The sequence below is a fragment of the Bifidobacterium magnum genome (assembly GCF_000741255.1).
GTDB lineage: Bacteria > Actinomycetota > Actinomycetes > Actinomycetales > Bifidobacteriaceae > Bifidobacterium > Bifidobacterium magnum.
Genome location: NZ_JGZB01000001.1, coordinates 115344 through 173014 on the forward strand (window position 1 = coordinate 115344; position 57671 = coordinate 173014).

General features: G+C 60.2%; 47 protein-coding genes, 2 tRNA genes, 1 rRNA gene and 2 pseudogenes (2 of these 52 cut by a window edge). 38 read left to right on the forward strand and 14 right to left on the reverse strand.

The features are described 5' to 3' along the window. The 4 genes from BMAGN_RS00410 to clpB all read left to right on the forward strand — a co-directional run. On the forward strand, positions 1-1314 hold the 3' portion of the coding sequence (locus BMAGN_RS00410; RefSeq protein ID WP_022859770.1) for a DUF7604 domain-containing protein. 1371 nt of this gene lie to the left of the window's left edge; the window shows 1314 of its 2685 coding nt (coding positions 1372-2685); the start codon falls outside the window, past its left edge; the stop codon is at positions 1312-1314. 97 nt (positions 1315-1411) lie between these two features. Then, complete coding sequence (locus BMAGN_RS00415; protein ID WP_160257208.1) at positions 1412-2941, forward strand: SpaH/EbpB family LPXTG-anchored major pilin; 1530 nt, start codon at positions 1412-1414, stop codon at positions 2939-2941. 70 nt (positions 2942-3011) lie between these two features. Beyond that, positions 3012-3830: a fumarylacetoacetate hydrolase family protein gene (locus tag BMAGN_RS00420; RefSeq protein WP_022859772.1), complete on the forward strand. Its 819-nt coding sequence runs from the start codon at positions 3012-3014 to the stop codon at positions 3828-3830. Between the two features lie 280 nt (positions 3831-4110). Further along, positions 4111-6858, forward strand: coding sequence for an ATP-dependent chaperone ClpB (clpB, locus tag BMAGN_RS00425; RefSeq protein WP_022859773.1), 2748 nt, complete (start codon positions 4111-4113; stop codon positions 6856-6858). Here the strand turns inward: clpB and BMAGN_RS08660 are convergent. Next, positions 6842-7033 (reverse strand): annotated as a pseudogene (locus BMAGN_RS08660) (ATPase P); the annotation flags it as partial. The gene clpB and the pseudogene BMAGN_RS08660 sit on opposite strands and share 17 nt — an antisense overlap. A gap of 1263 nt (positions 7034-8296) precedes the next feature. Here BMAGN_RS08660 and BMAGN_RS00435 point away from each other — a divergent pair. The 12 genes and pseudogenes from BMAGN_RS00435 (at position 8297) to BMAGN_RS07795 (ending at position 19990) form a co-directional block, all read left to right on the forward strand. Next, the gene (locus tag BMAGN_RS00435; protein ID WP_026502006.1) at positions 8297-8965 is read left to right on the forward strand and encodes a type I phosphoribosyltransferase; all 669 of its coding nucleotides are present in this window, start codon (positions 8297-8299) and stop codon (positions 8963-8965) included. Further along, positions 8965-9463, forward strand: a pseudogene (locus BMAGN_RS08670) (RNA methyltransferase); the annotation flags it as partial. The gene BMAGN_RS00435 and the pseudogene BMAGN_RS08670, both read left to right, overlap by 1 nt. Next, positions 9454-9795, forward strand: a complete 342-nt coding sequence (locus BMAGN_RS08675; RefSeq protein WP_420796430.1) for a TrmH family RNA methyltransferase — start codon at positions 9454-9456, stop codon at positions 9793-9795. The pseudogene BMAGN_RS08670 and the gene BMAGN_RS08675, both read left to right, overlap by 10 nt. 52 nt (positions 9796-9847) lie before the next feature. Then, a complete protein-coding gene (gene gatC / locus BMAGN_RS00445) occupies positions 9848-10144 on the forward strand; it encodes an Asp-tRNA(Asn)/Glu-tRNA(Gln) amidotransferase subunit GatC (protein ID WP_022859777.1) in 297 nt (98 codons plus the stop codon). A 1-nt stretch (position 10145) separates the two neighbouring features. Next, on the forward strand, positions 10146-11684 hold the full coding sequence (gatA, locus tag BMAGN_RS00450; protein ID WP_022859778.1) for an Asp-tRNA(Asn)/Glu-tRNA(Gln) amidotransferase subunit GatA: 1539 nt from the start codon (positions 10146-10148) through the stop codon (positions 11682-11684). 20 nt (positions 11685-11704) lie between these two features. Next, entirely contained in the window at positions 11705-13201 is a 1497-nt protein-coding gene (gene gatB / locus BMAGN_RS00455) for an Asp-tRNA(Asn)/Glu-tRNA(Gln) amidotransferase subunit GatB (RefSeq protein ID WP_022859779.1), read from the forward strand. A gap of 223 nt (positions 13202-13424) precedes the next feature. Further along, the gene (locus tag BMAGN_RS00460) at positions 13425-14501 is read left to right on the forward strand and encodes a GNAT family N-acetyltransferase (protein WP_022859780.1); all 1077 of its coding nucleotides are present in this window, start codon (positions 13425-13427) and stop codon (positions 14499-14501) included. Between the two features lie 41 nt (positions 14502-14542). Beyond that, complete coding sequence (locus BMAGN_RS00465) at positions 14543-14857, forward strand: DUF2469 domain-containing protein (RefSeq protein ID WP_022859781.1); 315 nt, start codon at positions 14543-14545, stop codon at positions 14855-14857. A gap of 150 nt (positions 14858-15007) precedes the next feature. Further along, positions 15008-16597, forward strand: coding sequence for an NAD(P)/FAD-dependent oxidoreductase (locus BMAGN_RS00470; RefSeq protein ID WP_022859782.1), 1590 nt, complete (start codon positions 15008-15010; stop codon positions 16595-16597). A 272-nt stretch (positions 16598-16869) separates the two neighbouring features. Further along, positions 16870-18849, forward strand: a complete 1980-nt coding sequence (gene rho, locus BMAGN_RS00475) for a transcription termination factor Rho (RefSeq protein WP_026502007.1) — start codon at positions 16870-16872, stop codon at positions 18847-18849. Between the two features lie 220 nt (positions 18850-19069). After that, on the forward strand, positions 19070-19537 hold the full coding sequence (locus BMAGN_RS00480; protein ID WP_022859784.1) for an Lrp/AsnC family transcriptional regulator: 468 nt from the start codon (positions 19070-19072) through the stop codon (positions 19535-19537). 12 nt (positions 19538-19549) lie between these two features. Beyond that, a complete protein-coding gene (locus BMAGN_RS07795; protein ID WP_022859785.1) occupies positions 19550-19990 on the forward strand; it encodes a chorismate mutase in 441 nt (146 codons plus the stop codon). Between the two features lie 650 nt (positions 19991-20640). On the opposite strand, the gene valS is transcribed toward BMAGN_RS07795, so the two are convergent. From valS to BMAGN_RS00505, 4 genes are all read right to left on the reverse strand, one after another. Further along, positions 20641-23433 (reverse strand): valine--tRNA ligase, encoded by a 2793-nt coding sequence (gene valS, locus BMAGN_RS00490; protein WP_022859786.1) that lies wholly within the window; start codon positions 23431-23433, stop codon positions 20641-20643. Positions 23434-23494: 61 nt separating this feature from the next. After that, the gene (locus tag BMAGN_RS00495; protein WP_155802534.1) at positions 23495-24961 is read right to left on the reverse strand and encodes an ABC transporter substrate-binding protein; all 1467 of its coding nucleotides are present in this window, start codon (positions 24959-24961) and stop codon (positions 23495-23497) included. A 178-nt stretch (positions 24962-25139) separates the two neighbouring features. Further along, positions 25140-25817: an endonuclease III gene (gene nth / locus BMAGN_RS00500; RefSeq protein ID WP_022859788.1), complete on the reverse strand. Its 678-nt coding sequence runs from the start codon at positions 25815-25817 to the stop codon at positions 25140-25142. A gap of 40 nt (positions 25818-25857) precedes the next feature. Beyond that, positions 25858-26610: a winged helix-turn-helix transcriptional regulator gene (locus tag BMAGN_RS00505; RefSeq protein ID WP_022859789.1), complete on the reverse strand. Its 753-nt coding sequence runs from the start codon at positions 26608-26610 to the stop codon at positions 25858-25860. Between the two features lie 169 nt (positions 26611-26779). Here BMAGN_RS00505 and BMAGN_RS00510 point away from each other — a divergent pair, with 169 nt between their 5' ends. After that, positions 26780-27580 carry a hypothetical protein gene (locus tag BMAGN_RS00510; RefSeq protein WP_022859790.1) on the forward strand — a complete coding sequence of 267 codons (801 nt, stop codon included), beginning with the start codon at positions 26780-26782 and terminating at the stop codon, positions 27578-27580. 157 nt (positions 27581-27737) lie between these two features. On the opposite strand, the gene BMAGN_RS00515 is transcribed toward BMAGN_RS00510, so the two are convergent. Together BMAGN_RS00515 and BMAGN_RS00520 are read right to left on the reverse strand one after the other, a co-directional pair. Continuing rightward, positions 27738-28265: an inorganic diphosphatase gene (locus BMAGN_RS00515; protein ID WP_022859791.1), complete on the reverse strand. Its 528-nt coding sequence runs from the start codon at positions 28263-28265 to the stop codon at positions 27738-27740. 109 nt (positions 28266-28374) lie between these two features. Then, on the reverse strand, positions 28375-30579 hold the full coding sequence (locus BMAGN_RS00520; RefSeq protein WP_022859792.1) for a maltotransferase domain-containing protein: 2205 nt from the start codon (positions 30577-30579) through the stop codon (positions 28375-28377). A 338-nt stretch (positions 30580-30917) separates the two neighbouring features. Between BMAGN_RS00520 and BMAGN_RS00525 the strand changes: the two genes are divergently transcribed. After that, positions 30918-31145, forward strand: a complete 228-nt coding sequence (locus BMAGN_RS00525; protein ID WP_152593258.1) for a hypothetical protein — start codon at positions 30918-30920, stop codon at positions 31143-31145. A 57-nt stretch (positions 31146-31202) separates the two neighbouring features. Here the strand turns inward: BMAGN_RS00525 and rrf are convergent. Beyond that, a 5S ribosomal RNA gene (gene rrf / locus BMAGN_RS00530) occupies positions 31203-31319 on the reverse strand. A 44-nt stretch (positions 31320-31363) separates the two neighbouring features. Further along, a tRNA-Met gene (locus BMAGN_RS00535) sits at positions 31364-31437 on the reverse strand. 147 nt (positions 31438-31584) lie between these two features. Between BMAGN_RS00535 and BMAGN_RS00540 the strand changes: the two genes are divergently transcribed. The 11 genes from BMAGN_RS00540 (at position 31585) to nucS (ending at position 41125) form a co-directional block, all read left to right on the forward strand. Then, positions 31585-32625: a homoserine O-succinyltransferase gene (locus BMAGN_RS00540; protein ID WP_022859794.1), complete on the forward strand. Its 1041-nt coding sequence runs from the start codon at positions 31585-31587 to the stop codon at positions 32623-32625. 175 nt (positions 32626-32800) lie between these two features. Continuing rightward, complete coding sequence (locus tag BMAGN_RS00545; RefSeq protein ID WP_152593259.1) at positions 32801-33013, forward strand: hypothetical protein; 213 nt, start codon at positions 32801-32803, stop codon at positions 33011-33013. Between the two features lie 76 nt (positions 33014-33089). Next, the gene (atpB, locus tag BMAGN_RS00550; RefSeq protein ID WP_022859796.1) at positions 33090-33902 is read left to right on the forward strand and encodes a F0F1 ATP synthase subunit A; all 813 of its coding nucleotides are present in this window, start codon (positions 33090-33092) and stop codon (positions 33900-33902) included. Between the two features lie 67 nt (positions 33903-33969). Beyond that, a complete protein-coding gene (gene atpE, locus BMAGN_RS00555; protein WP_022859797.1) occupies positions 33970-34200 on the forward strand; it encodes an ATP synthase F0 subunit C in 231 nt (76 codons plus the stop codon). Positions 34201-34252: 52 nt separating this feature from the next. After that, positions 34253-34777, forward strand: a complete 525-nt coding sequence (locus BMAGN_RS00560) for a F0F1 ATP synthase subunit B (protein WP_022859798.1) — start codon at positions 34253-34255, stop codon at positions 34775-34777. Between the two features lie 32 nt (positions 34778-34809). Continuing rightward, complete coding sequence (locus BMAGN_RS00565; RefSeq protein WP_022859799.1) at positions 34810-35643, forward strand: F0F1 ATP synthase subunit delta; 834 nt, start codon at positions 34810-34812, stop codon at positions 35641-35643. A gap of 50 nt (positions 35644-35693) precedes the next feature. Beyond that, on the forward strand, positions 35694-37322 hold the full coding sequence (gene atpA / locus BMAGN_RS00570; RefSeq protein ID WP_022859800.1) for a F0F1 ATP synthase subunit alpha: 1629 nt from the start codon (positions 35694-35696) through the stop codon (positions 37320-37322). A 3-nt stretch (positions 37323-37325) separates the two neighbouring features. After that, positions 37326-38246: a F0F1 ATP synthase subunit gamma gene (locus BMAGN_RS00575; RefSeq protein ID WP_022859801.1), complete on the forward strand. Its 921-nt coding sequence runs from the start codon at positions 37326-37328 to the stop codon at positions 38244-38246. Positions 38247-38256: 10 nt separating this feature from the next. Beyond that, on the forward strand, positions 38257-39744 hold the full coding sequence (gene atpD, locus BMAGN_RS00580) for a F0F1 ATP synthase subunit beta (protein ID WP_022859802.1): 1488 nt from the start codon (positions 38257-38259) through the stop codon (positions 39742-39744). Beyond that, positions 39744-40037, forward strand: a complete 294-nt coding sequence (locus BMAGN_RS00585; RefSeq protein WP_022859803.1) for a F0F1 ATP synthase subunit epsilon — start codon at positions 39744-39746, stop codon at positions 40035-40037. The genes atpD and BMAGN_RS00585 overlap by 1 nt, the downstream gene beginning before the upstream one ends. 404 nt (positions 40038-40441) lie before the next feature. Continuing rightward, positions 40442-41125, forward strand: coding sequence for an endonuclease NucS (gene nucS, locus BMAGN_RS00590; protein WP_022859804.1), 684 nt, complete (start codon positions 40442-40444; stop codon positions 41123-41125). Positions 41126-41185: 60 nt separating this feature from the next. Here nucS and BMAGN_RS00595 read toward each other — a convergent pair whose 3' ends face one another. Continuing rightward, positions 41186-42148: an FKBP-type peptidyl-prolyl cis-trans isomerase gene (locus BMAGN_RS00595; RefSeq protein ID WP_026502010.1), complete on the reverse strand. Its 963-nt coding sequence runs from the start codon at positions 42146-42148 to the stop codon at positions 41186-41188. A gap of 114 nt (positions 42149-42262) precedes the next feature. On the opposite strand from BMAGN_RS00595, the gene BMAGN_RS08225 reads away from it, so the two are divergent. The 7 genes from BMAGN_RS08225 to argS all read left to right on the forward strand — a co-directional run bounded on the left by BMAGN_RS08225 (position 42263) and on the right by argS (position 49885). Continuing rightward, positions 42263-43930 (forward strand): prolipoprotein diacylglyceryl transferase, encoded by a 1668-nt coding sequence (locus BMAGN_RS08225; protein WP_022859806.1) that lies wholly within the window; start codon positions 42263-42265, stop codon positions 43928-43930. After that, positions 43930-44943, forward strand: a complete 1014-nt coding sequence (locus BMAGN_RS00605) for a DUF8094 domain-containing protein (RefSeq protein WP_022859807.1) — start codon at positions 43930-43932, stop codon at positions 44941-44943. Before BMAGN_RS08225 ends, BMAGN_RS00605 begins: the two co-directional genes overlap by 1 nt. A gap of 45 nt (positions 44944-44988) precedes the next feature. Beyond that, positions 44989-45969, forward strand: a complete 981-nt coding sequence (locus BMAGN_RS00610; RefSeq protein WP_022859808.1) for a tetratricopeptide repeat protein — start codon at positions 44989-44991, stop codon at positions 45967-45969. Positions 45970-46100: 131 nt separating this feature from the next. After that, a tRNA-Arg gene (locus BMAGN_RS00615) sits at positions 46101-46176 on the forward strand. Continuing rightward, on the forward strand, positions 46149-47111 hold the full coding sequence (locus tag BMAGN_RS08785) for a hypothetical protein (RefSeq protein WP_026502011.1): 963 nt from the start codon (positions 46149-46151) through the stop codon (positions 47109-47111). Before BMAGN_RS00615 ends, BMAGN_RS08785 begins: the two co-directional genes overlap by 28 nt. An 86-nt stretch (positions 47112-47197) precedes the next feature. Continuing rightward, positions 47198-48007 (forward strand): hypothetical protein, encoded by an 810-nt coding sequence (locus BMAGN_RS00625; protein WP_152593261.1) that lies wholly within the window; start codon positions 47198-47200, stop codon positions 48005-48007. Positions 48008-48097: 90 nt separating this feature from the next. Beyond that, positions 48098-49885 carry an arginine--tRNA ligase gene (gene argS / locus BMAGN_RS00630; RefSeq protein ID WP_022859810.1) on the forward strand — a complete coding sequence of 596 codons (1788 nt, stop codon included), beginning with the start codon at positions 48098-48100 and terminating at the stop codon, positions 49883-49885. An 8-nt stretch (positions 49886-49893) separates the two neighbouring features. On the opposite strand, the gene thrB is transcribed toward argS, so the two are convergent. The 3 genes from thrB to BMAGN_RS00645 all read right to left on the reverse strand — a co-directional run bounded on the left by thrB (position 49894) and on the right by BMAGN_RS00645 (position 53955). Beyond that, positions 49894-50877, reverse strand: a complete 984-nt coding sequence (thrB, locus tag BMAGN_RS00635) for a homoserine kinase (protein WP_022859811.1) — start codon at positions 50875-50877, stop codon at positions 49894-49896. A gap of 25 nt (positions 50878-50902) precedes the next feature. Next, entirely contained in the window at positions 50903-52258 is a 1356-nt protein-coding gene (locus BMAGN_RS00640) for a homoserine dehydrogenase (protein ID WP_162151496.1), read from the reverse strand. Positions 52259-52449: 191 nt separating this feature from the next. Further along, positions 52450-53955 carry a diaminopimelate decarboxylase family protein gene (locus BMAGN_RS00645; protein ID WP_022859813.1) on the reverse strand — a complete coding sequence of 502 codons (1506 nt, stop codon included), beginning with the start codon at positions 53953-53955 and terminating at the stop codon, positions 52450-52452. 111 nt (positions 53956-54066) lie between these two features. On the opposite strand from BMAGN_RS00645, the gene BMAGN_RS00650 reads away from it, so the two are divergent. Both BMAGN_RS00650 and BMAGN_RS00655 read left to right on the forward strand, forming a co-directional pair. Further along, entirely contained in the window at positions 54067-55476 is a 1410-nt protein-coding gene (locus BMAGN_RS00650) for a Maf family nucleotide pyrophosphatase (RefSeq protein WP_022859814.1), read from the forward strand. A 76-nt stretch (positions 55477-55552) separates the two neighbouring features. Beyond that, complete coding sequence (locus tag BMAGN_RS00655; RefSeq protein ID WP_026502012.1) at positions 55553-56668, forward strand: LacI family DNA-binding transcriptional regulator; 1116 nt, start codon at positions 55553-55555, stop codon at positions 56666-56668. Positions 56669-56803: 135 nt separating this feature from the next. Here BMAGN_RS00655 and BMAGN_RS08490 read toward each other — a convergent pair whose 3' ends face one another. Beyond that, on the reverse strand, positions 56804-57671 hold the 3' portion of the coding sequence (locus BMAGN_RS08490) for a thiol reductant ABC exporter subunit CydD/CydC (protein ID WP_238548725.1). The gene runs 3062 nt beyond the window's last position; 868 of the gene's 3930 nt are visible here — the last part of the coding sequence; its start codon lies beyond the right edge, outside the window; its stop codon occupies positions 56804-56806.

Below are 57671 nucleotides of genomic sequence, written 5' to 3' on the forward strand. Positions count from 1 at the left end.
AGCGTGGGTCTGGCGGATGGCCAAGGCAATGTGACGGCGCGCATCACGTCCGATCCGTCGACGCGTTCCGTGGGCATTGCGTTCCCTGATTCCTATATTCTGCTCAACGGCTACCGCTATTCGCTCCAATACCCCGTCGTGCCAAGCTCGCCGGCCTATGAACTGTATGCGAACAACACGAGCAAGGACGCGGCCGCCTATACGGCCGACGACGGCGTGGCGCACCAGGGCGACCCGGGAACGGGCGCCGACTCGGCGCATAAGGACGGCTTCCGCTCCAACGACCACGCCACACTGACCTACACGCCGCGCGTCAATGGGCAGGAGCTTGCGCAAACCTCCACACGCTTCGCGCACCCCGTGCTGCAATTGGACGAAACACAGATGGCCCATCTGACCATCAGCAAGCGTTGGCTTGGCGCCAAGTCCTCGCATGCGAACGTGAAGCAGGTTGTGGTGAATGTGCATTGCGCGCTGGCCCAAGGGGGCGCCTGCCAAGGCTACGACCATGTGGCGCTGTCGGCGGACGGCAACTGGACGCGCGCGATCGCGATCCCGCAGTCGTCGAAGGAGCGCACATTCACTGTGACCGAAGAGCCTGTGGACGGCTACCGCACGGCCTATGACACGCACCGCACGTGGACGCTGGCCGCGAATGCCGCGGGGGAGTCGAGCACGGTAGTCACGAACTACCCCGATTCGGCGCCCGTGAACTTGAATGCGATTCGCGTGGGCAAAACCGTGGCGAACACCGACACGGACGACAGTTTCTCGTTCACGCTGACGCCCCAGCAGGCGGCAGGCTCGGCGGGGAACGCGGCGGAAGGCTCGGCGGGAACCGCCCGCAAGGTTGCCTCCACGGCCACCATCGCCGGACCGTTCACGCAAGGCCAGCAGCGCACGGCCGTGTTCAGCGGAACCACCACGATGGCGCTTGGTGAACAGGGAAGCGACAACCACCTGGACTTCGAGGTAGCCGAACAGCAGCCAGGCTCCGCCTGGCAAGCGGATACCGATACGGTCCACGTGCGCCTGAACGCCGTAAACGACCAAGGCGTTCCGCAATTCAACAATGACGGCAGCCTGCGCGTAACCGTCACTTACACGTACGGCGCTAACGACGCCGACCATACGGCGGCCAATAACACGCTGGCCGCATTCACCAACCGCCTGCGCCCCGCAACGCAGCTTCCCGTTACCGGCCAACATGGCGCCACGGCGCTGGTGTGGATCGGCGTCGGAGGCAGCCTGGGCGCGTTGGCGCTCGCAAGTTTTGGCATTGCCGAATGGCGCCGCAAGCGTCACGACGCGTAACCATGCCGCGATCCGTGGCGTACCGCGTACCATTGCGCGCCCGCGCCACGACCTGAAAGATGTGTGCCGGCATGCCGGCCGAAAGAGAAGGACCAACATGAAGAGAATGCAACGAATGTGGACCATGGTGTCGGCCGTGGCCGCGCTCGCCACAAGCCTGACGTGCGGCGCGGGCGTCGCCCAAGCTGAACAGACCGCGCCGGCGGCGCAGAACGCCGCGACCGCGAGCATCACGATTACGGGTGATGTGAAGGATCGTACGTTCACGGCCTACCAGCTCGGCACCTACGCGAACGCCAAGGCGAACGAAGATGAGACGACGGTCACCTCGGTGGACTTCAACCAGAACGCCGCATGGAACAACGCGCTCGAATCCGCCGCGCAGGCCGAACATATGCCGGCCGACTACCCGGCCAACGCGTCGCTGTCCTACCTGACCACGCTTACGGGAGACCAGCTGCGCGAAGCGGCCACGAAGCTCGCCGACGCCGTGACGGGCTCGGGCGTCAGCGCCACCATGACCGACACCGCTGCGCAGTTCGACGGCTTGGAGCCGGGCTACTACCTCGTGACCGACATGCAGAACGGTGCCCAGTCCGGCGCCCCGATGCTCGTGGGCACCGCGATTCCTTACAACGGCAAGATGCTCGCTTCCATCAACAATGGCGCCGAGCTCGGCAAGGCCGTGGCCAAGCCGAACAAGGGCACGCTGCCCACGAAGACCGTGACGGGCGACACGAACGGTACCGCCACGGTGGGCGACAAGCTCACCTACACCATCGCCACCACGATTCCGGGCACCGCCGGCTACAGCAACTACAAGCTCACGGTCCGAGACGTCGCGTCCGAAGGCTTGACGATGCCGAGCGACGCCGCTTCGTTCAAGGTGGCCATTGACGGGGCTCCCGTGGCCGCCGGCCAGTACACGGTTACGCAGAACATGCAGGATTCCGAGTTTCCGAACCAGACCGTCACGCTCATCACGCTGGCCAATGTGGCCGGCCAGGACGGCAAGAAGCTGACCGTCACCTACACGGCCATCGTAAACGCCAAGGCCCTCGACGGCGTGAAGAATTCCGCTTACGTGCAGCACAACACAGGCGAGTTCGGCGACGGCATCGACTCGCTGCTCAAGACGTACGGCTTCACGTTTACGAAGGTTGGCGCGGACGGCGTGACGCCGCTTGCAGGCGCCACTTTCGAGCTCAAGGGCGACAGTGTGGGCGCGGACTTCTCCCAGAACGGCGGCGCCGCCACGGCCACGTCCGACGACAAGGGCGTGGTGAGCTTCAACGGCTTGGGCGCCGGCCAGTACACGGTCAAGGAAACGAAGGCGCCGGAAGGCTACATGGCCACGATGCTGCCGACCTTCAAGGTAAGCATTGACGAGAACGGCAACGTGACGTTCTCGAAGGACGCCATGTGGAATCTCGTGACGCCGAGCGACGACAACGGCAAAAGCGCCCAGGCCACGGCCGCTGTCAAGAACGTCAAGTCCCTGACGCAGCTGCCGCTTACGGGCGCCGCGGGCATCACGCTGCTTGTGGTGGTGGCCGCATTGCTCGCCGCCGCATGCATGCTTGTGGCCATGCGTTCGCGCATGCTCAAGAAGCAGCTGGAGGACTAGTTCTTGTTGGTGTTCAGCGTAGCGGCGGCCGGCCTTGTATGCGCGCCGTCCGCTGCTACACTGGAACGCTATGAGAATTGCACGTTTTTCCCACAATGACATTCCGCAGTACGCTTTCGTCCAGCATGACGAAAACGACGGCAAGGACTATTTGGTAGCGCTCACCGGACATCCGCTTCTTGGACAAGTGGAACCGACCGGTGAGCGTTTTCCTGTTGATGGCGACGGCATCCGGCTGCTCGCGCCCGTCATCCCTTCTAAGGTGTATGGCCTGGCCAAGAACTACGAGGCCCATGCCGAATTCATGCACGAGCAGGGTTGGACCGAGCAGGAGCACGCTCCGCAGGACATGGTGATTTTCACGAAGCCGTCCACTTCCGTGATCGGCCCCGACGATCCGATCGTGTTCCCGTCCATCTCCCACGACATGAACTTCGAACCGGAACTGGCCGTGGTCATCGGCCGTATCGCCAAGAACGTTTCGGAAAAGGACGCCATGGACTACGTGGTGGGCTTCACCTGCGTCAACGATGTGACGCTGCGCGACCTGCAGAACCTCGATCCCATGTGGACGCGTGCCAAGGGCTTCGACACGGCTTGCCCGCTCGGCCCGTGGATCGTGACGAAGGACGAGGTCGACTGGACGGACGCGCATATTTCGTTCACGTTGAATGGCGAGGACGTGCCGGAAGCGAGCGGTACCACGGCGAACCTCATCCACAAGATCCCCGAGCAGATCGCCACAATCTCGCAGTTCGCCACGCTGCTGCCGGGCGACGTGATTCTGACGGGCACGCCGTACGCCACGGGAAGCCTGCATCCTGGCGACGAGGCGATTGTGCACGTGGAAGGCGTGGGCGATTTGCGCAACGTGGTGGTCCAGGGCTGAGTAACCCAAGCTGAAAGAACCGAGCTGAAAATCCCGCTCAAAACCCCAATCTGGGAACAAGGCGAATCTCTTGTGGGAATTCGCTGGGATTCGTAAGGCTGTCCGCATAATGCAGGCAGCCTCGTTTTATATGCGCGTGACAATGGCAGAGACAATACGGACTTCGGGGGTTCGTTCCGCGAATATCAAAAGTTGAGTCTTATTCACTCAAGTTTTGGAATAATTGGGAAGGCCCTGTGGTTGGAATTATCAGAAACATTGAGGCGTACCACAATGTGCCATGCACTGCGGTACGCGTGACATGGAGGATGATATGGAACAGAAGTACACGACCCTAGCTCAGGAGGCGCTCAGTGACGCCATTCAGAGTGCTGCGGCCGCAGGTAATCCGCAGGTGGATACACTGCACCTGCTCGATGTCCTCATGCGTCAGGAAAATAGCATTGTTGTACCGCTGATTGAAGCAGCTGGTGGCTCTCGCCAAATCATTGGCGCTGCAGTACGCCGTGCGTTAACCGATCTGCCGAGCGCAACAGGCTCGTCTACTTCACAGCCACAGGCTAGCCGTCAACTCTCGGCTGTGCTGTCTCAGGCTGCTGACGATATGAAGACCATGGGCGATGACTATATTTCGTGCGAGCTACTGTTGCTCGCCATCGCTCAGGCTATGCCGAACCGCGCTGGAGAAATCCTGCAACAGAACGGTGTAACCCCCGAAGCAATTGATAAGGCCATTCCGGAGCTGCGCGGTGGTGCTAAGGTCACCTCCCCAGACGCGGAAGGTTCCTACAAGGCTCTTGAAAAGTATTCGACCGACCTGACCGAGCGCGCCCGTGAAGGCAAGCTCGACCCTGTGATCGGCCGCGATCAGGAAATCCGTCGTGTGATCCAGATCCTGAGCCGCCGCACGAAGAACAACCCTGTGCTCATCGGCGAACCGGGCGTCGGCAAGACGGCCGTGGTCGAGGGCCTCGCACTGCGTATTGTGGCGGGCGACGTGCCGAGCACGCTGCAGAACAAGAAGCTTATTTCGCTGGATCTGGGCTCCATGGTGGCCGGTTCCAAGTACCGTGGCGAATTCGAAGAGCGCCTCAAGAGCGTGCTTGACGAAATCAAGCAGTCCGACGGCCAGATCATCACGTTCATCGACGAATTGCATACCGTGGTGGGCGCGGGTTCCGCCGAAGGCTCCATGGATGCGGGCAACATGCTCAAGCCGATGCTGGCGCGTGGCGAACTGCGCCTGATTGGCGCCACGACGCTTGACGAATACCGCGAGAACATTGAAAAGGATCCGGCTCTCGAACGCCGTTTCCAGCAGGTGTTCGTGGGCGAGCCGAGCGTGGAGGACACGATCGCCATTCTGCGTGGCTTGAAGGAACGCTACGAAGCGCACCACAAGGTGACGATCGGCGACGACGCGCTTGTGGCCGCCGCGACGCTGTCCAACCGCTACATCACGGGACGCCAGCTTCCGGACAAGGCCATCGACCTTGTGGATGAAGCCGCAGCCCACCTGCGCATGGAACTCGATTCCCAGCCTGAGGAAATCGACGAACTGCAGCGCAAGGTGACGCGCCTCGAAATGGAAGAAATGCAGCTGTCCAAGGAAACGGACGATCCGGCAAGCCAGGACCGCCTCAAGAAGCTGCGCGAAGACCTCGCCAACACGAAGGAACACCTCAACGGCCTCAAGGCCCGTTGGGACGCCGAGAAGGCCGGCCACAACAAGGTTGGCGACCTGCGCGCCCGCCTCGACTCGCTGCGCGTCCAGGCCGACAAGGCCACGCGTGACGGCGACCTCGCCAAGGCCAGCAAGATCCTGTACGGCGACATTCCGGCCATCCAGAAGCAGCTGGCGGACGCCGAGCACGAAGCCGAGCAGGAAGCCGACCTCGCCCACAAGGAGGAGCCGATGGTTCCCGACCATGTGGACGCGGATTCCGTGGCCGGCATTGTGGCCGAATGGACGGGCATCCCTGTCGGCCGCCTCATGCAGGGCGAAAACGAGAAGCTGCTGAACATGGAAGAGTACCTGGGCAAGCGCGTCATCGGCCAGAGCGAAGCCGTGCAGGCCGTGTCCGACGCCGTGCGCCGTTCGCGCGCAGGCCTGTCGGATCCGAACCGTCCGACCGGCTCGTTCCTGTTCCTTGGACCTACGGGCGTGGGCAAGACCGAGCTCGCCAAGGCGCTTGCGGACTTCCTGTTCGACGACGAACGCGCCATGGTGCGCATCGACATGAGCGAATACATGGAGAAGAGCTCCGTGTCGCGCCTGATCGGTGCCGCTCCGGGCTACGTCGGTTACGAAGAGGGCGGCCAGCTCACTGAAGCCGTGCGTCGCCGTCCGTACTCGGTGGTGCTGTTCGACGAAGTCGAGAAGGCGAACTCCGAAGTCTTCGACATCCTGCTGCAGGTGCTCGACGACGGCCGCCTGACCGACGGCCAGGGCCGTACCGTGGACTTCAAGAACACGATCCTGATCATGACCTCGAATCTCGGTTCGCAGTTCCTCGTGAACCCGGATCTTGACGAGAAGGCCAAGGAGAAGGCCGTGATGGACACCGTGCACGCGCAGTTCCGTCCGGAATTCCTCAACCGTCTCGACGATGTGGTCATGTTCCAGCCGCTGTCGCGCAAGGAACTGGGCCGCATTGTGGACCTGCAGGTCAAGCAGGTCGCGTCGCGCCTGACCGACCGCCGCATCACGCTCGACGTGACCGAAGCGGCACGCGAATGGCTCGCCAACACGGGTTACGATCCGGCATACGGCGCCCGTCCGCTGCGCCGCCTCGTGCAGACGGAAGTCGGCGACGCGATGGCCAAGATGCTGCTCGGCGGCAAGATCCACGACGGCAAGACCGTGCTCGTGGACCACACGGGTGGCGATCACCTGGAGTTCAAGGTCTACGACGTGGATCCGGAACTGGGCGACACCAACCCCGACGATTCGCAGCTCGAGATCAACGGCGCGGACGACGGCTGGAAGGCCGCGGAGTCGACCGACGACGAAGACGAAGCGCGTTGAGCAACACGAGGACGCTCGACAATAGCATGGCTGCGCAAGCCAACATCGGATTGAGCAGCCATCCCGTAAACGGGTAGAGCAGTCCTGCGGCCAGTGGAATGCCGATGATGTTGAAAATGAAAGTCCACGCCAAATTCTGTCGCACGTTACGCATCGTAGCGTGCGACAGTTGTATTAACGACAATATATGCGAGTGCGTGCTCGGATTGCACAGCAAATCCGCTTCCGTCGGATGGTAGTCGTCAATATTGTCCGTATAAATTACCGAAATATCGACGGCGTTGCGTATGGACTCCGCCTCAAGTCCCGTGGAGACGAACGCGACAAGCGCGACGCGATTTTTGGTGGACCGCAACGAATCGATTTGATTGGCGGCCGTCGCGAGCGCCGAAATCGAGTGCACGTCGAGTACGGACGTGCGGATTCCCGCTTTATTGAGCGCGATCATCGCGCTTTTCGCTTCCGTGGCGATCGTATTCGAAAAGACGACGGAACGGATATATTGGGCGCGCTGCAGCACGTTGAGATGGACGATGCGCATGCCGTCGCGGTGCGCGCGCTGCAGCGCGAACGAAATGCTCAGCGGCATCGCCCATCCCAGCGCGCACGGGCACGCGATAATGAGCACGCTGATCGCGCACAGTACCGCCGTTGGCAGCGCCGGTTGCGGGCCGAACGCGAGCCACAGCGTAAACGTCCACAGCGCGATGATGAGTACGACGGGCACGAATATGACGGTGACGCGGTCGACCATGCGCTGGGCCGGGAGCTTGCGCCGGTGCGACATCCAGCGGTCCGTGATGAGCTGGGCGAGCAGCACGAGCGTGGTGATCACGCCTACGAACGCGAAATACGTTTGGTTGTCGTTCCATGCGAGCAGACGCGGGAACAGGCAATCGAGCAGGCTGTACGCATAGGAGCCGATCAATCCGATCGAGGCGAGCGACATCATGTTCGGCGTGCGGTTCACCAGCGCTTTCCATCCGATGACATGGATGGGGGAGGCGCTGTAGAACATGACGGGCGTCGCGATGGCGGCCTGCAGCCACGGGTTGACAAGCCAGGCTTTAGCCCGCGAATTGGCGGCGAAATTGTGCACGGCGGGCACGAGCAGCACTAAACACAATATGGCGGCAACAATCGTGCGGCCTGTCAAATGGGCGATGGGCTGCAGCGAGGACATAACGGCCGGGGAGGTCTGGTCCGCGTCAGGATGCGTATGGGATGGCGCCTGGGGGCGTGAAGGAAAGAAAAACTGCAGGGCGCAAAGCGTGAGCACTATGGCGATCAACAGTGCCACCACGGTGAAAAAGATATGCAATCCCATGCCGTTCTCTCTCCAGTTTCAAGTACTACATGCCTAGTTTACGCCGGCACTGTGCCGCCTGACAACACGATGGCGCTACGTTTGGTTAGGCTGGAACCTATGGCGGAACATATGGATGCAAATAACGGATTTAAACCGACAGGCACAGTCGATCATTCCGATCGGGGAAGTGGAAAGACCATGGAAGATCAATTGGATTTCGCAATGATGCAGCCGCGCGAACAGCTGGCCACGATCATCCGCGACCACATGAAAGACCGCCCGTTCTCCGAGCTCACGCCCGTGACCTTCGACCATCGCGCATCCGCGCTGATCGGCCACATCATTCTCGACACGTTGGAAGAACAAGGCTTCGGCATTGACGACTTCGACGCCGTGGGCGCGCTGACGGCCGCCGCCGTGCCGATCGTATGCTCGGTGATGAACGCCGCGAACTCGCGCGGCGAAGATCTCGACGGCTTCGTCATGGACTTCGTATACCCGGCCATCAAGGGGCCGTCTATCGAAGGCAAGCGCGTCGTGCTCATCGACTCGTGGCTGTCGGAAAAGTCGTATGTGCAGACCTCCTCGCTCGTCACGCTGCGCAACGGCAACGAACTGGGCCTCGACTTCGGCATCATCAAGGCCGAAGGCGCCGAGCCTGTGGCCATCTGCTCGCTGATCGGCGGCGTGGATATGGTCAACCCCACGATCAACGTGGTCAACCCCGTAACGGACGACTCGCAGGAACTGCCGTTCGTGGAAATCTTCCAGGAATCAGAATTGAGGGACGCGCAATAGTGCATGAGCCTAACCCCATTGATGTAGCGGCCAAAGCGTCGGGAGAACCCGTATTCAGGGAAGTGGGCCTCGGCCCATGGTCCCAGACACATCCGGGCGAACCGCGCCCCGACGACCCGGCCAGCCCCAATTACGATGCACGATACGACACGGAACTGCTCGACGAAGGCGACCGCCGCAACGTGCTCGACCCGTATCGGTACTGGTCCGTAGAAGCCATCAAGGAAGACCTCGACCGCAAGGGACGCCACAACTTCGAAGTGGCCGTAGAAAACTGGACGCACGACTTCAACATCGGCTCCATGGTCCGCACGGCCAACGCTTTCACCGCCCGCACCGTACACATTGTGGGACCGCACAAGTGGAACCGCAAGGGTGCGCTTATGACCGAGCTCTACCAGCACATCGAAAACCACGCCTGCATCCAGGGCCTCGTGGACGACTGGCATGCGCGCATCAACGCGGAACGCGAAGACGCCCAGGCGCGCATGGCCGCGCTTGACGAACAGCATGCCAACGGCGCCATCGACGACGCGCAATACGAAACGCAATACGCCGCGGCACGCCACGATTACGAGGCGGCGCTCGCCGCGCGCGTGATTGCGCTGGACATTGTGCCGGGCGCCGTGCCCATGGAAACGTACGCGTTCCCTGAACGCTGCCTCATGCTGTTCGGCGCGGAAGGTCCGGGCCTCAGTGAGAAGGCGCTGGAGTTGGCGGACGACGTCGTGTACATCTCACAATTCGGATCCGTACGCTCGATCAACGCGGGCGCGGCGGCCGCGGTAAGTATGCACGCGTGGATCGCGCAGCATGCGCACGTGGCGTGATTTGTAAATTTTCACGGTCCGCTCGTCACAAATGAAACGTATAGTTGGGGCCATGTCTACATTCACACGCGAAGAGATCACGCATTTGGGTGACTTGGCCCGAATCGCGTTGACTGAAAAAGAGATTGTCCGCATGCAGGACGAACTCAACAGCATTGCGGAATCGATCAACACCGTGCAGGAAGTGGCTACCGACGACGTGCAGCCCACCGCCAACCCGGTACCGCTCGAAGCATACTTGCGTCCCGATGTCGCGCAGAAGCCGCTGACGCAGGAACAGGCCCTTTCCGGCGCTCCTGTGAAGGAAGACGGCATGTTCGTGGCACCGCGCATTCTTGGGGAGGAGTGATATGAGCGACACCGCAGCACTCGTACAATTGACCGCAGCCGAAATGGCTGAAAAGATCCGTAACAAGGAAGTCACGAGCCGCGAACTCGTGGAAGCCCACCTCGCCGTCATCGAGGCCGCCGAGCCGCAACTGCAGGCGTTCCTCAAGGTGAGCGCCCAGGAAGCGCTCGCCCAGGCCGACGAGTTCGACGCGCTGAGCGACGAGGACAAGGCCAAGCTCCCCGAGCTGGCCGGCGTCCCGATCGCCATCAAGGACATGATCGTGACGGAAGGCATTGAGACCACCGCCGCGTCTCGCATTCTCGAAGGCTGGGTCCCGCCGTACGACGCGACCGTCATCGAGCGCCTCAAGGCCGCCCACATGCCGATTCTCGGCAAGACGAACCTCGACGAGTTCGCCATGGGTTCCTCCACGGAGCACTCCGCCTACCAGAACACGATGAACCCGTGGAACACCGAGTGCGTGCCGGGCGGTTCCGGCGGTGGCTCCGCCGCGGCCGTGGCTGGCTTCGAAGCCCCGCTCGCGCTGGGCACCGATACGGGCGGTTCCATCCGCCAGCCGGGCGCTTTCACGGGCACCGTCGGTGTCAAGCCGACCTATGGTGCGGTGTCTCGTTATGGCGCCATCGCCATGGCTTCCTCGCTTGACCAGATCGGTCCGGCCACGCGTTCCGTGCTCGACTCCGCCCTGCTGTATGAAGTGATCGGCGGTCACGACAAGCGCGATTCCACGTCCATTCCCGAGCCCGTGCGTCCGGCCGCTGAAGCCGCCCGCGAAGGCGCCAAGCGCGACCTGAAAGGCATGAAGGTCGGCCTGATCAAGGAAATCGGCGGCGAAGGATTCCAGCAGGATGTGCTCGACCGTTTCAACGAATGCGTCAAGCTGCTTGAAGACATGGGCGCCGAAGTGGTGGAAGTCTCCTGCCCGCACATCGGCTACGCGCTGTCCGCGTACTACATCGTGATGCCGTCCGAAGCCAGCTCGAACTTGGCCCGTTACGACGGCATGCGTTACGGCTTGCGCGTCATGCCGCCGGTGGACGTGCCGCAGACGGCCGCCAACATGATGAGCTACACGCGTGAAGCGGGCTTCGGCGACGAAGTCAAGCGCCGCATCATCCTTGGCACCTACGCGCTGTCCGCAGGCTATTACGACGCCTGGTACGGCTCCGCGCAGAAGGTGCGCACGCTGATCATCGACGACTTCAACAAGGCATTCGACCAGGTGGACGTGCTCATCTGCCCGACGGCCCCGACCACGGCCTTCAAGTTCGGCGACAAGATCGAGGACCCGATGGCCATGTACGTCAACGACATCGCTACGATTCCGGCCAACCTTGCCGGCCTGCCGGCCATGAGCATTCCGGCCGGCCTCTCGGGCGACGGCATGCCTGTGGGCTTCCAGTTCCTGGCTCCGCAGAAGCGCGATGAAGTCATGTACAAGCCGGCCGCGGCCCTTGAAGCGGCATTGGAAGAGCAGTGGGGCGGCCCGGTGTGGAAGTCCATGAACACTCCGTGGCTCGAAGGCCTCAACAAGTAAGCGCGTGGAGAAGAAACATTATGGCTGAAAAGTTAATGAAGTACGCCGAAGCTACGGACAAGTACGACGTAGTGTTCGGTTTGGAAACGCACGTCGAGCTGAGCACGAACACGAAGCTGTTCTGCCCGGCGCACATCGAGTTCGGTGGCGAGCCGAACACGCAACTGACGCCTGTGAGCCTGGGCCTGCCGGGTTCGCTTCCGGTAGTCAACGAAACGGCTGTGGACTACGCGATCAAGCTCGGCCTGGCCCTGCACTGCCAGATCAACGAGTGGAGCCAGTTCGCCCGCAAGAACTACTTCTACCCGGACATGCCGCGCGACTACCAGATCTCGCAGTACGACAAGCCGACCAATGGCGAAGGCTATCTGGATGTGGAACTCGAGGACGGCACGGTGTTCCGCGTCCCGATCGAGCGTGCCCACATTGAGGACGACGCCGGCAAGAACACGCACGTCGGCGGCGCCGACGGCCGTATTGAAGGCGCCGACCACTCGCTCGTCGACTACAACCGCGCGGGTGTCCCGCTGATCGAAATCGTGACGAAGCCGATTACGGGCGCGGGCGACCGTGCTCCGGAAATCGCCGGCGCCTACATGCGCGCCATCCGCGACATCGTGCGCGCGCTGGGCATCTCCCGCGCCAAGATGGAGCAGGGCAACATGCGCGCCGACGTGAACGTGTCGCTGCGCCCGAGCGCGGACGCCCCGCTGGGCACGCGTTCCGAGACGAAGAACGTGAACACGTTCCGCGGCATCGAGAAGACGCTGCGTTACGAAATCCGCCGTCAGGCCGCGATTCTGGACGAGGGCGGCGAGATTCTGCAGGAAACGCGCCACTGGGACGAAGCCACGCAGACCACGGCCGGCGGCCGCGTCAAGTCCGACGCCGACGACTACCGCTACTTCCCGGATCCGGACCTCGTCATGCTGCACATCACGCAGAGCCACATTGACGAGATCGCCGCGCAGATGCCGGAAATGCCGCGCGAGCGCCGCAACCGCCTCAAGGACGAATGGAACTTCTCCGACATCGAGATGCGCGACGTCATCAACGCCGACGCGCTCGACCTCATTGAGGAGACCGTCAAGGCCGGCGCCACCGCTGCCGGCGCCAAGAAGTGGTGGCTGGGCGAGCTGAGCCGCGAGGCCAACAACCAGGGCGTCACGCTCGAAGAGCTGTCCATCACGCCGGCCGACGTGGCCGAGGTGGAGAAGCTCATCGCCGACGGCAAGCTCAACGACAAGCTCGCCAAGCAGACCGTCAACTTCGTGCTCGCGGGCGAAGGCACGCCGGCCGAAGTCGTCGAGAAGCGCGGCCTGAAGGTCGTCTCCGACGACGGTGCGCTGGAAGCTATCGTCATGGAGGCCATGGAAGCCAACCCCGACGTGGTCGAGAAGCTCAAGAGCGGCAATATGAAGCCGATGGGCGCCCTTATTGGCGCCGTCATGCGCGCCACGAAGGGTTCCGCCGACGCCAAGTCCGTCACGAAGATCGTGATGAGCAAGATCAAGTGACGCGTTGGACGTTGATCGGCCCCATAAACCGGCCAACTCCATAACAGTCACGTGACTTATGAGAGGGTCCGTCGTAAGACGGGCCCTCTTTTGTATGGATTTTATGCAGTAATGGCCATTACTGTGTGTGTTTCGTGTGCAATCGTCTACAATCGCAAATGATTGGAGGGATTTTCGCACTCTACAATGGATGTAGATGGTGCATGTAACCGAAGGAATGCTTATGGCCCAGACTGCTCAGCAACCGCATAATGTCAATGGTGAATGGCGCGGCTTACCTGATTCGATCACGATTCCCCGCATTTTCGGGGAAATGGTGACGTTGCGACCGGCCACCTTGGACGATCTTCCCACGATGGATGATTTGAATGCGTATCATGGGGCGTCTGGTATCACAGGCAAGGACCGCAAGGCCGAAAAGTCGGCCGTGCGCGCGTGGGTGCAGCGTTCGATCGCGTGGCAGGAAGGCCGCTCCTCGGAACGTGAGGGCATCCGCGATCCCGAAGAGCGCGGCACGATCGCATGGACGATCACGCGCCGCGAGGATGACGCCAATCCCGATTGCGCGGGCATCATGCTCGGCATGATTTTCCTCATCGATATTGACGGATGGTCGCGTTCGGCGCGCATCCAGGTCATTCTTGGCGAGGAGTACCGCGGACGCGGCTACTCGCGCGACGCCATGCCGCGCGTCATGGCCTACGGTTTCGCCGATACGCCCGAAGGTTTGGGATTGCACCGCATCTGGGTATCGGTGCCCGCGAAGAACACGCGTTCCATTTCCGTCTACCAGTCGCTGGGCTTCATGCTGTCGGGAACGTCGCGCGACGCGTTGTGGGACAATTCGCTCGGCAAATACCAGGACCTCATGGTCATGGACACGCTGGTGGACGAATACGATCCGATCAGCTCGCTCGAAGCGTTCGGCATGCACTGGATCGAAGGCAATCCGGGCATCCAGAAGGCGCTCGACTCGCACCGCCGTGCCGTCGAGCAGCGCAAGCACGCCCATTGCGCCGCAAAGGACGCCGTCGACTCCGCATCCTCCGCGCAATCGTCTACTATGAATCCGGACGTGTCCAACACGGCGCCGGCCGACGTTGCGCAATCGCACAAATTGACGGTGCAGCCGGACATCACTCCGGAAATTCCGGCGGACGCCACACCGGACGCGACCAATAGTGAGAATAGGTGGCCGTACAATGCTGCGGGTCATAACGCTTCAAAAAAGGCTTGGTGGAGAACGCTAGGTGCGCGCCGTTCGGAGAGTCGGAAACTCTCCATGAACGACGATAAATAACATGCATCCTGTCTACCAGCGCGGCCAGGGTAAAGGTAAACATGAGTGCTGAAGATCTTGATAATTACGAAACCGACGCGGAACTCGCGCTGTATAAAGAGTACCGTGACGTTATCAAACTGTTTACTTACGTAGTGGAGACGGAACGCCGTTTTTATTTGGCGAACAAAGTCGATTTCAACGTGCGTTCCGCCGGCCAGGACGTCTATTTCGACGTGCAGCTGTCCGACGCGTGGGTCTGGGACGTGTACCGTTCCAACCGTTTCGTCAAGAACGTGCGCATTGTGACATTCAAGGACGTCAATGTGGAGGAAGTGCAGAAATCGGATATCGACATTCCCGACGATATTCACTGACGTTCCCCGCTTTTCATTATTTGGTCATAGCAGCGCATAGAATTAGCCAAGATTACGACTTGTATTTTTATTAGGCGTGCAAGATGTGCTGTCCAGACGGCTCTTGCCGCACCGAACACTGTTGCGATCCATTGAAGGAGAGGTCCTATCGTGTCGCAGAAGCAATCCGTAGTAATTATTGGCGGCGGTCCCGCCGGTCTCACCGCGGCGTGGGAACTCGTGAAAGACGGGGGCGCGGATAATTACGAGGTCACGGTACTCGAGGAGTCCCAAGAATTTGGCGGTATCGCTCGTACCGTGAAGCACAACGGCAACCGCATGGATATTGGCGGCCACCGTTTCTTCTCCAAAGACGAGCGCATCATGGACTGGTGGAAGGAAACGCTGCCGCTGCAGGGCGCACCTTCCTACGACGACAAGAAGCTCGGCCGCGAGCATGAGCTGGAGCCGGGCGGCCCGGATCCGGAGACCACTGACAAGGTGATGCTCAAGCGCCACAGGGTGTCGCGCATCTACTGGAACAAGCACTTCCTGGACTACCCGGTCACGCTCAACCTCAACACGTTGCAGGCCATGGGTCCGAAGATCACGATGCAGGCCGGTTTCTCCTACCTCAAGTCCGTCTTCCACAAGCTGCCCGAAGACAATCTGGAGAACTTCTACATCAACCGTTTCGGCCGCAAGCTCTACTCCATGTTCTTCGAAGGCTACACGGAGAAGCTGTGGGGACGCCATCCGTCGGAAATTTCCGCGGACTGGGGCTCCCAGCGCGTCAAGGGCCTGTCCATCATGGGCGTGCTCAAGAACGCGTTCCAGAAGATGATGCCGAAGAAGCGCGATAACGCCGAAGTGGAAACCTCCCTTATCGAGGAATTCTGGTACCCGAAGCTCGGCCCGGGCCAGCTGTGGGAAACCGTGGCGGACAACGCCGAACAGGCCGGCGTCAAGATCATCAAGGGCGCCAAGGTCGTGGCCGTCAACCAGGCCGATGGCAAGATCGCTTCGCTTGAATACGAGGACGCCAACGGCGAGCGCCACACGATGGCCGCCGACCAGTTCATCTCTTCGATGCCCGTCAAGGATCTGCTGGAAGCCATTGACGAAGGCAAGGAACAGGCTCCTTCGGACATGAAGGCCATCGCCGAAGGCCTCCCGTACCGCGACTTCGTGACGGTGGGTCTGCTGGTCAAACGCTTGAAGCTCAAGAACGAGACGAAGATCCCGACGCTTGGCAACCCGCCGATCGTTCCAGATTGCTGGATTTACGTGCAGGATCCGGGCTACAAGGTCGGCCGCCTGCAGATTTTCAACAACTGGAGTCCGTACCTGGTCAAGGATGTGGACGATACCGTGTGGATCGGCCTCGAGTACTTCTGCGAGGAAGGCGACAAGTTCTGGAACATGTCCGACCGTGACGCCACGAAGTTCGCGATCCAGGAGCTCACGCGCATGGGCGTGATCAACGGCGAGAAGGACGTGCTCGACTCCCATAGGGAGCGTGTCAAGAAGGCGTATCCGGCCTACTTCGACACCTACGACCAGATGCCCGAGCTCGTGGAATACCTTGATTCCTTCGGCAACCTGTACTGCGTGGGACGTAACGGCCAGCACCGTTACAACAACATGGACCATTCCATGGCCACCGCGATCGAGGCCGTCGGCAACATCAAGGACGGCAAGACGAGCAAGCAGAACGTCTGGTCGGTCAACACCGACAAGTCCTACCACGAGGAAAAGTAGCCTCGAGCGGGACGCGGCGCACGGCGCATGATAGGTGACGCGCGACGTTGACGACATATGACAAAAGAGCGGCTTCATGCCGCTCTTTTGCGTATTGCGTGAATTTTGAACAACGAAACGCCCAAGGTCTGCGCAACGTTGTAAGGTATGGCTTAGTTCGAGTCATACAAATGGTTTTGTATGAACGTTTCATCGCGGGAATCGATTCCCGCAAACTCTTTTTTCGCAGCAGCAACAAGGTTATAGCTGCATGCCAAAGAAAGGCACACCAAGTGGCAACGAGCCCCAACTTACAAGATATGAAGCTTTCTGAACTCAAGGAGCTTGCAAGGCAAATGGGATTGCGTGGAACCTCTTCCATGCGCAAAGGGGATTTGTTGGCGACCTTACAGGCCGCCCGTTCCGGAGGCAAGGCACCCGCAGGCGTAACCGTGGAAATCGCCGTTCCGCAATCCGCCCCCGCCCAGGCGGACTCGCATGAGGAACCTTCCGCCAAGGATGCCGCCGAGCAGGCCGTAGCCGCAATCTCGCGCGCCGAAGTGACGGTCAAGGAAGACCGCGCCAACCGTGGCGAGCATGCTGAACGCAATGATCAGGCGGAAGTGGACGCGGATGGGGAAACCGTGACGCGCCGTCGCCGCCGTCCTGTGGAAGATCTGCCCGAGGAGCCGCTGACGGCACGTCGCGTGCGCAGCCGCCGTGGCGAGGCGAACCGCCAGAAGAACGCGGAACAGAACGAATCCGCGGACCGTTCGCAGCAGCCGAACGAAGCCGAAGAGCGCGACCTCAACGATATTCTCGCGTCCCTGCCGTCCGATCGCGACGCCAAGAACGGCAACGAAGCGCGCGACAATCGTGAAACTGATCGTGAAACAAATGATCGCGATAATCGCGGCGACCGTTCGGAACGCAATGACCGCTCGGATCGCTCCGATCGCAATGAACACCGCCGTGGCCGCAATCATGACCGCAACAACGACCGCAACGACCGTTCCGACCGTAACGAGCACCGCCGCGGACGCAACCGCAACCGCGACGAACGTGACGAAGAACGCAACGATCGCAACAATGACCGCAATAATGAGCGCAACAACGACCGCCGCAACGCGAACAACGAGCGCGAGCAGGAAGAACTCGTCCCGGTCGCCGGCATCGTGGACGTGCTCGAATCCTACGCGTTCGTGCGCACCTCGGGCTACCTGCCGGGCCCGAACGACGTGTACGTGTCGATGAGCCAGATCAAGAAGTACGGCCTGCGCAAGGGCGACGCCGTGCACGGCTCGATCCGTCCTCCACACGAGGGCGACCGCCGCAACCAGCGCCAGAAGTTCGTGCCGCTGCAGTCCATCGATTCGATCAACGGCATGAGCGTGGAACAGGCGCAGAACCGCCCGAACTTCAACAAGCTCACGCCGCTGTACCCGAACGAGCGACTCAAGCAGGAAACCACGCAGAACGGCATCACGGGACGCCTTATCGACATTGTGGCGCCGATCGGTAAAGGCCAGCGTGGTCTGATCGTGTCCCCGCCAAAGGCCGGCAAGACGATCACGCTGCAGAACATCGCCAACGCCATCGCTATGAACAACCCGGAAGTGCACCTCATGGTCGTGCTCGTGGACGAACGTCCGGAAGAAGTCACGGACATGGAACGCACGGTGCAGGGTGAAGTCATTTCCTCCACTTTCGACCGTCCGGCCACGGACCACACCACGGTCGCCGAGCTCGCCATCGAGCGCGCCAAGCGCCTCGTGGAGCTGGGACAGGACGTTGTGGTGCTGCTCGACTCCATGACGCGACTGGCTCGCGCCTACAACATCGCTGCGCCGGCCTCGGGCCGCATCCTGTCCGGCGGTGTGGACGCGCAGGCGCTGTACCCGCCGAAGAAGTTCTTCGGCGCGGCCCGCAACATTGAAAACGGCGGATCGCTCACGATCATCTCCTCGGCCCTTGTGGAAACGGGCTCGAAGATGGACGAAGTGATTTTCGAAGAGTTCAAGGGCACGGGCAACATGGAACTGCGCCTGAGCCGCGAACTGGCCGACAAGCGCATGTTCCCGGCCGTCGACATCAACGCTTCGGGCACGCGTCGCGAGGAGCTTATCACGAACCCGCAGGAACTGCCGATCATCTACCGTCTGCGTCGTCTGCTGGGCGGCATGGAACCGGAACAGGCCTACCAGACGATCGTGCCGCGCCTCAAGAAGACGGCCACGAACCGCGACTTCCTCGCATCCCTGCTGCAGGGCTGAGGCGGTGAAAAACTTCTTAAGCGATGAAAAATCCACAGATGTTTCCACATCTGTGGATTTTTCTCATTATGTGCCCATTAATGGAAATTTTTGGTCGTTCTGACGCACTCTAAAAGAGTAATTTGCTGTAATTTGTCGGTAGATTTTCTCGAATCGCGCTAATATAACCGTAGCCAAGTGGAAATATTACGGTTGCGGACACATGAAAGGTGGGAGTGGCATGGAACTCGCTTCTGAAGAGTCGTATGCGGGATCAGTCGTGCTCGACGAAAAAGATGAACTGATTTTGGATTTGCTGGAACGCAACGGCCGCGCCACGCTCTCTCAAATGTCGCAAGCCACGTCGCTGTCCGTATCCGCGGTGCAGTCGCGTGTGCAAAAACTCGAGCGCCGTGGCATTATCGAGGGATACCGCGCCATTATCAACCATGAAAAGCGCGGCGAGGCCGTCACGGCCTTCGTCTCCGTGACGCCGCTCAATTATGCGGAAGAATCGACGATTCCCGAACGACTCAAGGACATTCCGGGCATCCTGTCGTGCGACTCGATTTCCGGCGCCCCCAGCTTTATGCTCACCGTCCGTGTCGCCACACCCGGCCGACTTGAGTCGCTGCTGAACCTGATCCACAAAACCGTGCCCGTAAGCACGGAAACGACGGTGGTCCTGCGCCGCTATTTTTCGAAGTAAATCGGGAGCGCCATGACTGAGGAATCTGGCTGGCCGCAAACCGACGGGAGCACTGTCGTCACTTCCGTATCTGAATCCGGCGCGAGCGAGGATAATGGTACCGCTGGCACTGCTGTCACCGCAGGGTGCGCCGGAAACGATGCCAATACTATTGCCGACGAGGCCGCGGCCCAGATCGAGCGGTTGCGCTCGTCGATCGACAATATCGACATGGCTATCGTTGCGATGCTCGCGCAACGTTTTGAAGTGACGCGCCAGGTGGGGCAGTGGAAGGCGCGCGCTGGTTTCGACGCGTACGATCCGCAGCGTGAAGACGCCCAACTTGCCCGTATGACGCAACTTGCGCATGATACGGGACTTGATCCGCATATTGCGCGCCAATATTTGCATTTTGTGGCCGACGCCGCGAAGGAGCGGCACCGTTCGATCGCGCGCGAAATTGCGGACGAGTAAATTTGGCTTCTTAAGACTGTCTGTGCTGTCTCGAAAACTGGGGTCGTCGCCGTTTTCGTGCGTAAATATACGCGGGTTGTTGCTTAGGTGCGTAAAAATACGCGGATTGTTCGTTAACTGCGGTTTTCGACCGTTAAGATCTGCAATTTCTTTCTTAAGTGCGTAAAAATACGCGGATTACGCATAAACCTACGATTATTCACGTGAAAATCCGCAAATAACGTCTTAGCCGCACTTTTCATTCGCGTTCCGCGGCGTGTCTCGACTAAAAAGCGCGATTAAGATGCAAACCGCAAAAATTCACGTGAATAATCGTCGTCTAACCAGTAAATTGCGTATTTTTACGCAGGTAAGAAGAAAACCGCGGATATTCACGCACAAAAACCGCGGTTAAGAAGAAACCTGCGGATTTTAACGGTCGCAAAATGCAAGTAAGACATTAACTGCATATTTTTACGCAACAAAAGCGCGGTTAAGAAAGAACCCGCGTATATTTACGCAACTAATGAGGAAACCGCGTACTTTTACGCACAATAAGCGGACCAAATATACAAACAAAATATACAAACAAATATAAAAGGCCCGCTGCGGACCATCGTGATGATCGGCAGCGGGCCTTTTACTTACCACCAAGTGCGGCTACGAATGTCTCACTTGTTCTTCGGCTTCTTGGCCGGCAGCTCGCCCAGTTCGCTTTCGGAAACGATAATCGTCGTTTCGTCGGCGGAGGCGGCGTCGGAACCGGCAGCAGCATCAGCGGAATCGCCCGAACCGATGTTGAAGGTTTCGCCGATGACTTCGCGCACGTTGGCCAGCGAGAAGTCGCCAATGACACGGCCGGCTTCGGCGATGTCGTTCATGGCGCTCTTGAGCGACTCGGTTACGGCCTCCGGCACGGCCAGCTTCACGGACAGGATCGGCGTCTTCATGGAGACCTTGGCCTTGGACTTGATGCCACGCAGGGCCGCGAGGGCGGCGCCGGCGTGCGACAGCAGATCCGGGGACACCTGCAGCGCGGCGTTCGCGTACGGCAGGGCCTTCGGCCACGGGGCGCGGTGCACGGAACCTTCACCGGTGTGCATCCAGCTCCACACCTCTTCGGTCGCGTACGGCAGGAACGGCGCAAGCAGTCGGGCGAAGGCGTCGAGGCCTAGGCCCAGCGTGGTGCGCGCGGACTTCACGGCCGCTTCGCTCGGCACGTTGCCCTTGACATCCGGCGTGCCGTAGGCGCGGTTCTTCACGAGCTCGATGTAGTCGTCGCAGAACTGCCAGAAGAAGCTTTCGATGACTTCCAGAGCCTTGGAGTGCTCGTAGTTGTCGAGGAAGTTCGTGGCCTGGCGGATCACGAGGGCGAGCTTAGCCATGGCGGCGCGGTCGAGCGGTTCGGTCACGTCGGCCGGATCCCAGCTGATCTGGGCGCCTTCGGTCACCTGGTGCGCGTCGTTCTCGCGGCCAATGGCGAGCGCGAACTTCGTGGCGTTCAGCAGCTTGATGGCAAGACGGCGGCCGATCTTCATCTGGCCTTCGTCGTAGGTGGCGTCGAGGCCCAGGCGCGCGCAAGCGGCCCAGTAGCGCACGGCGTCCGCGCCGAACTTCTTAATCGGCTCGTTCGGCACCACCACGTTGCCCTTGGACTTGCTCATCTTCTTGTGGTCCGGATCGAGGATCCAGCCCGAAAGCGTGGCGTTGGCCCACGGCAGGCACTTGTTTTCCAGCTGTGCGCGGTCCACGGTGGAGAACAGCCAGGTGCGGATGATGTCCTGGCCCTGCGGACGCAGATCCATCGGGAACGTGGAGTGGAACAGGGCGTCGTTCTCTTCGCCCGGTTCGGCCCAGTGCGTCACGATCTGCGGCGTCAGCGACGAGGTCGCCCACGTGTCCATGATGTCCGGTTCGGCCATGAAGCCGCCGGGCTGGTTGCGCTGCGACTCGGTGTAGCCGGCCGGCACATCGCTGGTCGGGTCGATCGGCAGCACGTCCTCGGACGGCGTGATCGGGTTGTTGTAGTCAGGCTCGCCGTTGGCGTCGAGCGGGTACCACAGCGGGAACGGGACGCCGAAGAAGCGCTGGCGCGAGATCAGCCAGTCGCCGTTGAGGCCGTTGACCCAGTTCTCGTAGCGCACGCGCATGAAGTCGGGGTGGAAGTTGAGTTCCTTGCCGCGTTCGAGCAGCTTGGCGCGCAGCTCCATGTTGGTGCCGCCGTTTTCGAGGTACCACTGGCGGGAGGTGACGATTTCGAGCGGCTTGTCGCCCTTCTCGTAGAAGTTCGTCATACGCGTGGTCGGCTTCGGCTCGCCGTCCATCGCGCCGGCCTTCTGCAGCTCTTCGACCACAATCTTGCGGGCGCTGAACGTGGTCTTGCCTTCGATTTCCTCGAAGACGCGCTTGCCTTCTTCGCTCGTGATCCAGTCGGGCATTTCCATGATGATGCGGCCGTTGCGCTGCAAAATAGAACGCAGCGGCAGGTGCAGATCGCGCCACCATTCAATATCGGTCTGGTCGCCGAACGTGCAGCACATGGCGATGCCGGCGCCCTTGTCCATTTCCGCGGCCGGGTGCGCAAGAATCGGAACCTTCACGTTGAACAGCGGGGACGTGACCATCTGGCCGAAGTACGCCTTGTAACGCTCGTCGTCCGGGTGGGCGATCAGCGCGCCGCAGGCCGGCAGCAGTTCCGGACGCGTCGTCTCGATGTAGATCGGCGTGCCGTCTTCGAAGTAGAACGCGATCTTGTGGTAGAAGCCCGGGTATTCGCGGGACTCAAGCTCGGCCTGGGCCACGGCCGTCTGGAACGTCACGTCCCACAGGCCCGGAGCTTCCTTCTGGTAGGCTTCGCCGCGCTCGAGGTTGCGCAGGAAAGCCTTCTGCGCAACGCGCTGCGCGCGCTCGCCGATCGTGTGGTAGGTCTGCGACCAGTCGATGGACAGGCCGAGTTCGCGCCACAGCGCCTCGAACTGCTTTTCGTCCTGGGCCGTGAGCTTTTCACACAGTTCAATGAAGTTCTTACGGGAAATCGGGACCTGGTCCTTGGCCTGGATCTTCTTGCCCTCGGTGCCTTCGAACGGCGGCACGAAATCCGGGTCGTACTTCAGGGACGTGTCCACGCGCACGCCGTAGTAGTTCTGGACGCGGCGTTCGGTGGGCAGGCCGTTGTCGTCCCAGCCCATCGGGTAGAACACGTCGAAACCGTTCATGCGCTTGAATCGCGCGATGATGTCGGTGTGCGTGTAGGAGAAAACGTGTCCCACGTGCAGATGGCCGGACACCGTTGGTGGCGGCGTATCAATGGAATACACGGCTTTGCGGTCGCGCGTGTTCTGGAATTTGTAAGTGCCCTTGTCCTCCCAGACGTCGCGCCATTTGTCTTCAAGACCATCAACACTGACTCGGTCGGGGAGTGCGGTGAGATTGGCTTGGATGCTAATATCTTGGCTTTCAGTCATGATGTTTAGTCTAAAAACTTACAGTGACAAAAAGCGCCAATCCCACCGTGCACGCGGGCCGTCAGCGATCGAGGTTGACGAGCGGCAAATAGTGGCCCGTCATATTCGTGGGGTAGCCGTGCAGGCGCGCCTTGGTGACGACGAAATCCTTGCGCGTGTAGAGCCACTCGCTGGCGGCGTCTTCGGAGACGATGCGCGCGAAATTGGCCAGGTGCTGCTTGTATTCGTCAAGCGTCTTCGAGCTGATCGCGGTGTCGTATTCCTGTTGCGCCGCCCCGTTTTCATAATGGAATACGGAGTTCGGGTCGAGGAACTGCGTGTAGTCGTACTGGTCGCGCATCATCATGATCGCCATCGTGTAGTCGCCCGCGTTGACGCGGTCCTGGAGCGTGGCCTGGTCGAGCACTTCCAAATTGACGGAGAATCCCGCTTCCGTCAAATTCTTTTCGATCATGCGTCCCAAGTTCTCATAATGGTGCTGTACGAGCATGTCGAGCGTTCCCGTGTATCCGGCCGGGAAATACGAGAGCATCTGTTGCGCCTTGGCCTGGTCGAACGGGAACAGGCTGTTGAGATTCTCATATCCGGGATTGAGTGGTCCGATCGGTCCGCCGAGCTGTTCCTTGGAGTCGGGCATCGTGCGCGCGATTTGCGGCGCGTTGATCGCGTAGCGTACGGCCTTGCGGACCTGCTGGTCCGAAAGCGGCGAATTGTTGGAACAGTTGAATCCCAGCAGGATTTTTTGCAGCGAGAATCCCGTGTTGATCGTGAACGTCGGGTTCGTGGACGCCTCTTCCAGCGAGGAGGCGTACCTGGGTAGCGCCATGTTGATCACATTGTTGTTCAGATCGTCCATAAGCGACGTTTCGTTCGAATAGTAACGCAGTTCGATCTGGGAAGCTTTCGCCTTCGTGCCCCAGTACTGGTTGTTGCGCTTGAGAATCAAGGAATGGTGGTGGAATCCGCCTACAATAAACGGTCCCGATCCGCTCGCTTCCTTGTTGTAATCGATGGAGTCGTCCTGTTCGCGGTCGTAGACGATGCCGGGACGGTCCGACAGCGCGCGCAGCAGGCGCGGGTTGGGCGAATGCAACGTGATGACCACGGTGTGGGCGTCCGGATTCTTGACCGACGCCACGTCGCCCAGGTTCTCATATCCCACGAAACGGTGGGAGAGGACCTGCTGGAGCGACCAGACCACATCCGTGGAGTTGAGCGGGTCGCCGTCCGCGAACGACATCCCGGAGTTCAGATGGAACGTATAGGTGAGCGCGTCCGGGGAAATGTCCCAAGACTTCGCCATGCCGGGCGTCAGAGCGTTCTTGTTGTCACGCTTGACAAGCGTCTCATAGACGTTGCCGAGCAGCGCCTGTTCCACGGTGCGCTCGTTATTGGTGCGAATATTGAGCGACGTGGGTTCCTCCGACAGTCCCACGACGAATGTCGAGTCCGATTGAACCGAGTGGATGGTCGGCTCCTGTTCGTCCTCACTTGAGGTGAGCGTGCGCACGCAGAGCGTGATCACCACGGCAAGCACCACAATGACGGCGGCTAAGATAATCCAGCGACGTTTTCCCCTAATCCTATTCACGTAGTTCTAGTGTAACGGGGCATTGAAGCAAAAGAGCATAAAACGACTTCGACTTAAAATGTGAACCTGTGAAAATACTGGGAAAGTGCCGGAAAATCGCAAAAAATGTCGCATATCATTCTGCTGACAGGAAAAATTGGGCACTCGGGCACGTGGTGTTGAGTGGGCAATCGGCGCAGTGCGGCTTGCGTGCGGTACACAGGGCGCGACCATGCAAAATCAAGCGGTGAGAAAGGTTTGTCCACTCGTTCGGGGGGAAGTATTGCGTAATCTCGCGCTCAATATGGACGGGATCGGGCTTGGGATTGTCCCAATCCGTACGCCAGTGCAAACGTCCTGTCACGCGGATCACGTGCGTGTCGACAGGGAATCCAGGCAGGTCGAACGCGTTGCCGAGCACAACATTCGCCGTTTTGCGTCCGACGCCGGGTAATGTGACAAGCTCTTCCATTGTGCGCGGGACTTCCCCGTTGAACCGCGACACGAGTTCCATGGACAGGTTGATGAGGTGGCGCGCTTTGGCGCGGAAGAATCCCAGCGAATGGATGAGGTTTTGTACGTCGAGTTCCTGGGCGCGGCTCATCTCGAATGGCGTGGGGTAGGCGGCGAACAGGTCGGGCGTCACCATATTGACGCGCTTGTCCGTGCACTGGGCGCTCAATACGGTCGCCACCAGCAACTGGAATGGCGTTTCAAAATTGAGCGCGCACTGCGGGTCGGGAATTTCTTCACACAATTGCGCGTACTCGGCGTGCATGCGGGCGACACGCGCTGCTTTCGATTCACGAGACATATGCCGCATTGTAGTCAATACGGTCTGTCAACGGAACGGATCAGTGGCCGGCGCCATCGGACCCATCGTCCGAAACGGTGGTCGAATGGGACGGGGACATCGATTCGGGAAGGTCGAATCGGTAGCCCACATTGCGCACCGTACCAATCAAATGGTCGTATTCGGTACCCAATTTCGCACGCAACCGGCGCACATGCACATCCACCGTGCGCGTACCGCCGTAATAGTCGTAGCCCCACACTTCCTGCAACAGTTGGGCGCGCGTGAACACGCGTCCCGGATGCTGCACCAAATATTTGAGCAATTCGAACTCTTTATACGCCAAATCAAGTGGCACGGAACGCAGCGACGCCGTATATCCGTCCGTGTCCACCACAAGCTCGCCGCAACGGATCACGCCGTTGACGTCGGCCGCATCGCTCGGCTCGTCACTATGGGACACGTCGGCCGTACGCTGGGAAGCGAGCCGGATACGGCACTCGACCTCGGCGGGAGAAGCCGTATTGACCACCACGTCCGTGACTCCCCACTGTGTATTGACCACAGTGAAACCGCCCTCAGTCAACACGAGCACAATCGGAATCGCCAAACCGGACGCCTGAATGAGATTGCAAATGGTTTTTGCCGTCGCAAGATCGTCACGCGCGTCCAAAAACAGCACCGTGTGCTCGGGCATCTTCACCATGCTCGCCGCATCCATCGGCAACACACGCACCCGGTACGACAGCAGGGCGAGCGAGGGCAGCACGGAAGCGGGATCACTGGAAAACGTCATGAGCGTAAGATCCGTCACAATAGCCCTTCCGTAAAACGCATTTTTCTAAAGTCTAATGGTAAGCCTCCAATCGGCACCACAAAAAACATAGAATATGGGCATTTGTGGGCGGCAACGACTACATTGGAACAACGGTTATATGCGTACAACAAGCAAGTGCGCCACACCTCTTACATGAAGGACGAGCATGGAGCAACCCAAGAACGCAACAGCAGCGACACCAAGCGCGGGCGACGCGAACGCCCATGTCATTGACGCACGGCCATGGGGCTGGTCGTTCGCCGTGCAAATCGTCGCCTACGTGCTGCTCGCAGTACTCGCCCTCATCTCCGGCGCCCACAGTGTGGCGCCAGGCGAATGGACCTTCTCGCTGACCACCACGGTCGTCGTGGTCATGATGCTGCTGCTCGCATTCTTCGACCCGTTCAATTCCAGCATTTCCGGACGCGTCATCGCGCTCGTGTGCGGACTGCTGTCGATGATCGTGGTCACCACCACCGTATTCGGCTCCTTCGTATTCCACGGCGTGGAATCCACGCGCATGAGCGACGGCAAGGAAGTCCAATACGTCATGCCGCAAGCGTGGCTCATGGGCGCCGGCTGCCTGCTCGTGTGCCTGATCATGGCCGGCTTCATCAGCCAAATGGCACGCGAACACCGCACGGACCTCATCGAGCACCTGTCCGCCAATGTGTTGAGCGGCGTATGCTCCATCGCGGCCGCCGGCTGGTGCTACCTGCCCGCCATGTTCGACGGCGCCACGATCGCGCGCGCCGACGGATCGCACGAACTGCACGTCGCATGGCTTGTCGGCATTATCGCCATCGTGGTCGTGGCCGTGGCTCTCGCCGTGGCGTCCTGGCGCTGGAATCGCGACCTTGAGCCGTATGCGGGCGCGCACTCGCCGTGGCTGGGCCTGGGACTTATGCCCGTCATGCTCACGGGAGCCGCCGTGGGCGTTGCGGCGCTTGCCAACGCGCTGTGCTAAGTCTCGAATATATAGATATATAAACGTATATAAAAAGGTCGGACCCTTGCGGATCCGACCTTTTTATATAAAGGATGCGTACAGGACGCGTTGCATCGAGCAACCGGGCGATCAGGTAATCAATTGATCACTCGATCACGCGATGCGGGCGAGAGGCTCACATGTCGAGCGTCTCATCCCTCTTTTCCTCGGCCTTGAGGGACTTGGCGAGGCGTTCGTGAGCCTCTTCAATTTCCTTGTTGGCGGTAGCGGCGTCTGCCCAGTAGTCGCCCGGCATGACTTCCTTGCCCGGCTCCAGAGCCTTGTACTGCTCGAAGAAGTGCTTGATTTCGTCCTTGTGGTAGGAAGACACGTCGGAAATGTCCTTGATGTCGTCGAAACGCACGTCGGCCGGCACGCACAGCACCTTGTCGTCGCCGCCCTCTTCGTCGACCATGTGGTACAGGCCAACAGCGCGGCACTCGATGATGCAGCCCGGGAACACGGAGTTCGGGATCATGACGAGAGCGTCAAGCGGATCGCCGTCTTCGCCCAGCGTGCCGTCGATGTAGCCGTAGTCGTCCGGGTAGCCCATGGACGTGAACAGCGTACGGTCGAGGAAGACGCGGCCGGAAGCCTGGTCCACTTCGTACTTGTTCTTGGAGCCGCGTGGAATTTCCACAACAACGTTAAACGTTTCAGCCATAGTTGTCTCCTTTAATTGAAAGACTTACAACGAAGCCAACAATACTCGTTGTTATGGAATGCCACGGGCGTTTCAGCTTACGACATTCCATAAACGGGCTGTGGGCGCTTTACAGTTCCACCGAAAGCACGTGCGCCACATCGGCCCACGGCGCGAGCGACACGTAGTTGTCCCAGCTCCACTCGAACTGGCGGCCCGTGAGCTCGTCCTTGACGGTGAACGGCTTGTCGGTCGGCAGGCCGAGCTCCTCAAGCGGCAGGTGCACGAGCGTGCTGTGCTCGTTATGGCCGTCGAGGTTGACCACCACAATAAGCAGATCGTCCTTGCCCGAGTTCGTCAACGCGGCCGGCGTGCGGCGCGCGAACGCGATGATGTTCGGATCGTCCGTGCCCAGCACCATGAGGTTGTGGTAGCTGTGCGTGGCCGGGTGCTCGCTACGTACGCGGTTCAAGGAGTTGAGCAGAATGCCGATGCCGTATTCGTCGGCCTTGCTCCAGTCGCGCACCTTGATCTCGTACTTTTCGTTGTTGGCCTGCTCTTCGAAGCCGTCGCGCTGCGTGTTCTCAATGAGCTCGTAGCCGTTGTAGATGCCCCAGCTCGGGCTGCCCATGGCGGCGAGCACGGCGCGGATCGCGTGGCCGGCCACACCGTTGTCGCGAATGTAGGCCGTCAGGATGTCCGGCGTGGTGGGCCAGAACGTGTTGTGCTGGTAGAAGCCGCCTTCGCCGTTCGTTTCCTTGAGGAACTCCTCGATCTCTTCCTTCGTGTTGCGCCACGGGAAGTAGCAGTGGGACTGCGTGAATCCCGCGTAGCTCAACGCGCGCACCATGGCCGGACGCGTGAACGCCTCGGCGAGGAACAGCGTTTCCGGATGCTTCTTCGTGACCATTTCAATGACGTCCTGCCAGAAGCGCACGGGCTTCGTGTGCGGGTTGTCCACGCGGAAGATCGTCACGCCCGCCTCGATCCAGTGGTTCATGAGGCGCACGGTTTCCTTCTCGATGCCCTCAAGGTCGGCGCTGAAATCGATCGGGTAGATGTCCTGGTACTTCTTCGGCGGGTTCTCGGCGAACGCGATCGTGCCGTCGGCCTTCGTGCGGAACCACGTCGGGTGTTCCTTGACCCACGGATGGTCGGGCGTCACCTGCAGCGCGAAGTCGAGCGCCACTTCAAGACCGAGCTCGTGCGCCTTGGCGCAGAATTCCTTGAAGTCCTCGTAGGAGCCGAGACGCGGATCCACGGTGTCGTGGCCGCCTTCGGACGAGCCGATGGCGAACGGGGAGCCCGGATCGTCGGGGCCCGCGACGAGCGCGTTGTCCTTGCCCTTGCGGTTCGTCTCGCCAATCGGGAAGATCGGCGGCACGTACACGATGTTGAAGCCTTCGTCGGCCGCGCGCTGCAGGCCCGACACCGAAGTCTTGAGCGTACCCTGCACAATCTTGCCCGTGTTCTCGTCCACAAACGCGCCTTCGGAACGCGGGAAGAACTGGTACCAGGCGGCGAAGCTCGACTTCGGACGCTCCACGCGGAACGGGTGCGGGCGGCTTGCCGTCAGGCCGTCGCGCAGCGGGTTCGTCTCGTGCAGGCCGGCGATGATTTCGTTGTCGGCAGCGGCCAGACGGTAGGCCGGCGTCAGCGTGGTGTCCATCATCGTCTTGGCGGCGGCGCGCAATTCCTTACGTTCCGCGGCGTGCAGGCCCGCGTCCTTCGTGCCGGCCCAGCGTTCGAGCATCTTGGCGCCGTACGTGAGCGTGTTCTCCACGTCGTCGTTCACATTGACCTTGATACGCGCATCGTGCAGCCAGGAAGCGTAGGTGTCTTCCCAACCCTCGATGATGACCGAATAGTTGCCCAGATGGCGCTTGATGGCGGCGAATCCGTCTTCCCACGGGGCCAGATCGGAATGTTCGCCGGCGCGCAGCGTGGCCGTCCACAAGTCGAGGCCCGCGTTCTCGCAGGTCATCGGCACGGACATGACGGTTTTGCCGCGCGACGTCTTCAGGACGGCGGTGGCGCCCACCTTCGTGCGGCCTTCAATGAAGACTTCAGCCGACACGTTGAACGGTTCGCCCAGTTCCACGCGCGCCGGATAGATGTCGTCCTCGGCGGTCGGCTTGAAATTGATGATGTTGATACGGCCGAACTGGTTCGGCTGGTGGATCGTGATCGGCTGTGCGGGCAGCTCCCCGGGTTCGGTCACGGCAGTATGCGCAGTGTGTGTTGCGTGCGAGCGCGTCGACTTGTGTGCGGTCTTGCGTGTGGCGCGACGAGTCGTTTTCGATTCTGGCGTCGATGCCTCATGCACGGCGTTCATCGCTGCGGAAGTATTTTCATTTTGTGTTTCAACCATAGCTGTCATTGTATGGGAGCTCGTAAAAATAGTGTGCGTGAATTGTTGATATTTTGCGAAAGTTTCAATTTTTCGGGGGTCAAACTCCCGACAAATAGGCGTTTGTGCGTGCGTTGTCCGGTTATCCGCATGATGGGACGCATGTGGAAAATGGACGCTGTTGTCCACATTTTTCTTGCGCTCGCCACCGGTTGTGCACAGGTCCGCTTCGATGTTGAGTCGCGCGGTGTACTCGCGCAGACTGGAACCGTCGATTCGTGGCGACGTATGTTCCATACATATATAAGGAATATATATAAGGAATGGATAGAGGAAGAGGTGCGGCGATGCGCGCGTTCATCGGGTTGATTATGGAAACGGATGGCGGGGGAGCGGTGGCGCTCGCTTTAGTGGCCGCCGTGATGCTTGTGGCGGCCATTGTGCTGTTGCGCAGCGTCCATATGCCCGCGGACGCCGTGGAAAACGAATATGAGGATACGGTGTACGACTATTCGCCGGGCTGCCCCTATGAAGTGGGACCCATACGTTGAGCTTTACGGGAACTTATGCAAAAAGCCAACCCGAAGGTTGGCTTTTCATAAGGATGAAAGCGGCGACGCGCTACTCTCCCACACCCTACCGAGTGCAGTACCATTGCCGTGCTAGGACTTAGCTTCTGGGTTCGGAAAGGGACCAGGCGTTTCTCCTAGGCTAAGGTCGCCGCAAAATCTGTAAGTTACTGATTTTGCAATAACTATTCAGTTGTAAGTAGCGGGGCATGGATTTGAACCATGGACCTCTGGGTTATGAGCCCAGCGAGCTACCGAGCTGCTCCACCCCGCGTCGGCTGTTTTGCAACAGCTCGCTCTAATTTACTCTGAGTCGAATAATTGTCAACCATCGGCGTGTCGTGCGCGTGCAATCATCCAAATCCGTTCATATTGCTGGACGTACGGGAGCGGGCAACGCGAAACTGCCATAATGGGGATCATGCCAATCAAGATCCCCGCCGGATTGCCGGCCAGAACCATTCTCGACGAAGAGCGCATCTTCGCGCTGGAAAACACGGAAGCGGACCATCAGGAAATCCGTCCGCTCAAATTGGTCCTGCTCAATCTGATGCCCAAAAAAATCGAAACGGAAACGCAACTGCTCCGGCTCATCTCGAAAAGCCCGTTGCAGACGGAAATCGATTTTATGAAACTGAACACGCACGAGGCGACGCATGTGAGCGCCGACCATCTCGTCAAGTTCTATGAACCGCTTGAGTCGTTCCGCGACAATTATTATGACGGACTGATCGTCACGGGAGCGCCAGTTGAACATATGGCGTTCGAAGATGTCGATTATTGGGACGAGTTCTGCGAGATTCTCGATTGGGCCGCCACGCACGTCTTTTCGACAATGTATTTGTGCTGGGGCGCGATGGGCGCGTTGTATCACCGTTACAATGTGAAAAAAATCACGTTGCCCGAGAAACTTTTCGGCGTCTTCCCGCAATTCTTGCAAGACGAATACTGCTTTCTGACCAACGGCTTCGACGAGATCGCGCTGCAACCGCACTCGCGCATTGCGGGAGTAGACGAGAGGGCCATTCGCGCCAACGAGGATTTGCAGATTCTGACATGGGGGCCGGAATCGGGGCCGGGGCTTGTGGCGACCAAGGATTTCAGCGAAGTATTTGCCTTGGGACACTGGGAATACGGCAAATTCACGCTCGCCCAGGAATACGAGCGCGACATGGCCAAAGGATTGGACAACGTGCCGTTCCCGAAGAACTATTACCCGAATGATGATCCGGCCATCACGCCGTTGTTCGCTTGGCGCGCTCACGCAAACCTGTTGTGGCGCAACTGGTTGAACTGGGTGTACCAGACCACGCCATACAATGTTCAAGAGATCCCGCAATTGCGAGAAACTAAACAATTGGGCACCGATCGAACAGTTCGACACGCGGCTGAGTCGCCAAGATATGACGATTTTCAGCCGTTTATGAACGACGGCTACGGACTGATCGTTCCACGTGCCTAAAGGTCTAGATTTTGGTGTAGACCTACGAATTGCAGTTTGCGGAAACGTTGTAGCAATACAGCGTCCGCGGATGAGTTGACGACTCAATGCGCATGCCCGTTTGCGGCCCGTCTTGCAGCTTTGCAACCCGCCCGGCAGCCCGCACGCGGCATTGAATGCCGGCATGGAGAGAACAATGGCGAATGTGTTTGATGCGCAACATGACCACATGCGTGTAATTGCGCAGGCTTCCCAGCGTGAAGCCGTGTCGGCCCAGAAAATTGAACGAACGCTGTACAGCACATTGCCGATGGCTGTCCCTTGTGCGGCCCATAATCCTGTACAGCTCTTCGATAGTCTCCAATTTGGCAACGGCAGCCAATTGTGGGACGGAAAACACTCAGCGTAAGACACGAACAGTTACAATTCGGGTGTTCGCTGGGGCTACACTTAATAGCTGACGGAAGAAAGACCAGGGGGTTTGAATGATTGATGTATTCAGCTCGGGCGTAACCACGCTTGCAGAGGCATCGATGGAAATGCCGAGCATCGATGACTTTCTGCCTCCGGAAATCTTGTTCCAAGGCACTCCATTCGCCATCAACCGCATTATCTTTGTGCGTATTCTCGCCACGATCATCATGCTGCTCGTGCTCGGCATTACCGCCGCTCGCGCCAAGCTGATCCCGGGTCGTTGGCAGGGCGCCGTGGAATGGTTCGTGGAATTCACCGAGAAGAACATCGTGTACCAGGTCATGGGCGAAGTTCGTGGCAAGCGTTACGTGCCGATGGTGGTTACCGTATTCGCCTGCATGCTCGTCTTCAACCTGTGTGGCGAAGTCCCGGGCTTCAACATCGCGGCCAGCGCCACGATCACGTTGCCGCTCGTGTTCGCCATGTGGTGCTTCGTGCAATACTGGATCGCCGGCATCCGCGAGAAGGGCCTCGGCCACTTCCTGCGCGATGAAATGTTCCCGAAGGGCGTCCCGGTTCCGGTATACATCCTGTTGGCTCCGATCCAGCTGCTTGAGCTGCTCATCATTCGTCCGTTCTCGCTGACGATCCGTTTGTTCGCCAACATGGTTTCGGGCCACCTTATTCTCGCGCTGTGCCTTTCGGCCACGCAGTTCTTCCTGTTCGAAGTGGCGAACAAGGCCATGATGCCGTTCGGCGTCATCACCTTCGCCGCCGGCGCGTTCATGTACCTGTTCGAGATGCTGGTCGCCTGCCTGCAGGCGTACATCTTCGCCATCTTGACCACCGCGTACATCAACATGAGCTATCCGGAAATCGACTGAGGTTCCGGGGAACACAGATTTTAAGATTTTGTTGCTTACCCAAGCAATAACCAGAAAGGAAACAACCATGGATATCGTTACCCTCGCTGAGGTTGCCGGCAACTTGAACGTCGTTGGCTACGGTCTCGCCGCTATCGGACCTGGCATCGGTCTGGGCTACCTGATCGGTAAGACGATTGAAGCCACCGCTCGTCAGCCCGAACTCGGCGGTCGTCTGCAGACCCTGATGTTCCTCGGCCTCGCATTCGTCGAGGTGCTGGCACTGCTCGGCTTCGTGGCAGCCTTCATCTTCAGCTGACCTGCGCTGGAACAAACCGGAAGATCACTAGAACATGAAAGGAGGAGAGCACATGGTCACACTTGCCGAAGACGGAGTTTCACTATTCCTGCCGAAGTCGTATGACATCATCTGGACGCTGGTCATTTTGATCATCGTCGCCGTGTTCTTCTACAAGTTCTTCCTGCCAAAGTTCCAGGCCATTTTCGATGAGCGCGCTGCCAAGATTCAAGGTGGCATCGCCAAGGCTGAACAGGCTCAGAAAGAAGCCGACGAGGCAAAGAACAAGTATGAGGCTCAGCTCGGCACGGCCCGCGTGGAAGCTTCGAAGATCCGTGACGACGCTCGTGCTGAAGCCTCGCACATCATCTCCGACGCCCGTGCGCGCGCTGAATCCGATGCTGCTCAGATCACGGCCAATGCTGAACGTTCGATTGAATCGATGCAGCAGAAGGCGATGGTAAGCCTGAAGGGACAGGTCGGCGATATCGCCACCCAGCTCGCAGGCAAGATTCTGGGCTCGGAACTCGAAAACAAGAATGTTCAGTCGGACATGATCGACAAGATGATCGCCGATCTGGACAAGCAGAACAAGTAATTCGAACCCTTAAGAAGGAAGGGAGGTGAACGTTGCGAGGAGAAGCCTCATGCATTGCGGACCGCACATCGCGTGATGCCATGGCGTCGCGTATCGCGGCCCTGAAGGATGACGCATGGAAGCTTGGCAACGAGATGTTCGCTATTACGAGCACGCTCGACGCCAACCCGCGCCTGTACCGAGCACTAACCGATCCCGGTCGTCCAACGCAAGACAAGGTCACCCTGCTGCATACGATTTTGGGCAACAAAGTGATGCCCCTGACGATGCAGATCATGGAAGACCTGGTCTCTCGCGAATGGAGCCGTGCACGTGACATCAACAACGCCGTGGAAGATTTCGGCGTGGATGCCATGATGTACAAAGCGGATGCGGACAAGACCACGCTTCAGGTATCCATTGAGCTCGCGCAGCTGCAGTCTGCGTTGCTCAACCTTCCCGTCGTTCGATCCCGCCTCTCCCAAGAGGCGGCACCAGTTGCTGCACGTTTGGATTTGATCCATGCGGTAATCGACCCGATGGGCTTCCATCCGGTAACGATTCGACTCGCTGAGCATTGCGCTGCGAATCCGCGCCGTCGCCGTTACCTGGAAACCATCCAGTGGCTCATTGGCAAGTTCTCTCGCCACATGGGCGAAGCGCTGGTAGTGGTGACCACGGCAACCCCGTTGACGCAGAAGCAGATCGATGATCTGATCAAGATCTATTCCAAGAAGGTCGGCCGCCCGGTACACATTAATTCCGTGGTTGATCCAACCGTGTTGGGTGGCATGCGCGTGCAAGTCGGCGACGAAGTGACGGACAACACCGTCGTGGCCCAGCTGGAAAACCTTCAACGCAAGGCGAAGGCCGGAGCTCGTATCTGAATCCGACTCGAAGACTTGACTGAATTTACAACAAACAATAAGGAGTGATCATGGCAGAACTTACCATTGATCCCGCCGCGATACGCAAGGCGCTTGACGACTTCGTGGGTTCGTATGAACCGTCGAAGACGCCGACGGCCGAGGTTGGCTACGTGTCAACCGCCGGCGATGGCATTGCGCACGTGACTGGACTGCCTGGTTGCATGGCCAACGAGCTGTTGACGTTTGAAGACGGCACGCTCGGCCTGGCCTTTAACCTTGATGCTCGCGAGATCGGCGTGGTTATCCTCGGCGATTTCACCGGTATTGAGGAAGGCCAGGAGGTCCGTCGCACCGGCGAAGTGCTCTCCGTACCTGTCGGCGATGGGTTCCTGGGTCGTGTAGTCGATCCGTTGGGCAACCCGATCGATGGCCTTGGAGAAATCAAGAGCGAAGGCCGCCGTATTCTTGAGGCGCAGGCCCCGGACGTGATGCACCGTCACCCGGTCGACCAGCCGATGGAAACCGGCCTTGTCGCCGTGGACGCTATGACGCCTATCGGCCGTGGTCAGCGCCAGCTGATCATTGGCGACCGCCAGACCGGTAAGACGGCTATCGCAATCGACACGATCATCAACCAGAAGAGGAACTGGGAATCCGGTGACCCCGACAAGCAGGTGCGCTGCATCTACGTCGCCGTGGGCCAGAAGGGTTCGACCATCGCTTCGGTGAAGCAGAGCCTTGAGGACGCGGGCGCCATGGAGTACACGACCATCGTGGCTTCCCCGGCTTCCGATTCCGCAGGCTTCAAGTACATTGCCCCGTACACGGGCTCGGCCATCGGCCAGCACTGGATGTACAACGGCAAGCACGTGCTCATCGTGTTCGACGATCTGTCCAAGCAGGCTGAAGCGTACCGCTCAATCTCCCTGCTGCTGCGTCGCCCGCCGGGACGTGAAGCTTACCCGGGCGATATTTTCTACTTGCACTCCCGCCTGCTGGAACGCTGCGCCCGCGTTTCCGATGATTTGGGCGGCGGCTCGATGACCGGTCTGCCGATCGTCGAGACGAAGGCGAACGACGTGTCTGCATACATTCCGACCAACGTGATTTCCATCACGGACGGTCAGATCTTCCTGCAGTCCGATCTGTTCAACGCTGGTCAGCGCCCGGCTGTGGACGTCGGTATTTCCGTGTCCCGAGTCGGTGGCGCCGCTCAGACCAAGGCGTTGAAGAAGGTTTCGGGTACGCTGAAGATTTCGCTGGCACAGTACCGTTCGCTGGAATCGTTCGCTATGTTCGCTTCCGATCTGGATGCGGCTTCGAAGGCTCAGCTGAACCGTGGCGCTCGTTTGACCGAGCTGCTGCGCCAGCCGCAGTACTCGCCGTACGCCATGGAAGAAGAAGTGGTGATGGTGTGGGCAGGTACCCACGGCAAGCTCGACGATCTCGAGATCGCCGACGTGCTTCCGTTTGCCAAGGGCATGACGGACTACCTGGACCACAACACCGACGTACTCAAGACGATTCGTGAGACCGGCGACTTCACCGCAGAAACAGAAGCTGCCCTGGATAAGGCTGTGGACGCGTTCCGTGAGACCTACGTGACGAAGGCTGGCAAGCCGCTCGTTTCGCATGAGGACGTCAAGGAAACGCAAACCCCTGTTACGCAGGAACAGATTCGCGCAGAAAAGAAGTAACCTATGGGATCGCAACTCGCATTAAAGAGCAGAATCGCCTCCACAGGTTCGTTGGAGAAGATCTTCAACGCCCAGGAGATGATCGCAGCTTCGCATATTGCACAGGCCCGTGAACTTGCGCAGGACGCGAAGCCTTACACTGATGCGATTTTCGATGCCGTCCAGACATTGGTATCCCACACGCATATCTCGCATCCGATCGCCGAGAAGAAGGACGACAACCATCGTGTCGCCGTCCTCTCCCTGACGGCGGATCGAGGTATGGCCGGTGCTTATACTTCGTCGATTATTCACGAAACCGAGGCTCTGCTGAGCCGCCTCGACAAGGAAGGCAAGAAGCCTGAGTTGTTCGTGTACGGCCGCCGTGGCGTGACGTATTACAAGTACCGTGGACGCAATCTCGCGCAAACGTGGGAAGGTGATACCGATAGGCCTAGCGTCGAAGTCGCTGACGCCATTTCTAGCGCGCTGCTGAACGCCTATATGAAGCCGGCTGACAAGGGTGGAGTTTCCGAACTCTACATCGTCTACACCGAGTTCATCAACATGGTGGTGCAGAAGGTTCGTGTGCTGCGCATGCTTCCTGTGGAGATCATTGGACCGGAGACGCCCAAGGCGGCGCCGATGGGCCAGGGCGCTTCCAACGAGACGCACCCGCTGTACGCATTCGAGCCGAGCTTGGAAGAGGTGCTTGACGCGATTCTGCCGAAGTACGTACGTGCCCGTATCCATGAGTGCCTTATGGAGGCCGCCGCTTCTGAAGTGGCCAGCCGCCAGAACGCCATGCATACGGCGACGGACAACGCTCGCAGCCTGATCAATGATTTGACCAGGAAGCTCAACGCCTCCCGTCAGGCCGCAATTACCCAGGAACTTACCGAAATCATCGGCAGTGCCGATGCATTGAACAATCAGGAAGAGTAGGAAACGCGAAATGGCTGATACTAAAGCCCAAGCGGCTTCCACCACGGCAGCGGAGCCTATTGTTGGCCACGTGACGCGAATTCAGGGTTCGGTTATCGACGTTGAATTCCCCGTTGGCCACATGCCGGACATCTATAACGCTTTGACCGTGGAAATCGCCCCGACTGGCTCCCAGGAGGAGGGCGAAGCCAAGAAGACCGTTATTACGCTGGAAGTCGAGCAGCACCTCGGCGATTCGACCGCTCGTTGCGTGGCCCTGAAGTCCACCGACGGCCTGGTCCGTAACGCCGAAGTCCACGACACCGGCGGCCCGATCACCGTGCCGGTTGGCGATGTGACGAAGGGACACGTGTTCGACGTGTCCGGCCACATCCTCAACAAGAAGCCGGACGAGAAGATCGTCATCAAGGAACGTTGGCCCATCCACCGCAACCCGCCGGCATTCGACCAGCTGGAGTCCAAGACCCAGATGTTCGAAACGGGCATCAAGGTCATCGACCTTCTGACCCCGTACGTGCAGGGCGGCAAGATCGGTCTGTTCGGCGGCGCAGGCGTCGGCAAGACCGTTCTGATCCAGGAAATGATCCAGCGTGTGGCCCAGAACCACGGCGGTGTGTCCGTGTTCGCTGGCGTTGGCGAGCGTACTCGTGAGGGTAACGATCTGATCGGCGAAATGGCCGAGGCAGGCGTGCTCGAGAAGACCGCACTGGTCTTCGGCCAGATGGATGAGCAGCCGGGTACGCGTCTTCGTGTGCCGCTGACGGCTCTGACCATGGCAGAGTACTTCCGCGACGTGCAGAACCAGGACGTGTTGCTGTTCATCGACAACATCTTCCGCTTCACGCAGGCAGGTTCCGAGGTCTCCACACTGCTCGGCCGTATGCCTTCCGCAGTGGGTTACCAGCCGAACTTGGCTGATGAAATGGGCTCCCTGCAGGAACGTATTACGTCGACGCGTGGCCACTCGATCACCTCGCTGCAGGCCATTTACGTGCCTGCTGACGATTACACCGATCCGGCCCCTGCCACGACCTTCGCCCACTTGGACGCCACGACCGAGCTTTCGCGTGACATTGCCTCGAAGGGTATTTACCCGGCAGTGGATCCGCTGAGCTCCACGTCTCGAATCCTCGATCCGCGTTACGTCGGCCAGGCCCACTACGAGTGCGCCAACCGCGTCAAGGCCATTCTGCAGCGCAACAAGGAGCTGCAGGACATCATCGCCCTGATCGGCATCGACGAACTCGGCGAAGAGGACAAGACCACCGTGAACCGCGCCCGTAAGATCGAGCAGTTCCTCGGCCAGAACTTCTACGTCGCGCAGAAGTTCACGGGCGTGGAAGGCTCCTACGTGCCGGCTGAAGAAACGATCGAAGCGTTCACTCGCATTTGCGATGGCGTCTACGACAACGTTCCGGAGCAGGCATTCTCGGGCATCGGCGGCATCGAAGACCTCGAGCGCAAGTGGCACGACATGCAGAAGGAATTTGGTGAGTGATGAGCGCAGCAATGGAAGTGAACATCGTGTCCGCAACGCGTCCGGTGTGGAAGGGCGAGGCGAAAAGCGTCACCGTTCCGGCCTACGCGGGTGGTATGGGCATTCTGCCTGACCATGAGCCAGTGCTGACGGTCATCAAGGAAGGAACCGTTATCGTTACCAAGCCTGAAGGCGGCAAGCTTTCCTTCGAAGTGACCGACGGTTTCATTTCCTTTGATTCGAACAAGCTCACCGTCGTGGTCGAGCAGGCTCGTTCCCTCGAGAATGTTCAACGCGACGTGGACATCATCTGATTCGCGTCAGTAGCTGATCATTGATCAACACATAAAGGCGGTTCCTCACGGAGCCGCCTTTTTTTATTTCTCTTTCGCTCTAGTTCGCCGACTTTCCGTATCGCAGACGGTACGGCGATACAAGATTCCATCTATCTTCTGCATTTTGCGACAGACACGCCGGGTTTCACGTCTCAAAATGCAGAAGGGGAAGCCGAAAACGAGATTATCAGCCCCAAATCCGCATCATCTTCTGCATTTTGCGACAGACACGCCGGGTTTCGTGTCTCAAAATGCAGAAGTAAGTGCGGGCGGTACCGTGAAAATGTGGACAGAAGTGCGGAGAGTGGGAGAAAGCGGATAGAAAGCGGGGAAGAGACGCCCCGGCCGCTCGACCTACGGCGCACATGATACGGTGGGTCACTATGCGAATTATTGTGGCAGATTGCTCAGCTGAATATTCCGGTCGACTGCAGGCGTCCCTGCCGCTCGCCAAACGTGTGCTTCTGATCAAAGCGGACAACAGTCTGCTCATTTTCTCGGAACTTGGCTCCTACAAGCCGCTCAATTGGATGGTGTCGCCGTGCACGATCAGCGACATCACTCCCGAAGACGGCGAGAACGAGAAAGTGATCCGTGTGAGCGCCACAAAATCCACCGATATTTTGGAAGTGTCGTTGCGCCACATCTACTCTGATGAAACGTACGATTTGGGCGAGGATCCGGGCCTGCACAAAGAGGGTGTGGAAGACCATTTGCAGCGGTATTTGGCCGAACAGATCGAGCGCATTGGCAAGGGCGCGACTTTGGTGCGCCGCGAATATCCGACTCCCGTCGGTCCCGTCGACATTATGGCGATTGACGGCGAAGGCCAGCATGTGGCCATTGAGATCAAGCGTCACGGCGGCATTGATGGTGTTGAGCAGCTGACGCGTTACGTCAAGCTGCTCAACAAGGATCCGCTGTTGGCGCCCGTGAGGGGCATGTTCGCCGCGCAAACGATCACGCCGCAGGCCCGCACGCTTGCCACCGAGCGCGGATTCTCATGCCTGCTGCTGGATTATGACGAAATGCGCGGCGCGGAAACGGACGACCTGCGTCTGTTTTAGCGGGGCCGCCCGTTCATCTGTACGGCTGGGACGCGGAGAAGTCCCAGCAATTCCGGCGGTTTAGTACTTCGCCAAAATATCCACGACGAACACGAGCGTGGAGTTGGCCGGGATGGATCCCTGCGCAGTACTGCCGTAGCCGAGATCCGGCGGAATGACGAGCAGCACCTGGGATCCGACCGTCTGGCCCGTCAGGCCTTCGGTCCAACCCTTGATGACGCCGCCCGACAGGTTCGCGTCGAAGGTCGTGTTCTTGTCCCACGAAGAGTCGAACTGCTTGCCGTCGAGCAGCCAGCCCGTGTACTTGACGACGGCCGTGTCCGTGCTCGTGAGCTTGGCGCCGTCGCCCTTGATCAGCGGCTGGACCACAAGCTTGTCGGAACCCTTGTAGCCGTTCATATCAATGGACGGCTTGCCGTTCTTGGCCACCGTCACCTTCGGCAGATCGGACGGAATGTTCTCCACCTTCGTGCCTTCGGCCTGGTTCAAGTCCTTGGACTGGGAGACGAGCGTGAGCACCATGACGTAGGACACGCCCGAGGAGGACTGGTCGTTCACACCGAACGCGATGGTCGTGTTGATTTTCGCGTTGTGCATGATCTGGTAGTAGTCGGGGCGCATCACGGAAGAGTTGGAGCTGACCACGATGGAGCAGTCGGGCGTGTTCTTTTCCCACGTGTTCATGAGTTCCGTGCCGTCTTTGGCGTTGATCGCGATGCCTTGCGCGCACACGCGGTTGCCGTCTTCGATGGTGGCGCCGTTGCCCTTCTGCAATATGGCGTAGCTGTTGTTTTCCACCGTCATTGGCGTCTTCATATGGATCGTCGGCTTCTTGCCGAGCTCGCCCGTGGCCGTAATGCCGGCGATCTGGTTCATTTTCGTGGACGAAGCGGAGGACGAGGAGGAGTCGGAGGAAGAATCGGAAGAAGATCCGGAACCGCAGCCGGCAAAGCCCACGCAGCACGCCACCGCGAGCGCCGCGGCCGCAATGCGCGTTACGCTAGATACTAATGTTTTTCGCATAGCTTTACCCTAGCTGTTGAGTACGATTAAATCATTGGCAAGAGGGCCAAAAACGTTAGGTTTTCACCATGTTTTTCCAACTAGGCAGCCAACCCCTGTAGAATAGGTGCCGTTATGAGTGATGCACAGGAAGCGCGAGACTCGTCTCGCCAAGTAAATAAGCCGACGCGCCATGCGAAAATCATGCGTGGCGTGGTTACCCCCATACTTGGTCTCATTGCAGTGGCGTGCATTGTGTTCGGAGTATTGAACCTTACCATTTGGAAGCCCAGCTCGCATATCAAGGCGACCGGAACGGTGAAAGGCTCACAATATATTGTGACCGATCCGGGCACGTTGAACATGGTGGATCCCACTGTCACGTTTACGGTGGCGGAGCAGGACGCTCCCGACCAGGACGTATGCGTGGCCGTAGGCTCGGCCAAGGACGCCACGGGCTGGACCGAAGGGTTTGATTACGCGCGTATCAAGGGACTGAGCGCGTGGGACCGTTTGGATGTGGCCGAGCAGAAGGCGCAGGGTGAGCAGCGCGTTTCCGATTCGGATGTCCCGTTCAACCAGTCGAACATGTGGACGCAGACGGTGTGCGGCAAGGGGAGCGCCACCGTTACCGCCGAAAATACGAATGCTTCGCAAGTCATTATTACCGATCTGGGTTCCGCTGACCATACGGCCACGGTGACGATGCAGTGGACGCGCCAGACGCTACCGAACTACGCGACGCCGTGGTTCGTGGTCGGCGGCCTGTTCGCGGTGTTGGCCGTGCTCGCGGCTTCCATTTTCGCGATGCCCGCCGAGAAGCGCCGCAAGTTCCTGCCGCATCGTTCGCATGAGAAGAATCCGGACGAGGTGTCGATTGGCGAGGCTGTGACGGGCACGATTGCCGTGCTCAAGCCGAAAAAGCGCACGTCCACGAAGCCGTACAAGCGCCATGGACGCCGCAATGATGGCGAGACCACGGGATCCATGCCGGCCGTCAGTGGCGACGGTCCGAAGATTGTGGATACGCGTTCGCACAATATGCTGGCCAATACGCCGTCCGAGACGGAAGGCGAGTCCACGACGACGATTCCGTTGATCGATACGTTGCACAATGCTCCCGCCGTACAGGATGCCGGTTCCGCGAATAGCGCGGGTGACGAGGACAATGCGCAGACCGCCGTGATTTCCGACGAGGAATTGCAGGCGTACTTCGCGCGGTTTGCGCGCGAGACGACGGGTGAGGATACGGGTCTGCTGGCGCTGAATACGGAACCGGTGACGACAGCAGAGGAATCGGAAGCCAAGGAATCCGAAACGGTCGAGCCCGATGACAAGCCGGCTGACGGTCCGTCTGATACGAACGTTCCAGCCGAGGAAACCGTGGAAACGACGGTTGGGGAAACCGCTAAAGTTCCAGCGGACGAGACTGCCGACGAATCTGCTGACAAATCGGCAGACAGGGCTGCGGATGATCCGGCTCCCGTCGAGGAAAGCGTGGAGACGGCGGTCGAGGAGACCGCTGAAGTTCCAGACGATGACAACAAGCCGGCCGACGACAACAAGACGGAAGACGCCGACAAGTCCGCCAAGCCCAAGGTCATGCTCACCAATAGCGCCCGCGCCAAGGCCGCGCGCGCCAAGAATTACGACAAGACGGGCAAGATCGGCAAAACGGCCAAGAACGCCAAAACCGGCAAGGGTGGCAAGAACGCCAAGAAGTCGGGCAAAGGCAAGAAGCCGAAGAACCATATGCAGGCTCGTCAGGGTGGCCAGAACAACCGCAAGCAGGAGGCCAAGTAATGAAACGTTCCCCATGGACTGTATTCGCCGCCGCGTTGCTCGTGGTGGGCATGGGTGTCTCCGTCAGCGCGTGTGAAGGCGAGCTGCCGCAACCGAAGTCGGACACGTCTTCCGCCGCTTCCGCCACTCCGGACCTGACGGAGGCCCAGGAAAAGGCGATGCGCGAAAGCCTGCTCAAGACGATCACCGAAGCGAACAACGCCAAGTCGACCGACGTGCTGCCGTCCGTCATGAGCGGACCGGAACTGCAGGTGCGCACCAGCGAGATCCAGATCGCCCAGAAAACGGGCCAACTGGACGCAAAAACGGAAATCCCGACCGACATTACGCAAACCGTAATCCCGACTGATACGGGCTGGCCGCGTTCCGTATTCTCCATCACCACGACCACGCAGGACCAGCAGAGCAAGCGCCTGCTCGTCTTCAATCAGGATTCCGCGCGCAGCAACTACAAGCTGTGGGCCGTGGCGCGCCTGTTCCAGGGCGTCAAGCTCCCGAAGTTCGCCATCGCGTCCATCGGATCGCAAATGGGCACGGCCGACGACCACGGCTTGACGATGACGCCGAAGGAAGCCGTGGAACGCTACGCCGACGTGCTCACGCACGGCGCGGACAGCAAGTATGCGGGCGATTTTGCGGACGACTACTTCCGCCAGGATCTCTCGTCGCTTGAAAACACCGTGGCCGAAGCCATGAAGAAGAACGACGGCTCCCAGCAGCAGGACTTCACTCCGGACCTGAACCAGATCCGCATCATGCGTTCGGCGGACGGCGGCGACCTTGTGGTCGCGCAGATCAATTCCGTCTGGACGCGTACGGCGGGCCAAGGCCGCGAATCACAGCCGGCTTCCGATTCGGAAAAGGCGCTGTTTGGCGACGGCAAGCCGACAAGCATCATGAAGGTCACGTATGTGAACGTGATCGCCATGTATGTGCCGCCGGCGAATTCGGGGCAAAAGGTCACAGCTGTGGGCGCAGAACGCCAACCGATCAAGGTTGAAGCTGTTAAATAGAGGAGCATAGCCGCACATGCGGCAACAGGAAGGCAATAAGGCATTATGGCACAGGAACAGTTCCGCCCGGGCTTCTCGCTCGCGGGCGCAGTGGATTTGGAAAGCTTGAAGCACAAGGTTGACGCCGAACCCGGCACCGAGGGCGGCGCTCCTGCCGCAGGCGGCTACGTGATCGACGCTACCGAGCAGATGTTCAACTCGCTCGTGCAGAACTCGGCCACCTATCCGATCCTGCTGTTCATGTGGGTTCCGACCGACAACCGCCTGTTCCCGCTGGCCACGAAGCTTGGTGACGCCGTAAACGCCATGAACGGCCAGCTCCAGATGGCGCGCATCGACATTTCCCAAGCGCCGCAAATCATGCAGGCGTTCCAGCTGCAAGGCGCTCCGGCGCTGTTCGCGCTGATCGGCGGCCGCCCGATGCCGATTATCGCAGGCATGCCGAGCGAGGAGGAGACGCAGCAGATTATCGATACCGTGCTGCCGCAGCTCGTCCAACTCGCCGCCCAGGCCGGCGTGACGGGCAGCGCTCCCTACATGGGCGGCGCGGAAGGCGCGAACAACGCGGGCGCCGAGGATGGTGCGGAAGATGCAGAAGCGGCCGAGCCCGCCATTCCTGCCGCACACGAGGAAGCGCACCGTTTGGCCATGGAAGGCGATTACGCCGGTGCGGCCGCCGCGTACGAGCAGGTGCTCGAAAGCGACCCGAACGATACGCTTGCCGCCCGCGAGCGCGCCAAGGCGCTGCTGCTGGCCCGTTCCGCCAACGCCGACGTGCGCGAGGTGCGCGAAGCGGCCGCCGCCAACCCGGATGACGTGAACGCCCAGCTTGCCGTCGCCGACATCGACATGATCGGCGGCCAGATCCAGGACGCCTTCGACCGTCTGCTCGACTTTGTTGCGGCCGGCCACAAAAGCGAAATCGAGCCCGTGCGTCAGCGCCTGCTCGAGTACTTCCTCATCCCCGACGCCACCGACGAGCGCCTCAACCGTGCGCGCCGCCGTCTGGCCACGCTGATGTACTGATTGCTGATTCCGGTTGCGTGGCGCCGGTATGCTGCAGGTTGGGGAGCGGCCGCCGGCGTCACGAAAATCGGTGCACTGGTAATGAAAGTTTGCGTGAAAGTCCATTGAGCGTGTAGAGTGTTCTCTGGTATGGGCCCGTAGCTCAGTGGATAGAGCGTTCGCCTCCGGAGCGAAAGGTCGTGGGTTCGAACCCCATTGGGCCCACCAATAAGGAGCATCATTATGGCGTTTCGCCATGCTCATCTCATGCGGCGAACAGTCCGTCGGATCATCCGTCGAGTACTGCGAACAATCATTCGTCGGACGACAAGTCGGGGACCCAATCGAATGCTCAGTCCGACCACAAACCCGACCATACGGACAAGGATCAGTCGAACGGATACGCCGCGACGAACGATATCAATGATGCGGTGACGATCCATTCGTACGGTGCGACGGGAGAGGCGGGCGCCACCTACAAAGACAACGTGGTGCAGTATGTCTCACGCGTCAACCCTGACGCGCAGAACCTTTCGGACGGCGCCAAACAGCTCGACTACAAAAGCACGCTCACCTACATGTTCAACCCGTATTACGGCAGCCAGCGCGTGGACCTCGTGTCCGGATCGTTGACCGTGTACTATGCGGACCGCTGTACGAAAACGCCCATGCACAACTCGGATGCCTTCGATTGGAAATGCCCGGCCAGCGCCGTTGTGCCCGCGCAGGATTACACGTACGAATACCATGCGGACAGTGTGGACACGAGTGCGCAATACCCGCAGCCCCAGCTGATGTACAACGTGATCACCATGCATCTGCCCAATCGTGTGGCGCTGCTCGTGTGCTACTCCTATCAAGGATTCAGCACAAAAGAAAACGGGCACGGCGCATGGGGAGGCCTCACCACGCGTGTGCGGCTTGACGGCTACCCGATGGCCGAAAACTATATCAGCATGCATTTCGAGGGCCTTGACCCCGTGGAAGCCTGGAGCGCTACCGAGCACGCCTGTAAAACATCCCGTGAAACAACTGCCCGCTACGGGCGATACGGGCGTCATGCCGTTCGTATGGGGCGCCGTGGCGCTGCTGACGATCGGACTTGTATGCATCTGGCGCATACGGAGGTATCGGCGCCAACGCGTAGAATGAACCTGTTATAGGTCGGCTAGGAAAGGTGGGCACCGTCATGTGTGCGCAGTGCAATCGTGTGAGCACTCGTATGGCGGGGAACCCGGAAGAAGGAACCGTGGCCTCACGGACTTCCGTATTGCTGATGATGCTCGCGGCCTTCATTACGCTCGCCATATGCGGCGTATGCTGCGCCTGGTGCACGCCGGCCGTCGCCTTTGCCAAGGAAACGAAAACCGAATCACGCTCCACCAAACATTCCGATACCGCGGACGGATCCGATCAAGACTCGGACCAAGGTTCTGTCACCGTGACCTACGCGTACGGGGACGACGCGTTGACGGGCGTGGCCGTATCGCTCTACAAAGTCGCCACCGTACATAATGAACATCTCACGGCCACGGCGCAATTTAAAAAATACGCAATCGACTGGAACCACGACGAAGGCGCGTCCACGGTGAACTGGACCGACTCGTGGTCCAAGAAACTTGCGCGTATCCTTGACGAAAACGCGCTCGCCGACGACCTGCATCCCGACGCCATCGACCATATTGACGCCGACGGCACCGTCACTTTCGACCATCTCGGATCCGGTTTGTATTTGCTGGGACTCGACTCCTACACGAACGCCACCACACGCTGCTCGCAGTCCGCGCAGCTCGTCTGGGTGGGCGCGGGACAAGGCTCGCGCAACGTGAGCGTCACGCCCGACGCCACCTGTCAAACGGACGCCACCACATCGAAGGCGAACACCACAGTAGGGCAGAACACGGAAGGCACGGCCGCTCCCACGAACCTCGTGCCGCACGCGTTCACTACACGCAACGTATTCGCGTTCGCCGCGGTCGGAGTGGCCATTGCGCTTGGTGTGCTCGTGACGCTCGCCGTATGCGACGCAAGGCGGCGGCGCAAAAGCAGCAAACGCTAGCTGGGCAAGCGGCAAACGCTAGCCCGGCGGGCGGCAACTCGTGTGTCCGGAGCGGTTCGGGCTGTCAGCTTGGCGATTACACTGGTAAGAATGAGTCCAGAAGCGTTAAGTGAACTTATTTCCGGCATTGCACACGACTTGGTAGCCAACGGCCAGGCGGGCGATTTGACCGATGAATTGATCCCATCCATTGACAAGCTTGCGGTGATGCGTCCCAAGGACCGCGCCCACGGTGACTGGGCGTCGAACGCCGCCATGCAGCTGGCAAAGAAGGCCGGCATGAAGCCGCGTGACCTGGCGCAGCTGTTCGCCGACCGTCTGGCCGAAACCGAAGGTATCGCTTCCGTGGAAGTGGCCGGCCCGGGCTTCATCAACATTACGCTTGATTCCGCTTCCGCCGCCGTGGTGGTGGACGAAGTGCTCGCCCAGGGCGAGTCGTTCGGCAAGAACACGCATTTGGGCGGCAAGACCTTGAACCTCGAGTTCGTCTCCGCCAACCCGACGGGCCCGATCCACATTGGCGGCACGCGTTGGGCGGCCGTGGGCGACTCGATGGCCCGCGTGCTCGAAGCCAACGGCGCCCAGGTGGTGCGCGAATACTACTTCAACGACCATGGCGAGCAGATCAACCGCTTCGCCAAGTCGCTTGTGGCCGCGGCCCATGGCGAGGAAGCTCCGGTGGACGGCTACAAGGGCGCCTACATTGACGAGATCGCCGAACGTGTGATCAAGGAAGCCAAGGACGACGGCGTTGACATTCTCGCCCTGCCGCGCGTGGACGCCGGCAAGGACGCCAACGGCGAGCCTCTCGGCGAAGGCGACTCCGAGCAGCGTGAAGAGTTCCGCAAGCGCGCTGTGCCGATGATGTTCACGGAAATCCAGGAATCCATGAACAACTTCCGCGTGAACTTCGACGTGTGGTTCCACGAGAACAGCCTGTACGAAGACGGCGAAGTCGAGCGCGCCATTGAAGATCTGCGCGCCCGCGGCGACATTTACGAAAAGGATGGCGCCACCTGGTTCGCTTCCACGAAGCATGGCGACGACAAGGACCGCGTGATCATCAAGTCCGACGGCAACTACGCCTACTTCGCGGCCGATATCGCCTACTACCGCAACAAGCGCCACCGCGCCATCGATCCGGCCGACATCGCCATCTACATGCTGGGCGCCGACCACCACGGCTACATCGGCCGCATGATGGCCATGTGCGCGGCCTTCGGCGACGAACCGGGCGTGAACATGCAGATCCTGATCGGCCAGCTCGTGAACGTGATGAAGGACGGCAAGCCCGTGCGCATGTCCAAGCGCGCCGGCAACATCGTCACGATCGACGACCTCGTGGAAGCCATCGGCGTGGACGCCTCGCGCTATTCGCTGGCCCGCACCGACTACAACTCCTCGGTGGATATCGACCTCGACCTGCTCGCCTCCCACTCGAACGAGAACCCCGTGTACTACGTGCAGTACGCGCACGCGCGCTCCTGCAACGTGGACCGCAACGCGGCGGCCGCGGGCCTGACCTACGACGGTGCCGACCTGGGCCTGCTGAACACGGAGGCCGACGGCGAAGTGATGGCCATGCTGGCCCAGTGGGCGAGCACGCTCGCCACGGCCGGCGACCTGCGCGCCCCGCACAAGATCGCGCACTACCTCGAGGACCTCGCCGCCGCCTACCACAAGTGGTACAACGTGGAGCGCGTCGTCCCGATGGAGCTTGGCGAAGAGGACGCCAAGCTCCTGAGCGAAGAAGCGCGCATCGCCAAGGCTCCGGAACCGGCACGCGCCGCCGCACGTCTGAAGCTCAACGACGCCGTGCGCACGGTGATCGCCGAAGGCCTCGACCTGCTCGGCGTCTCCGCCCCGGACAAGATGTGATATAAGCGTTACGACCGCTGCACTTGCACGCCCGTGTGATTGACGGGCAAATGCAGCACACGCCAATGGCCGCCGTGCAATTCATCCACGGCGGCCGCATCTATATAACGGCTCGCATCGCCCGCATGCAACACAATCACGCACGGGCCCGCGCCCGAAATCATGGCCGCGAACCCCTGGGCGCGCAACTTGCGCACCAGATCGGCCGACGGCTCCATCAGCGGCATACGGTAGCGCTCATGCAACGTGTCCTCCGTCGCCTCGCATAGCAGCGTATTCATCGCCGCAAGCTGCTCATTCTCTTCCATCCACTGCGCCTCGGGCATCGAAAGTGCCACAGGATTCAGCGCGGCCGGCAGCAGCATCGCGCGCGACTCGTTGAACACGGCGTCCGCGAACGACACAGTCTCAGGCAACGCCTCACGCGCCGCCGCCGTCGACACCTCAAAATCAGGAATGAACACGCTCGACGTCATACGGCGGTCCACCGCGTACCGCACGCTCTGGAAACGGTTCTTGACCTTCCACGACGCCGTAAGGCCGCCATAGACGGCCGGCGCCACATTGTCGGGATGACCCTCAATCTCGGCGGCCAACGCAAAAATCTCGTCACGGTCCAGCGGACCGTCATACGCGAACGCGGCCGCCGCGGCCACACCCACCACAATCGCCTCGGCCGACGAACCCATGCCGCGCGCCTGCGGAATACGGTTCGTGCACTCCATCATGAAACCGAGCTGGCCCAGACCAAACTCATGGCAGGCGCGACGGAAGGTGGACACCACCAAATGGCGCTCGTCACGCGGCAACGAATCCGCGCCCTCACCCTCAATGAACACCTGCGCCACCGTATTGAGCGGATCCTGGCTCACACGGAACTCGACATCGTCAAAATATTCCAACGCCAAGCCGGCGCAATCGAAGGCCGGCCCCAAATTGGCGCTCGTAGCCGGCACGCGCACATGCACCGTTTTCGCAACGGGAGTCGTCATAATCTTCTCTTTCCGCTCAGTCGGACTAGTCGAGCACGCGCACAATCGACGGCTCGCCGATCACGCAATCCAGCTTGAGCACATCGTCAATCGTGGCGCGCAACGTCGTCTCGTCCGTAAGATGCGTGACGATACGCAGCTGCTGGCGCTCGCCATCGTATCCCGGCGCCACTTGCGTGGGCTTGAGGTCCTGGTTCACGCCGTTGATGGACACACCATGGGCGGCGAACACGGACGCGACCTTCGCGAGCACGCCCGGGCTGTCGAGAATCACGAAACGCACGGCGAACGCCGCCTTGGCCGCGTCGAGCGGCGCGATCGGGAAGTCGTTGTACATGCGGATGGCCGGGCCACGCGTGCCCTGCGCAATATGGCGCGCCTCGGTCACCACGTCGCCGACCACGGCGGAAGCGGTAGGGGCGCCGCCCGCGCCACGGCCGTAGAACATGAGATCGTCGGCGTACTTGGCATGCAGGAAGATGGCGTTGAACGAGCCGCGCACGGACGCGAGCGGATGCTCGTCGCTGATCAGCGCCGGATAGACGCGCGCGGAGACACCTTCCTCCGTGCGGCCCACCACGGCGAGCAGCTTGATGACCTTGTGCTCGGCCTTCGCGGCGGCGATGTCGGCCGCGTCGATATGCGTAATGCCTTCGACGGTCACGTCGTCGATGCCCACCTTCGTGTGGAATCCGAGTGTGGCGAGAATGGCGGCCTTGTTCGCCGCGTCATAGCCCTCGATGTCGCCCGTCGGATCGGCCTCCGCATAACCCTTTTCCTGGGCCTGGCGCAGCGCCACGTCGAAATCGAGTCCCTTCGTGGTCATTTCGTCGAGAATGTAGTTCGTGGTGCCGTTGACAATGCCGAGCATATGCTCGACCTGGTCGCCGGCCAGCGATTCGCGCAACGGGCGCAGAATCGGAATGGCGCCGCCCACAGCCGCCTCGAAATAAATGTCCGCATTGTTCTTTTCGGCCAGTTCATACAGTTCCGGACCATACTTGGCCAGCAGCGCCTTGTTCGCCGTGACGACGGACGCGCCCTTTTCCAGCGCGGCCTTCACGAACGTGTATGCGGCGCCCGTGCCGCCAATGAGTTCGATGACGATGTCGTTGCTCGTGGCCACGGCCATCGTGTCCGTGGTGAGCAGCGCCTTGTCGATCCACGGGACCGTCACTTCGGCCGGATCAAGGCATGCGACGCCCGTCAGTTCCAGCGGGCGGCCGATGCGCAGGGCCAGTTCCTCGCTCTGATCCACGATGAGCCGCGCGGTTTGCGAACCAACCGTTCCGGCTCCCAGCAATCCCACACGAATCGGTTGATCTGTTTGCAATGCCACGGGCTCAATCCTTTCCCTACGGTTTCGATGGTTGAGGCACATTCTACGGGAAAACGCGCCGCCCGCGCGCGCGATTTTTAGAAATTGTCCCGTAAGGTGGGGCGCAGGGCGCTTGCGGTGCTTTTCTTCTATATCTCTTCTGCATTTTGAGACATGAAACGCGGCGTGTCTGTCGCAAAATGCAGAAGTTGGTATGAGATATGGGGTTTCCGTACCGCGGGCGGACCGATTACTCACTCGCTGACGTCATACGACAGCAGATCGTCGATCGTCTGCCGGCGCATCATCAGATGCGCGCCCTTGTTGCCGACGGCGACCACGGCCGGAATAAGCGCCTGATTGTAGTTGCTCGCCATCGTGCGGCCGTACGCGCCCGTCACGGGAACGGCGAGAATGTCGCCGCGGTGAATGTCCGCCGGAAGTTCCACGTCCTGCACCACAATGTCGCCCGATTCGCAGTGCTTGCCGACCACGCGCGCCACTTCGCACGGACCCGAGTACTCGCGGTTGGCGAGCACAGCCGCGTACTCCGAGCCATACAGGGCCGGGCGGATGTTGTCGCTCATGCCGCCGTCCACCGACACATACAGGCGCTGGATAATCGGGTTGCCCGAAGAGTCCATGGCATTCGAAAGCGCCACGGGCTTCACGGTTCCCACCGTATACAGCGTCACGCCCGTCGGCGCGATAATCCAGCGGCCCGGTTCGAACGAGATGCTGGGCATCGGCATGCCGAGCACGGCGTTCGCGCTCGTGATCGCGTCTGCGAGACGCCCCAGTTCTACGGCGAGATCCATGGAATCCTCATGCTCCGTATAAGCCACGGAATAGCCGCCGCCCAAGTCGACTTCGGGCAGCACGTAGCCTTCGGTGGCATAGCAGGTCTTGCGCAGCAGCATCATGCGCTGGGCCGCCTGGATGAACGCGTCGGCGTCGTGGATGTTGGAGCCGATATGCGAGTGCACGCCCACAAGCTCGAGCTGCGCGTCGAATCCGCGAACCGTGCGGATCACGTCCATGGCCGGCCCGTGCGCCACCGTGTCCATCACGGTCATCAGCGCACGCAAATGCGCTTCGTCGCGCGTACCGTCCTCGTCAATGCTCGAGCCGCCGTGGTCGGCGCTGAAAATGGTGCTAAACGGCTCTTCCGTATCGTTTTCGCCCGGAGAGTTGATGGGCAGCAGCGCGATGCCGAACTTCTGGTCCTCGTGTGCGGTGGAGACGAATTCGTGGCCGCCCGCGTGAATGCCGGACGTGACGCGCACCATGACGCGCGCCCGCATGCCGAGTCGCTCGGCGATGGCGGCGATACGCGCGGGTTCCTGCGGTTCGTCGATTACGATTTTGTTGAAATGCTCGCGGATGGCGAGTTCGATTTCCTCATCCGACTTGTTGTTGCCATGCAATACGAGATGGCGGCCCGGAATGCCGGCGGCCAGCGCGATTTTCATTTCCCCGAGCGTGCACGTGTCGATGAGCATGCCTTCGTCCGAGACGATACGCGCGATTTCCTTGCTCAGGAACGCTTTGGCCGCGAAACTCACGTGCGTGGTGGTGTTCGGGAACGCCGTGGCCGCCGTGTGCACGAATTTGCGCGCGCGACTGCGTACGTCGTCCACGTCGATCACATACAGCGGGGATCCGAATTGCGCGAGCAGTTCGCGTGCCGTAATGCCGTGGAATGTGAGATTTCCGTCCGCGTCGCGCCGCGTATCGCATGGCCAAATATTGGTGCTCATAAATTGCCGCCTTTTGTTAGATTCCGGGCTCATGATCCTGTCATTGCATACCTTATGCTGTCCGGCGGCAAGCGTGCTGTTCTTCTTCTTTATGCGATACAGTACCTAACTATGAGCGTGTCACTGATTCTTGCTTCCCAGTCGCCTTCCCGCCAGCGCGTGCTGGTGGACGCAGGCATCCGTCCCGTAATTCGCGTCTCCCATGTGGATGAGGACGCCGTGGTGGCCGAGGAGGCCGCCAAACGTCACGTCAGTGTGGACGAGCTTCCGATTGCCGACCGCGTGCAGATTTTGGCCAAGGCCAAGGCCGAGTCTGTGGCCCGCGCCTACCGCGCCGTGATGCAAACGGCGATGGAAGCCCGCGGCGATTGCGTGGTGGGCCGTCCTCTGGATGGCGTGATCCATTCGAAGAATGTGGAGAACGCACGCGAACAGACCAGCGCCATTACGCGCGACTTTTCAGGTGTGGACGTGCCCAAGACAAGCGAGCCGATCGCCGCGAGCGTGGCGAACGCGGCGGGGGAGCGCCAGGGATTGGCGTCGGGCGATGGCGGCCCGCTGATTATCGGTTGCGACTCCATGTTCCTGTTGCATGGCGAAGCGCTGGGCAAGCCCCACAACGCCGAGGTGGCGCGCGAGCGCGTGCACGAGTTGAGCGGCAACACGGGCGAGCTGTATACGGGCCATTGCGTAATCAACCTCGGCAATGGGGAAGTGGCGCAGGGCGTGAGCCGCGCTACCGTGCATTTTGCGCAGATGAGCGACGAGGAGATCGACGCCTATGTGGCCAGCGGCGAGCCGTTGGAAGTGGCCGGATCCTTCACGCTGGAAGGTTTGGGCGGCGCGTTTATCGAGCGCATTGATGGCGACCCTTCGGGCATTATCGGTCTGAGCCTGCCGTTGGCGCGCACGCTCGTCAATCGTGTGGGCGTGGAATGGACGGATTTGTGGAACGAAACCGGCCAGCATTTCGACATTGACGATCCCGCTTCCACCGTGGCGCCCAAGGAGAACGTGCACCAGCCCGGTGACGGCTGGGTGCAGTGCAATTGCGGCCGCGCGCACTGGGGTCTGAACGGCGCCGCGGGCGTACTGCTTGCACGCCGCGACGCACAAACGGGCCTCGTCACGGACATTGTGATGCAGCATCGCGCCGCATGGAGCGCCGAAGGCGGCACGTGGGGCATTCCGGGCGGCGCCATTGCCGACGGCGAGAACGCGATCGAAGGCGCGTTGCGCGAATCCTACGAGGAAGCGAACATTACGCCCGAAGACATTGAAGTGGTCGGCTCCTACCGCGAGGACCACGGCAATTGGGCCTACACCACGGTGTTCGCGTTCGAAAAGCCCGGCCATACGGTCATCCCCGCGGCCAACGACGACGAAAGTATGGAAATCGCGTGGGTGCCGATCGACGACGTGCCCAACCGCAAACTGCTCACGGCCATGAAAACGGATTGGCCGCATTTCGCCAAGCGACTCGAGCAGTTGGCCGAGGAGCACGCCTCGGAATTGCTGTGAACGCTCACGGGCATCCGCGTATAATAAAACGAATCCAGTCCATTCCTTTGTCGTTGTGGAAAGAGGCTTTGGCGCAATGAGCGGTAAACGAACGTCGAGCAAACGCCCGTCCATGTTTGAAGTGGCCAAGTTGGCCGGGGTCAGCCACCAAACGGTGTCCCGCGTCATCAACCATTCGCCCGACGTATCCGCAAAAACGCGCGAAAAAGTGCAGCGCGCCATTGACGAGCTCGGCTACCTGCCCAGCAACTCGGCGCGCGCGCTCGCCTCAAGCCGCTCGCGCACCATCGGCCTGATCGCCGGAGGCAACCGCTTCTACGGGCCCGTAAGCACGATGGCCTCCATTGAGGAAGCCGCACGCCGCCACGGATTGTTCACCTCCGTCATGCTGCTGCAAGGCGCCGCCTGCACGCAAGAGGAATTCAACGGCATGTGCCGCACGTTCGAAGAGCAGAACGTGGACGCGTTCATCGTCAACGCCCCGACCGACATGATGTTCGAGGCGGCCCTGCGCGCGCCCGTACGTCAACCGCGCGTGCTCATCACCTCCACGCATGGCGCCATGAGCGTGGCCGAAGGCCTGCGCATGCTCTCGAGCGCCAAACGCCAAACCGTCTCCATTGTGGGCAACGACCAGTGGGGCGGCATGGAATCCGTGGCGCAGGTCGTCACCGAATACGGCCACAAAAACGTGCTCTACTTCGCGGGCCCGCGCGACTGGCGAGACGCCATGACGCGTCTGCTCGCATGGAACCGCAGCTGCGCCGATCTCGGTGTGAACTCCGTGACCGTCCAATGCGCATCATGGGATGCGGGCGAAGCGTACCGCCGCATGAACCATGTGCTCGAAAACATCGGCCGCACGGGAGTGCGTCCGCCAAGCTGCGTGGTTTGCGCCAACGACAACATGGCAGTAGGCGTGATGCGCGCCCTGCATGAGCATGGCGTACGCATTCCGCAAGACATGAGCGTGGTTGGCTTCGACGACCTGGCCGCCATGGACAACATGACGCCGCCGCTGTCCACCGTGCACCCGAACTTCGACGACCTCGGCACTGTGGCCATGCGCGAAGTGCTCTACCTGCTCGGAGAAGGCAAGGAGAACGCGTTCGCCATCTCGAACCACGGCGTAGGACTCATTCCGTGCGAATTCATCCGCCGTCGCTCACTCGGACCGGCCAATATCGCCTGAAATAACACTTCCTGAACCGTATGCAAAAGGGCGCGCCCGCAAGCGCGCCCTTTCTTCTGCATTTTTTCTGTATTTTGAGACAGACACGCCGGGTTTCGTGTCTCAAAATGCAGAAGGAGATACCGAAAACTGGCGTCACATATACAGCGTCTTGTCGCACACGCGCAGCGTGGACGGACGATGCGAGACCAGCACAATGCTCACGTCGCGTTCCTCGGCCATCTCGTTGATGGACTGCAGAATATACGCTTCGTTCAACGCGTCCAAACGGCTCGCGGGCTCGTCGAGCAGCACGAGATTCGCGTCGCGCAGGAACACGCGCGCCAAGCCGATGCGCTGGCGCTCGCCTTCGGACAGGAAGGAACCGAGCTCGCCCACGCGCGTATCAAGGCCACGCGGCAGCGACTTGACGAGTTCCGCGGCCGACGCCTTCTCCAACGCGCGCATTAGCGCCTGGTCCGTGGCGCCGCCGTCGGCAAGCTGCAGATTTTCGCGGATCGTGCCGTCGAACAGGAACGTCTCCTGGTTCATAAGCGTCTGCTCGCGCCTGCGCGTATGGGCGTTGACTTCCGGCAGCGCCACATCCGCCAAATACACGCGGCCCTGCTGCGGATCCCAGTAACGCATCAAGAGCTTCAACATCGTGGACTTGCCGCGTCCCGAAGCGCCATGAATGCCTAGAATTCCGCGGCTTGGCACGTCAAGCGAGAAGTTCGAAAGCACATTGCCGTGCACGTCGCCCTCAATCTTCTCATTCGGCTTGCGCACATGCGGCATCTGGACGCACGCGGCCAGCAGCGAGTTGCGCGTGAACGAGCGCGGGTCGGTGGCCAGCGCATCATCGGGCACAATCACGTCGTTAATGCCTTCCGCTTCGTCCACCGTGGCAGTATCCGGATAGGCGAACGTCACCTGCATCATCGTCATGCCGTCGAAAGCCGGCGTCTTCTCGCCGTCTTCCACCACGGCCGGGGCCTCGTCTTGCAGCGCGAACAGCCGGCGT

Coding starts and splice junctions, on each gene's coding strand:
- BMAGN_RS00415 (WP_160257208.1), top strand. CDS start 1,412: ATGAAGAGAATGCAACGAATGTGGACCATGGTGTCGGCCGTGGCCGCG.
- BMAGN_RS00420 (WP_022859772.1), top strand. CDS start 3,012: ATGAGAATTGCACGTTTTTCCCACAATGACATTCCGCAGTACGCTTTC.
- clpB (WP_022859773.1), top strand. CDS start 4,111: ATGCACTGCGGTACGCGTGACATGGAGGATGATATGGAACAGAAGTAC.
- BMAGN_RS00435 (WP_026502006.1), top strand. CDS start 8,297: ATGGATGCAAATAACGGATTTAAACCGACAGGCACAGTCGATCATTCC.
- BMAGN_RS08675 (WP_420796430.1), top strand. CDS start 9,454: ATGGCCGCGCTTGACGAACAGCATGCCAACGGCGCCATCGACGACGCG.
- gatC (WP_022859777.1), top strand. CDS start 9,848: ATGTCTACATTCACACGCGAAGAGATCACGCATTTGGGTGACTTGGCC.
- gatA (WP_022859778.1), top strand. CDS start 10,146: ATGAGCGACACCGCAGCACTCGTACAATTGACCGCAGCCGAAATGGCT.
- gatB (WP_022859779.1), top strand. CDS start 11,705: ATGGCTGAAAAGTTAATGAAGTACGCCGAAGCTACGGACAAGTACGAC.
- BMAGN_RS00460 (WP_022859780.1), top strand. CDS start 13,425: ATGGCCCAGACTGCTCAGCAACCGCATAATGTCAATGGTGAATGGCGC.
- BMAGN_RS00465 (WP_022859781.1), top strand. CDS start 14,543: ATGAGTGCTGAAGATCTTGATAATTACGAAACCGACGCGGAACTCGCG.
- BMAGN_RS00480 (WP_022859784.1), top strand. CDS start 19,070: ATGGAACTCGCTTCTGAAGAGTCGTATGCGGGATCAGTCGTGCTCGAC.
- BMAGN_RS07795 (WP_022859785.1), top strand. CDS start 19,550: ATGACTGAGGAATCTGGCTGGCCGCAAACCGACGGGAGCACTGTCGTC.
- valS (WP_022859786.1), bottom strand. CDS start 23,433: ATGACTGAAAGCCAAGATATTAGCATCCAAGCCAATCTCACCGCACTC.
- nth (WP_022859788.1), bottom strand. CDS start 25,817: ATGTCTCGTGAATCGAAAGCAGCGCGTGTCGCCCGCATGCACGCCGAG.
- BMAGN_RS00510 (WP_022859790.1), top strand. CDS start 26,780: ATGGAGCAACCCAAGAACGCAACAGCAGCGACACCAAGCGCGGGCGAC.
- BMAGN_RS00515 (WP_022859791.1), bottom strand. CDS start 28,265: ATGGCTGAAACGTTTAACGTTGTTGTGGAAATTCCACGCGGCTCCAAG.
- BMAGN_RS00520 (WP_022859792.1), bottom strand. CDS start 30,579: ATGAACGCCGTGCATGAGGCATCGACGCCAGAATCGAAAACGACTCGT.
- BMAGN_RS00525 (WP_152593258.1), top strand. CDS start 30,918: ATGGATAGAGGAAGAGGTGCGGCGATGCGCGCGTTCATCGGGTTGATT.
- BMAGN_RS00540 (WP_022859794.1), top strand. CDS start 31,585: ATGCCAATCAAGATCCCCGCCGGATTGCCGGCCAGAACCATTCTCGAC.
- BMAGN_RS00545 (WP_152593259.1), top strand. CDS start 32,801: ATGGCGAATGTGTTTGATGCGCAACATGACCACATGCGTGTAATTGCG.
- atpB (WP_022859796.1), top strand. CDS start 33,090: ATGATTGATGTATTCAGCTCGGGCGTAACCACGCTTGCAGAGGCATCG.
- atpE (WP_022859797.1), top strand. CDS start 33,970: ATGGATATCGTTACCCTCGCTGAGGTTGCCGGCAACTTGAACGTCGTT.
- BMAGN_RS00560 (WP_022859798.1), top strand. CDS start 34,253: ATGGTCACACTTGCCGAAGACGGAGTTTCACTATTCCTGCCGAAGTCG.
- atpA (WP_022859800.1), top strand. CDS start 35,694: ATGGCAGAACTTACCATTGATCCCGCCGCGATACGCAAGGCGCTTGAC.
- BMAGN_RS00575 (WP_022859801.1), top strand. CDS start 37,326: ATGGGATCGCAACTCGCATTAAAGAGCAGAATCGCCTCCACAGGTTCG.
- atpD (WP_022859802.1), top strand. CDS start 38,257: ATGGCTGATACTAAAGCCCAAGCGGCTTCCACCACGGCAGCGGAGCCT.
- BMAGN_RS00585 (WP_022859803.1), top strand. CDS start 39,744: ATGAGCGCAGCAATGGAAGTGAACATCGTGTCCGCAACGCGTCCGGTG.
- nucS (WP_022859804.1), top strand. CDS start 40,442: ATGCGAATTATTGTGGCAGATTGCTCAGCTGAATATTCCGGTCGACTG.
- BMAGN_RS00595 (WP_026502010.1), bottom strand. CDS start 42,148: ATGCGAAAAACATTAGTATCTAGCGTAACGCGCATTGCGGCCGCGGCG.
- BMAGN_RS08225 (WP_022859806.1), top strand. CDS start 42,263: ATGAGTGATGCACAGGAAGCGCGAGACTCGTCTCGCCAAGTAAATAAG.
- BMAGN_RS00605 (WP_022859807.1), top strand. CDS start 43,930: ATGAAACGTTCCCCATGGACTGTATTCGCCGCCGCGTTGCTCGTGGTG.
- BMAGN_RS00610 (WP_022859808.1), top strand. CDS start 44,989: ATGGCACAGGAACAGTTCCGCCCGGGCTTCTCGCTCGCGGGCGCAGTG.
- argS (WP_022859810.1), top strand. CDS start 48,098: ATGAGTCCAGAAGCGTTAAGTGAACTTATTTCCGGCATTGCACACGAC.
- thrB (WP_022859811.1), bottom strand. CDS start 50,877: ATGACGACTCCCGTTGCGAAAACGGTGCATGTGCGCGTGCCGGCTACG.
- BMAGN_RS00640 (WP_162151496.1), bottom strand. CDS start 52,258: ATGTGCCTCAACCATCGAAACCGTAGGGAAAGGATTGAGCCCGTGGCA.
- BMAGN_RS00645 (WP_022859813.1), bottom strand. CDS start 53,955: ATGAGCACCAATATTTGGCCATGCGATACGCGGCGCGACGCGGACGGA.
- BMAGN_RS00650 (WP_022859814.1), top strand. CDS start 54,067: ATGAGCGTGTCACTGATTCTTGCTTCCCAGTCGCCTTCCCGCCAGCGC.
- BMAGN_RS00655 (WP_026502012.1), top strand. CDS start 55,553: ATGAGCGGTAAACGAACGTCGAGCAAACGCCCGTCCATGTTTGAAGTG.